This window comes from Fibrobacter intestinalis, from assembly GCF_900167415.1.
Taxonomy (GTDB): domain Bacteria; phylum Fibrobacterota; class Fibrobacteria; order Fibrobacterales; family Fibrobacteraceae; genus Hallerella; species Hallerella intestinalis.
Window position 1 is genome coordinate 1 of record NZ_FUWU01000008.1, and the last position, 57,671, is coordinate 57,671.

At 46.9% G+C, this 57,671-nt stretch carries 41 protein-coding genes and 4 pseudogenes (1 of these 45 running past the window's edge); 27 read left to right on the forward strand and 18 right to left on the reverse strand.

What is annotated here, in order from left to right:
* The first annotated feature begins 278 nt into the window (after window positions 1–278).
* The 3 genes from B5D40_RS03410 to B5D40_RS03420 all read left to right on the forward strand — a co-directional run bounded on the left by B5D40_RS03410 (window position 279) and on the right by B5D40_RS03420 (window position 2,786).
* On the forward strand, window positions 279–563 hold the full coding sequence (locus B5D40_RS03410; RefSeq protein WP_144319674.1) for a hypothetical protein: 285 nt from the start codon (window positions 279–281) through the stop codon (window positions 561–563).
* Between the two features lie 303 nt (window positions 564–866).
* Window positions 867–1,760: a CvfB family protein gene (locus tag B5D40_RS03415; protein WP_078775779.1), complete on the forward strand. Its 894-nt coding sequence runs from the start codon at window positions 867–869 to the stop codon at window positions 1,758–1,760.
* A 12-nt stretch (window positions 1,761–1,772) separates the two neighbouring features.
* Window positions 1,773–2,786 carry a glycoside hydrolase family 5 protein gene (locus B5D40_RS03420; RefSeq protein WP_078775780.1) on the forward strand — a complete coding sequence of 338 codons (1,014 nt, stop codon included), beginning with the start codon at window positions 1,773–1,775 and terminating at the stop codon, window positions 2,784–2,786.
* A gap of 113 nt (window positions 2,787–2,899) precedes the next feature.
* On the opposite strand, the gene B5D40_RS03425 is transcribed toward B5D40_RS03420, so the two are convergent.
* From B5D40_RS03425 to nifJ, 8 genes and pseudogenes are all read right to left on the reverse strand, one after another.
* Complete coding sequence (locus tag B5D40_RS03425; protein ID WP_198950979.1) at window positions 2,900–3,664, reverse strand: Eco47II family restriction endonuclease; 765 nt, start codon at window positions 3,662–3,664, stop codon at window positions 2,900–2,902.
* Between the two features lie 2 nt (window positions 3,665–3,666).
* A pseudogene (locus B5D40_RS03430) lies at window positions 3,667–4,704 on the reverse strand (DNA cytosine methyltransferase).
* A gap of 665 nt (window positions 4,705–5,369) precedes the next feature.
* Window positions 5,370–6,077, reverse strand: coding sequence for a hypothetical protein (locus B5D40_RS15865; RefSeq protein ID WP_198950980.1), 708 nt, complete (start codon window positions 6,075–6,077; stop codon window positions 5,370–5,372).
* A pseudogene (locus tag B5D40_RS16435) lies at window positions 6,063–6,272 on the reverse strand (2-oxoacid:acceptor oxidoreductase family protein); the annotation flags it as partial. The pseudogene B5D40_RS16435 and the gene B5D40_RS15865, both read right to left, overlap by 15 nt.
* A 187-nt stretch (window positions 6,273–6,459) precedes the next feature.
* Entirely contained in the window at window positions 6,460–7,098 is a 639-nt protein-coding gene (locus B5D40_RS03440; RefSeq protein WP_078775781.1) for a hypothetical protein, read from the reverse strand.
* A 4-nt stretch (window positions 7,099–7,102) separates the two neighbouring features.
* A complete protein-coding gene (locus B5D40_RS03445; protein WP_078775782.1) occupies window positions 7,103–7,786 on the reverse strand; it encodes an FISUMP domain-containing protein in 684 nt (227 codons plus the stop codon).
* 9 nt (window positions 7,787–7,795) lie between these two features.
* Window positions 7,796–19,225, reverse strand: coding sequence for a LamG-like jellyroll fold domain-containing protein (locus B5D40_RS03450; RefSeq protein WP_143394314.1), 11,430 nt, complete (start codon window positions 19,223–19,225; stop codon window positions 7,796–7,798).
* Window positions 19,226–19,362: 137 nt separating this feature from the next.
* Entirely contained in the window at window positions 19,363–22,938 is a 3,576-nt protein-coding gene (gene nifJ, locus B5D40_RS03455; protein WP_078775784.1) for a pyruvate:ferredoxin (flavodoxin) oxidoreductase, read from the reverse strand.
* A gap of 89 nt (window positions 22,939–23,027) precedes the next feature.
* On the opposite strand from nifJ, the gene B5D40_RS16285 reads away from it, so the two are divergent.
* From B5D40_RS16285 to B5D40_RS03525, 16 genes and pseudogenes are all read left to right on the forward strand, one after another.
* Window positions 23,028–23,156, forward strand: a complete 129-nt coding sequence (locus B5D40_RS16285) for a hypothetical protein (protein WP_255404457.1) — start codon at window positions 23,028–23,030, stop codon at window positions 23,154–23,156.
* 41 nt (window positions 23,157–23,197) lie between these two features.
* The gene (locus B5D40_RS03460; protein ID WP_073303300.1) at window positions 23,198–23,527 is read left to right on the forward strand and encodes a hypothetical protein; all 330 of its coding nucleotides are present in this window, start codon (window positions 23,198–23,200) and stop codon (window positions 23,525–23,527) included.
* Window positions 23,475–24,248 (forward strand): TatD family hydrolase, encoded by a 774-nt coding sequence (locus B5D40_RS03465; protein ID WP_095849448.1) that lies wholly within the window; start codon window positions 23,475–23,477, stop codon window positions 24,246–24,248. The genes B5D40_RS03460 and B5D40_RS03465 overlap by 53 nt, the downstream gene beginning before the upstream one ends.
* 196 nt (window positions 24,249–24,444) lie before the next feature.
* Window positions 24,445–26,592 (forward strand): RelA/SpoT family protein, encoded by a 2,148-nt coding sequence (locus B5D40_RS03470; protein WP_078775786.1) that lies wholly within the window; start codon window positions 24,445–24,447, stop codon window positions 26,590–26,592.
* Window positions 26,589–27,173: a hypothetical protein gene (locus B5D40_RS03475; RefSeq protein WP_073303303.1), complete on the forward strand. Its 585-nt coding sequence runs from the start codon at window positions 26,589–26,591 to the stop codon at window positions 27,171–27,173. Before B5D40_RS03470 ends, B5D40_RS03475 begins: the two co-directional genes overlap by 4 nt.
* Window positions 27,174–27,185: 12 nt before the next feature.
* Window positions 27,186–27,572 (forward strand): NADH-quinone oxidoreductase subunit A, encoded by a 387-nt coding sequence (locus B5D40_RS03480; protein ID WP_073303305.1) that lies wholly within the window; start codon window positions 27,186–27,188, stop codon window positions 27,570–27,572.
* Window positions 27,563–28,042, forward strand: a pseudogene (locus B5D40_RS16440) (NADH-quinone oxidoreductase subunit B); the annotation flags it as partial. The gene B5D40_RS03480 and the pseudogene B5D40_RS16440, both read left to right, overlap by 10 nt.
* A 336-nt stretch (window positions 28,043–28,378) precedes the next feature.
* Complete coding sequence (locus B5D40_RS16445) at window positions 28,379–28,816, forward strand: NADH-quinone oxidoreductase subunit C (protein ID WP_369832898.1); 438 nt, start codon at window positions 28,379–28,381, stop codon at window positions 28,814–28,816.
* A complete protein-coding gene (locus tag B5D40_RS03490) occupies window positions 28,817–29,956 on the forward strand; it encodes an NADH-quinone oxidoreductase subunit D (RefSeq protein ID WP_073303309.1) in 1,140 nt (379 codons plus the stop codon).
* A 3-nt stretch (window positions 29,957–29,959) separates the two neighbouring features.
* Window positions 29,960–31,042: an NADH-quinone oxidoreductase subunit NuoH gene (gene nuoH / locus B5D40_RS03495; RefSeq protein WP_078775787.1), complete on the forward strand. Its 1,083-nt coding sequence runs from the start codon at window positions 29,960–29,962 to the stop codon at window positions 31,040–31,042.
* Window positions 31,039–31,479, forward strand: a complete 441-nt coding sequence (locus tag B5D40_RS03500; RefSeq protein ID WP_181949968.1) for a NuoI/complex I 23 kDa subunit family protein — start codon at window positions 31,039–31,041, stop codon at window positions 31,477–31,479. The genes nuoH and B5D40_RS03500 overlap by 4 nt, the downstream gene beginning before the upstream one ends.
* Entirely contained in the window at window positions 31,476–32,018 is a 543-nt protein-coding gene (locus B5D40_RS03505) for an NADH-quinone oxidoreductase subunit J family protein (RefSeq protein WP_078775788.1), read from the forward strand. Before B5D40_RS03500 ends, B5D40_RS03505 begins: the two co-directional genes overlap by 4 nt.
* Complete coding sequence (gene nuoK / locus B5D40_RS03510) at window positions 32,015–32,320, forward strand: NADH-quinone oxidoreductase subunit NuoK (RefSeq protein ID WP_078775789.1); 306 nt, start codon at window positions 32,015–32,017, stop codon at window positions 32,318–32,320. The genes B5D40_RS03505 and nuoK overlap by 4 nt, the downstream gene beginning before the upstream one ends.
* Window positions 32,313–34,226: an NADH-quinone oxidoreductase subunit L gene (gene nuoL, locus B5D40_RS03515; protein WP_078775790.1), complete on the forward strand. Its 1,914-nt coding sequence runs from the start codon at window positions 32,313–32,315 to the stop codon at window positions 34,224–34,226. Before nuoK ends, nuoL begins: the two co-directional genes overlap by 8 nt.
* Window positions 34,227–34,235: 9 nt before the next feature.
* On the forward strand, window positions 34,236–35,747 hold the full coding sequence (locus B5D40_RS03520) for a complex I subunit 4 family protein (protein WP_233134211.1): 1,512 nt from the start codon (window positions 34,236–34,238) through the stop codon (window positions 35,745–35,747).
* A 4-nt stretch (window positions 35,748–35,751) separates the two neighbouring features.
* Window positions 35,752–37,176, forward strand: coding sequence for an NADH-quinone oxidoreductase subunit N (locus tag B5D40_RS03525; protein ID WP_078775791.1), 1,425 nt, complete (start codon window positions 35,752–35,754; stop codon window positions 37,174–37,176).
* A gap of 231 nt (window positions 37,177–37,407) precedes the next feature.
* On the opposite strand, the gene B5D40_RS03530 is transcribed toward B5D40_RS03525, so the two are convergent.
* Entirely contained in the window at window positions 37,408–38,211 is an 804-nt protein-coding gene (locus tag B5D40_RS03530; RefSeq protein ID WP_073303321.1) for an exodeoxyribonuclease III, read from the reverse strand.
* Window positions 38,212–38,414: 203 nt separating this feature from the next.
* Between B5D40_RS03530 and B5D40_RS03535 the strand changes: the two are divergent.
* From B5D40_RS03535 to B5D40_RS03545, 4 genes and pseudogenes are all read left to right on the forward strand, one after another.
* Window positions 38,415–40,145, forward strand: a pseudogene (locus B5D40_RS03535) (TIGR02171 family lipoprotein); the annotation flags it as partial.
* Window positions 40,099–40,380: a hypothetical protein gene (locus tag B5D40_RS03540; RefSeq protein ID WP_143394315.1), complete on the forward strand. Its 282-nt coding sequence runs from the start codon at window positions 40,099–40,101 to the stop codon at window positions 40,378–40,380. The pseudogene B5D40_RS03535 and the gene B5D40_RS03540, both read left to right, overlap by 47 nt.
* 41 nt (window positions 40,381–40,421) lie before the next feature.
* Entirely contained in the window at window positions 40,422–40,556 is a 135-nt protein-coding gene (locus B5D40_RS16290; protein WP_255404475.1) for a hypothetical protein, read from the forward strand.
* Between the two features lie 77 nt (window positions 40,557–40,633).
* Entirely contained in the window at window positions 40,634–41,221 is a 588-nt protein-coding gene (locus tag B5D40_RS03545; RefSeq protein WP_073303422.1) for a hypothetical protein, read from the forward strand.
* A gap of 107 nt (window positions 41,222–41,328) precedes the next feature.
* Here the strand turns inward: B5D40_RS03545 and B5D40_RS03550 are convergent, their stop codons facing one another.
* The gene (locus tag B5D40_RS03550) at window positions 41,329–42,090 is read right to left on the reverse strand and encodes a Nif3-like dinuclear metal center hexameric protein (RefSeq protein WP_078775794.1); all 762 of its coding nucleotides are present in this window, start codon (window positions 42,088–42,090) and stop codon (window positions 41,329–41,331) included.
* 148 nt (window positions 42,091–42,238) lie between these two features.
* Here B5D40_RS03550 and metK point away from each other — a divergent pair, with 148 nt between their 5' ends.
* Window positions 42,239–43,432 carry a methionine adenosyltransferase gene (gene metK / locus B5D40_RS03555; protein ID WP_078775795.1) on the forward strand — a complete coding sequence of 398 codons (1,194 nt, stop codon included), beginning with the start codon at window positions 42,239–42,241 and terminating at the stop codon, window positions 43,430–43,432.
* A gap of 115 nt (window positions 43,433–43,547) precedes the next feature.
* On the opposite strand, the gene B5D40_RS16295 is transcribed toward metK, so the two are convergent.
* Entirely contained in the window at window positions 43,548–43,682 is a 135-nt protein-coding gene (locus B5D40_RS16295) for a hypothetical protein (protein WP_255404476.1), read from the reverse strand.
* Window positions 43,683–43,718: 36 nt separating this feature from the next.
* On the opposite strand from B5D40_RS16295, the gene B5D40_RS03560 reads away from it, so the two are divergent.
* On the forward strand, window positions 43,719–43,916 hold the full coding sequence (locus B5D40_RS03560) for a hypothetical protein (protein ID WP_144319675.1): 198 nt from the start codon (window positions 43,719–43,721) through the stop codon (window positions 43,914–43,916).
* Between the two features lie 275 nt (window positions 43,917–44,191).
* On the opposite strand, the gene B5D40_RS03570 is transcribed toward B5D40_RS03560, so the two are convergent.
* Complete coding sequence (locus B5D40_RS03570; RefSeq protein ID WP_078775797.1) at window positions 44,192–45,151, reverse strand: hypothetical protein; 960 nt, start codon at window positions 45,149–45,151, stop codon at window positions 44,192–44,194.
* Between the two features lie 63 nt (window positions 45,152–45,214).
* Here B5D40_RS03570 and B5D40_RS03575 point away from each other — a divergent pair, with 63 nt between their 5' ends.
* Window positions 45,215–45,457 (forward strand): zinc-ribbon domain-containing protein, encoded by a 243-nt coding sequence (locus B5D40_RS03575; protein ID WP_078775798.1) that lies wholly within the window; start codon window positions 45,215–45,217, stop codon window positions 45,455–45,457.
* Here B5D40_RS03575 and B5D40_RS03580 read toward each other — a convergent pair.
* The 6 genes from B5D40_RS03580 to B5D40_RS03605 form a co-directional block, all read right to left on the reverse strand.
* The gene (locus B5D40_RS03580; RefSeq protein ID WP_078775799.1) at window positions 45,447–49,394 is read right to left on the reverse strand and encodes a response regulator; all 3,948 of its coding nucleotides are present in this window, start codon (window positions 49,392–49,394) and stop codon (window positions 45,447–45,449) included. The genes B5D40_RS03575 and B5D40_RS03580 overlap by 11 nt on opposite strands.
* Window positions 49,394–50,482, reverse strand: coding sequence for an HD-GYP domain-containing protein (locus tag B5D40_RS03585; protein ID WP_078775800.1), 1,089 nt, complete (start codon window positions 50,480–50,482; stop codon window positions 49,394–49,396). The genes B5D40_RS03580 and B5D40_RS03585 overlap by 1 nt, the downstream gene beginning before the upstream one ends.
* Window positions 50,483–50,553: 71 nt before the next feature.
* Window positions 50,554–52,167: a cellulase family glycosylhydrolase gene (locus B5D40_RS03590; RefSeq protein ID WP_078775801.1), complete on the reverse strand. Its 1,614-nt coding sequence runs from the start codon at window positions 52,165–52,167 to the stop codon at window positions 50,554–50,556.
* Between the two features lie 167 nt (window positions 52,168–52,334).
* Entirely contained in the window at window positions 52,335–52,775 is a 441-nt protein-coding gene (locus tag B5D40_RS03595; RefSeq protein ID WP_073303339.1) for a hypothetical protein, read from the reverse strand.
* 81 nt (window positions 52,776–52,856) lie between these two features.
* Window positions 52,857–54,230 carry a M23 family metallopeptidase gene (locus B5D40_RS03600; RefSeq protein ID WP_078775802.1) on the reverse strand — a complete coding sequence of 458 codons (1,374 nt, stop codon included), beginning with the start codon at window positions 54,228–54,230 and terminating at the stop codon, window positions 52,857–52,859.
* A 10-nt stretch (window positions 54,231–54,240) separates the two neighbouring features.
* Window positions 54,241–54,678 (reverse strand): hypothetical protein, encoded by a 438-nt coding sequence (locus B5D40_RS03605; protein WP_073303343.1) that lies wholly within the window; start codon window positions 54,676–54,678, stop codon window positions 54,241–54,243.
* A 435-nt stretch (window positions 54,679–55,113) separates the two neighbouring features.
* Between B5D40_RS03605 and B5D40_RS03610 the strand changes: the two genes are divergently transcribed.
* Window positions 55,114–57,671 carry the 5' end (the start) of a tandem-95 repeat protein gene (locus B5D40_RS03610; RefSeq protein ID WP_078775803.1) on the forward strand. The gene runs 4,732 nt beyond the window's last position, so only the first 2,558 of its 7,290 coding nucleotides appear in the window; it begins with the start codon at window positions 55,114–55,116; its stop codon lies off the right edge, out of view.

Below are 57,671 nucleotides of genomic sequence, written 5' to 3' on the forward strand. Positions count from 1 at the left end.
GGGGACGAGAAGAAGGTGATATAATCGCCTGCCGAAGAATTGCTAAACGTCTCAAGGATGGCGGGGCTTCGTTGGATCTCATCGCGAATGTTTCCGGCCTTTCCGAAGAAGAAATCCAAAGCCTGTAAAAAGCTGTCTTGACTTTACAAATTCAGCCCCGCCTCGTGCGGGGCTTTTGAAAGTTCTTTTTTGAACCGAAAGACTTTGTGAAGTTTTTCAGTTAGCCTTTTCTATATTTGAAGAAGCTGCTCCCGAAAGAAGAGAAAGAGGAATTCAAAATGGACTTCATCAAGACATCCAAAGCCTACGGCTACGAGACCATCGCCGACGCCGAAGAGAAGGCCCTCGCCGCAAAATACGAGGAAGGGCGCGACGAAGGCATCGGAATCGGATTTGAAAAGGGTCGTGACGAAGGTATCGGGATTGGCATGGAAAGGGGACGGGAAGAAGGCGACTTGAATGCCCGACGCGAAATGGCGAAAGGTTTCCGCGATGCAGGTGTTCCTGTAAATATCATCGCCCGGCAGACCGGCCTTTCCGAAGAAGAAATCCGGAATTTGTAATTCACATTTTCAAATCCAAGCCTCGCCTCGAGCGTTTTTTTTGTAAATACGAAAAAGCCCGCCTTAAAAAAGGCGGACTCTTTTAGAAATCAGGAGAACTTCGGAAGGAAACATCTACTTGTTCCGCCGGCAAAGCCTTTGCGAACCTTTCGCCGAAGTTCTTGACCGATTACAATACCAATTTACTTAAACTTCTTTGTTCTTTCAAGGAAAAAAAGCGTGTTCCATAGACCACGATAGCATATTCCATGTTGGAAGAAATTTTGTTTGCCGTCCTTTTTCTATTTTTGGCTTGAGGTTTATATGCACATTGGACATTTTGAATACGCCCGGGTCGAAGACGTGAAGCCGCAAGGATTTTATTTAGAAGTAGAAAGCGGAGGACGAGTTCTTTTGCCCGGTTCCAAAGCCCCCGAAGGATTGCAGGAAGGCGACGAATTAGAAGTGTTCATTTATGTCGATAACGAAGGCCGTCCAATAGCAACCATACAAAAGCCCTATGCGACCGTCGGCGAGTTTGCCGTTCTGGAAGTCAAGGACGTCAATGAAGTCGGCGCTTTTTTGGACTGGGGCTTGGACAAGGATCTTTTTTTGCCTTACAAGCAGCAACTCGGAAAACTTCTGCCCGGAGATCGCTGCGTGGTCTATATTTTAGAAGACGAACGCACGGCTCGCATTGTCGCCACGGAAAAAATCAAAGCGTTTATCGACAGGGATACGCGGGATTTGCACATTTCCCAAAAAGTCGATCTGGCGGTCTATGATGTCGCTGAAGATTACGTCGATTTTCTGGTAAACTATCGTTATACGGGTCGATTGCATCTGAATTCTTTCATTCAGGACACTTTTGAAATCGGAGATTGCGGAGTGGGCTACATTCAAAATATCCGCGAAGACGGCGGTCTTTCCATCAGCCTGAAACCTGTGGGCTACCACGCGACGATGGATGCCGCAGACGACATCATTCAAAAGTTGGAAGAGGCTGGCGGTTCACTTCCCTATTCCGACAACAGCTCGCCCGAAGAAATCCAGCAGGAGTTCGGCGTTTCCAAAAAGGCGTTTAAAAAAATCATCGGCGGACTCTTCCGCCAAGGGCGCATTTTTATCGGGAACGACGGCATCCGTCTTGCACCTAAAAAAGAAAATCGGCGATTTTCCCATCAAAAGCCGCGTAAAAATTTTCACAAAAACTCTTAATCGGAGAAAAATATGCTTTCGTTAAAAAATGGCATCAACCTAGGCGGATGGCTTTCGCAATGCGATTATTCAATCCATCGGTACGAGACCTTTATTACAGAAAACGATTACAAGCAGATTGCAGTCTGGAATTTCGACCATGTTCGGGTTCCATTCGATTTTAATCTTATCGAAGACGAGTCCGGAAACGATATTCCCGCCCACTGGAAATATCTGGACAACGCCGTCCGCTGGGGAAAAAAGTTCGGATTGAACGTCATTCTGGATTTGCACAAAACCGCGGGTTATGATTTTAACGATTTCGGAAACAATGAAAAAAATTGCCTATTTGACGACGAAAAATTGCAGGAACGCTTTTTGAATCTGTGGAACAAGGTTTCTAAACGCTATGCCGAAGAATCTCACGTCGTTTTAGAATTGCTGAACGAAGTCACCGATTTGGATTTTATCGAACCATGGAACAAGTTGATTGTCCGGGCGGTTCAAGTCATTCGCCAGAACACCGATGCTCCAATTATCTATGGCGGCGTCTGCTGGAACAGTGCTTCTTTTGTACAAAATCTGGTTGTGCCTCCGTCCCAAAACATCATCTACACGTTTCATTTGTATGAACCGCTTTTGTTCACGCATCAGAAAGCCGGCTGGGTAGAAGCCCTCAAAGATTCGCCGAGCATTCCTTTTACAGAAGACATTCAGTTCTTCCGTGAAAAGTCCAGAGACCTCGGTTATATGGGCGAAAACATTTTGAAGACAAAATCCTCCCGAATGGGAACAGAATTTTTTGAAGATTTTTTGAAAAACGCGCTGGCCGCGGCAAAGGCGAACGGCGTTCCGCTCTATTGCGGAGAATTCGGCGTTATCGACAAAGCCGATCCCCAAGAAACGGTCAAATGGTTCCGCGACGTTTTGAACGTTTTTGACAAACACGATATCGGACACGCCATTTGGAGCTATAAGGACATGGATTTCGGTTTGACAAACCCGCATTACGAACCTCTTCGCCGGTATCTTTTTTCAAGACGATAACCTTTTTTAACGTCAAATGACGCGTCTTCTGACCGTCCTTACTTTCAGTTACTTCACTTCATTAAATCCCAAATACGAACTGAATCCTAGCATATACATTGCTAGAGTTAAATTCACATCTTCGTCTCCGGCTTTGTAATGTCGTGCCTCTTTTTGCACTCTGAATAGACAGTATCATCTTGAATTTTATCAGTAGATATTTGCGGCGCAACTTTTGCTATAACTTCAGGCAATTTCATGCAGACTTTATAAAAGGTGTCCGATTGTCCCGTAACAATGCAGTAAAATTGATCTATGCTTACTCGGCGAATTCTTTTATGGTGGACTTTTTGCTTGTCAACGGATGTTTCCCAGATTATGTTTTGAGAATCGTTTGCAATAGCTTCGACAAGATAGCAGGCGCAATCATCGTCATTGCATAATTGTTGTTGCATTTTTTTGTGCGTTCTTTCGGCACTGGAACTATTCATTGTATTGTGCTTGTTTTTCATTTCCACATAAATTGTATGCACGAGTTCATCGCTTTCTTTGTTTGGAGCGAAATAAAGACCCGCCGGATTTTTAAATATCACGTCCCAACCGCCATTTTTCCCATTTGGCGGCACGGTGCATTTTTCCATATACTTGAAAATGTGCTGATGAAAATAGCCAATGTAATTGTTGTTTGTCTTGTCCCTTTGTCGAGTTATTTCATTGTTGATTAATTCTTGCCATGGAATTCCGTATAAAGCCTTGTCGAATGCAAATTTTACAGGATCGATGATGTTTTTGTTAAAATCTTTCAATGACATCGATTTAAGGGATTCCCTGTAATTTTCGATGGTTCTGCGTACATGGTTTTCAAAATCATTTTCTGAAATAAAATCCAAATCCCACATGGTCAAACCTCTTTCAGAACTTTTGCGATTTGAATACCGATGTCCTTTGCTAAATTGACCGGAACGGCGTTGCCGACTTGCTTGTATTGCTCCATCAATTTACCCGCAAATTTCCAATTGTCAGGGAAAGACTGGAAACGGGCATTTTCACGAACACTAAATGGGCGAACTTCCAGAGGGTGGCACCTGTCCGTCTGCTTCATTCCGGGATTTGTGAGAACTGCCAACGAAGGCTCGTTCAAACTTATTCTGCGTAAAATTCCGGTCCTTCCGCCTTCCATTTCCTAGCAGGTTTTCATATACTGTTTTGCAATTTCAGGATCAATGTCCCGCCAATATCCGCCCGGTGGAACTAGTTCAAAGACCTTCTCCTTGGCCTCTGAGTATCTCGCGCAATGGTCTTTGTCCGGATTGAGATCGAGTTTGACATCTTTTAAGACAGGCTTGTATTTATGAGGTTTCGGAAACTCGAATTTCACCTTTGCAGCCAAATCTTTACGAATGCCGACTGTAATCAAGCGTTCCCTTTTTTGGGGATTGTTGTAATCCCAAGCATTTAATACTTGGTGAAAAGTCACGTATCCTGCATCTTCAAAAATGTTCAGAATGGTATGGTAGGTTTTTCCCTTGTCGTGAGATAAGATTCCCTTTACATTTTCAAAAAGGAACATCTTGGGCTGCAGTTTATGCAAAAACGTCGCATAGTGATAAAACATCGTTCCGCGGACATCTTCAAGCCCGAGCCTTGTCCCTGCGTAGCTAAAACTTTGGCATGGAGCTCCGCCAGACAACAAATCAAGTTCATTTCGCTTGATCTTGAATTCTTTTGTCAAATCCCGTTCTGCGACTTTGGCAACATCTTCGCACAGAACGTTCCAGTCGGGACGATTGCTTTTTAGAGTCTCGGCGGCAGCCTTGTTAAATTCTACTAGTCCAATATGATCAAAGCCCGCTTTTTCAAGGCCTATCACCAAACCGCCGGTTCCTGCAAACAGTTCAATAGACTTGAATCGTTTTGCCTTGCTTTTTTGCGTCGCCATTTTCGCTCCGTCTTGAAAGTGAACGAGTCCACTCTCGTTGGAGCATCAACAGGACATTTCATGGAATCAACAACACGCACGCCCCTGTACAAATAGCACAAGAGACAATACGCCCATATACGGTATAGGCATTGCGAGTTTCGTCTTATTCCTTGTATCTGAAAGTGTCGAGTTTTCTAGCCAAGAACAAGAGTTAAACTCTGGATGCGAGTTTGCTCTCATTCAGGCATAGTATCACGGATTTTAAGAAAAAGGCGTGAAGTTGAATGCGTTTACCAGCTAGAGGCTCTCGACTGCCCGATACAAATAAACACAAACAACTCACGCCCCCAAAGGCCGTTGCGCTCATTCGGCAATTCTAAAAAGAAATAGCCACATAGCAAAACGATGCGGCAAGCTAAAGCCGGTCGCAGACGTGAGCGTTCGTCTTACTCTCTATATCTGGAAATTGTCGAGATTTCTAGCCGAGAATAAGAGAAAACCCTATTTTCATATTGAAATATAGATTTTTTCTATTCAAAAGCAGCCGCCGGAATATATAGAGCATTTGTATTTCTTCGGATGGAATTTCCTTGCCAAAAGAAACACGACTTCCAGATGAAAAAACTAGGCTTATACGACAACAAATCTTTTTGCTCCCGAATTTCTTTACGCCATTCCTCCATTTATGGAATATAGAATCGCACTTTTAGGTTAGAAAATTTTTTTGCAATGTCATAAGCTTTGTAGGCAATCTCATCTGTCTGCTCGTCATTTTCGGCAACAGGAATGCAAAGAGTTTGTACTTCAGGGAAACGTTTACAGAAAATTTTAAATTGTTCTATAAAGAACTTTTTGTTCCAGAGGCACGAAATGGCTCTAACCCTTAAATACGCCGTAGATGTATTCGGCTCCATTTCGAAAATAAACCACGAAGGATGATTTCTTCCATCTTTATTTGTCAGCCAAAGATCGGAGTCCTCTAACCCATCTTCAAAATCGGCAAGCCAACGAAGAGCCTTCTGATTATACTTTTCCATTGAGGCATAAAGTTTATCGTTCATCAGAACTTGAGAAAAGGGATCATTTATGGCATTCTGCAATCCGTAAGCAAATGAACCCATCGTATGTTTGGCAAAATGTTCAAAACCTGGCAAATCATTTAAGCGAATCGGCTTTTTGCAAATGAAATCCGTTCCATAAACGCCATAATTTTCATTTTCAAAAGCTTCAATTTCTTCGACTTGCGTATAGCACCACAAATAGAAATCTTTTTGTCTATGACCTCTTTGTTTCATTCCAACAATCAGATAAACTCGTTCGCCTTTTAATTTTAGGCAATCCCTCTTTTTTGAAACGGTAATACCATAGTCGCTCACAGCATATTTCAGCATATCGACCGATTCCAAATGCGGCGTGTGATGGCAAGCCACAAAGTCCGCCTGATTTTCTTTAATGAGATAAGGCGCGTCGATAATGGACTTTCCAAAACGCAAGTGCGAAGTCGTCATGGAGCCGGACTTTTTGGAGTCGTAAACGAAATAGCCCTGAGCATAATTGTCGGTTTCGTTGCCGATAATCTTGATGGATTGGGCAGGGGGGGGGCGTTCCCCACTGGCGTGGGTCGGGCTATATTCTGGGGGCGATCGGCTGCGCTAACGCTTGCCGCTCACCTCCCAGAACCAAGCCCCGCTTCGCGGGTCTTGTCCCCAAGGGGTCACTATCCCTAACGCAAAAAATAGAGAATGAATGTTCCAAAAGATGTTTGTAGTTCTTCTAAAAATCAAATAATCTGTCAGGGAAATTCTTTGAATTACGCATTTTAAATATTTCTGTAGTAACAACGGTTTCTGTTCCATTCACATCTACAGATACAATCATTTTTTTAAGGTTGTTATTTACATCATATTCAAATGTTGTCAATACATCCGCATTATCCTTGGCGGAATGAGTTTTTTCAATGCGGTTGCGTTTGCTGTTATAGAATAAAGAGCCTACTTCGCCTTCAATAAGATATAAGTCTTGAGAAATATACTTTGGAGCATTCCATTTACCCGAATCAAGAGGATTAAAGTTTCCGTATGAATATTCCTTAAGTGGTTCTCCGTCGTAGTGAACGATTTTGTATTCTCTAGTGGCTAAATCAACAATCTTCATTCTATCGCCATTTACAATGCTTCGCTGATTTAAAAAAGAACTTCTGATTTCCATATAGGATTTATTTGTACCTTTATTGACAATATGCATATCTGTTTGACTAGAAGATGTTAAGGTTTTAACCGTTACACGTAAACGAACTTCAATGGAATCTTTGGGTATATAATATTCCTTAAGATTTGTTTTAATCTGTTCCAAAGTTAAAGCAAAGGGCTGAGATATAATCAGGGCAATCAAAAAGATAATTTTCTTATACATAAGTCTATTCCTTTATACAGCGGATATAATACTTCATTGTTTCTATGCTATGCCCCAATGAAGAAACGCTCATGTAGTTATAACAAACATAGAGTGTATAAAAATAATCAGAACCGTCTGATTCATTTGTCCAAAAAGAAACATCGATGTTTTCGTTACGGCTTTCTGTTAAATAAGCAAATCCCCCAGCTCTTAAAGACATCCCGCATTTGTTGGTATTTATGGTATCTTGTATATTTTCCCAATATCCTGCGGAGAGAACGTTCATTCTATTATCTATTGTAATTAGGAGATTATCATAATCATTTGACTTTGGCATACGCCATCCTGCCGGACACAATTGATCTAAATTTTTACCAAGATAGAGTCTTCCATATTTTTCACAATTCTCTGGCAAACTATCATAACAAAAGCTACCCGCAGCTTTATAATTTAGGCTTTGCGCCATCCAAACCTGGTCACCAATTGTCGTATATCGATATTCCTGACCATCACGTTCATCAATGAACGTTCCGCGGTTTGGCATACCATAAATATTTGTTCCTTCTGAAGGACAGGTGGATGCCGCATCAAAACTATCGTCTGCATCAGTTGTGCAGCCACTTAGAACAATAGTCAGGATACTAAGTACAGTCACGACTATTATGGCTTTGTGGTTTCTAACCGATTCTGGTGTTACTGAATTCATAACGAACTCCTATCTGAAGATTTCCCAGGACAGAATCTCATTCCCGCGACGGAGAACAAGGTAACTTCCTGGTGTGAATGTGTAATTTGAAATTGAAACAGAATGTTCGCCCTCGTTCCATATTCCATTGAACAAAGAGACAAGGGGCATACCAATTGCATTTACCGTTTCTAGTGTATAAGTTCCTTTTTCAGTCACATTCACATAGATTATGTCGCCATCGACATCAATCAAATCTTCATAAGAGTCCTTTGTCTTAAATTGACTGCTAAACCGTGGTTGAGGTGCGTACCCCCAAAGCAGATTTCCATTTAAATCCAGAACGACAGCAGAATCTGCTTCAATTAGTTCTACTTCATTTAAATTATGATGCGAGGGATCATCTTCTGCATCAAAACCAACACCCCATCCAGGGTTGTGAATTTCAAAATTTACGCCATTGCCAAAATCAGTTTTTTCTCCAGGGTTAAGTATGGTATTCGTATAAAGGAACGATACATAGTAGAGATCTCCGCCTGCACTCATCTTACTTGTAGCGGCAAAAGGGCTACTATAGTAATCAACTTCTTGCTTTCCGCTTGCATCCCGATAATAGTAACGAACTTCAAATCCTTCAATGGGTGTATCACCAGTATTCTCAGCGAGCATTGTCAAGAGACTTGACTGATTTGAACCAGCCTTAGCATCCTTCGCCAAGACGCGAACGCTCTTACGTTTCTTTTCTATCGGACCATCGGCATCGTAACAATTCCATTCGTTCAAGAGGATGCCGTCTGCATCCAAAACAGCAATTCCCTTTGCTTCAGCATAAGTGTCTGTTGCTCCGCCAGCGAAACTGGGATCATCAAGAGCATTCCATGGGAAATAGTAATCTGTACGATGCAATCCTATTTGGGGACCATTACCATAATAAGGACTTCCATAGGCTGGAATGGGTTCTGTCAGAGACAGTTCTCCGTAATATGTACTTCCTGCATCAGGAATAACGGACATCGGAGCATTGGGATAGAACGAGACTGCCTGAACAGCCTCGCCTTCTCCATTGTAGTAGTAACGAATACGGACATCCTTGAAACTCGTTCCCGTCAAATTCTGAAGCTGGAATCGGGGTCTTACCCAAGTGACATCCCCCTGATTTTCGTAGTGCATTCTTACGATTATACGGGGAGATGGATTCGTCCAGGACGCTTCATCATACCCCATTTGCTCTCCATCAATATTAGCACTTGAGCTAGCCAAGGCTAATGCAGCAATTCCAAGGTTGCCAATAGGCTGTATTATAATTTCATTAATGCCCGCTTTCAAATTAATGTTAAGACCTTCAATTTTTTCGCTTTCCCAGAATCCTGTGGATTTTAACTTATAGGTTCCAACACTTGTTCCATTTACTATTATTTTAACCGAAGACAAATCTGAAGCGTAATTGCGGTGAAGTATATAGAAACTGTAGTTGTCTGCCTCTACATCAGCCTTCCATGTCATATGGCCTTGATTGTTTGGTGATTTTAGACGAAGATACGACATTCCAGGAACTGAACAGGACTGGTCTACAATCAAGCCTTCTCTATCAGTCAATGATACTGCTCGAACCGATGCTATATTGACATCTTCTTCACTTAAAATTCCCGTAAATATACTCTTTATTTGTTTGTCAGTAAGGGCTGAAGAATAGAATCGTAAATTAGAAATACTGCCAACCGCACTGCGAATATTTTCGCTCAAAGCACCTATCGAAAGTTTGCCGTTACCCCCATATTGTAAATCGTTGTCTAATGTTATGGTTTCAACGTAATTTCCATTTCTGTAAAGACTGACCCTGTCTCCATTGACAACGATTGTCAAGTGTGTGGAGATATTTGCTTCACGAATTGTATTAAAATAGAATGTTTTGGAGCCTACCTTGATAAAATAACGTGATTTGGAGCCGATTCCAAAACTCCATCCATTTAAGCCGACAAAACTCAAAATAGACGCTTCTAATCCAGGCTTGCCATAGCCAGCATTAAAATAGAATTCGAAACTAAATGGTTTTAATGAATCTGTGACACCTAATTTATATAGACTCGTTGCGGCGTCTGATTTTTGATACAAATTGATTCCATATTTTCCGTTCCATGGGTTGCTTACTTTAGAAAGTAACATATCCATAGGATAGGGAGTATCTTTGGTCATTAATTCTTGAGCAGTGCTTCCTGTTCCTTCGACCATTGGGTACCACAGAACAAGACTCTTTGGGAACGGATAGATTTTTTCGCTTTGCTTGAGGACCTTGTCAAAATTGTGTCCCTTATCTTGAGCAATGACTGCAATAGAAGCTTTGCATCCTACACATTCAAAAAGTTGTTTCTTGCTGATTTCGAAATCTTGAATTAAAAGGCCGTCTTTCGGAATAGTCCTGCTCTCAATCAAATTTCCTGCAAAGAAAAGTTCCATTGTAATTGCTTCAAGTCCGCTTCCCGATTCAATAATTTCTGTTTCTACATGAATTTTCTTTTTATCATCATTTTCAACAACAGAAACATCGAGTTCCTTAATTTCTGGAGCTACCGAATCCAACTTAACAACGGGGCCTATTTTTTGAATTGTACTGCCATCAAGTCCGTAGTACACAATCGTTGAATTGTAGGAGGAATCTAACATCTGTAAATCCGAATTACGGATATTCCATATTATTGGATCTGTCGATATTCCTTGATGTTCCGAAGCTACATTGTCAATAGCAGAAAGCTGCAATAGATAGTTACTTTTCCCTGAACACGGATATGGATATTCGAGCCAACCATTATCGGTTCCCATCCATATGGTGTCCTTGTTCATTTCTTGACACGATAAATTGACTAATTCCTCTGGGTCTATATTCCTTGGCTCTACATTAGCAGCCTTTTGTGAATCCATAATAAGGAAGGTGGAAAAGGTCGGTGTTTCTGCGGACAATTGTACATAAGCGCATTCCTTCTCTGAAGAATTGCATGGTTGTATTTTTTCATCAAGATATGCAGATATTTGTGTTTCTAAAGGTATAAGTTTCTTTAGCTTATAATCTGGCTTGAATATTTTAACATCAGCGGGTTCTAATTTTTCATCCTTTAATGATTTAATGGGAATAGTCATGCTTATCGTAGGATATTTGCCTTTAGGAAATTCATGGGACGGCAATACTTCAATAATGGGTCCAACAGGAGCAAGACCATCAAATGTTTCGAATAGCATGTCATTATCTATGGTACGAACAGTCACATCTACATCGTTTTCCCAGGAACCCATAGGAAAATCGACCGATACATTACCATACATAGACGTTGCATGACCTATTTCATTCGCTTTAACAAGTTCACCCATGTGAACGTCTAGCTGACGGTAATATGTCGCTCCTCCTGTTCCTTTATATGTAAGGAAGAAAGAAGTATTCCCCTGCAATTCATTGACGTTTTTATAAGCGAGAAATTGATATGGATTATCCTTTGAATTTTTGATTTGCGTACCAGTCTTGATTCCGTATCGAACACCATTGTTTACATAAGAAAGAACCCAATCTACATTGTCTCCAGGAACCTGACCACGTAAGGTTACAATTTCATCTTCTCTTTCCAGGAAGTCTTCTTTATCCGTACGGCGAATTTCAAAAAAGTGATCTTCTTCTTTGCCATTCTCTTTTGTTACATAATTTACATCGAAATATTCGTGTTTCCTTAGTGTTGGGTCTATGTCTGTTGGACGCTTGTATATTTCTGCATTTTCAACACTTTTTATAAAAGCCCAATCCGTCAATAAAACCGAATTCGCCTCATTCTGACTTACAAATTTTTCTAAGGAAACTTCATGATTCAGTGTTTTGCTTGCAAATTGGATATGATCCTTCGAAGGAACATAAGCCAGTTCTTTGGTTTCAAAGGAACCCTCATTGAAGATTTCACATTTACGTTCTTCTTTTTTACATTCACTTTCCCATGATGATGGAGAAACAATTATGGTTCGTTCGCCTGAAGGCCCTTTGTTCGAATGTGAATCTTGATCAAAATCGATGAAAGGAACCATGTATTCCCATCGTAGAGACGATTTATTCCATTTTATTTCAGATTCGTCTATGCTGATTTTTTTATTTAGTAAATTATTCACCTTTAGATTAGGAACGATGTTTTCTGCTGTTTTCTTAGTCAAACCCTTTTCATATTGAGAATCTGTCAATGGATTTCGGATGAATCCGTTCTTCTTAATAGCAATAAAATTATCCCAAATGTTATCATTCCATTCGTTCCATCCCGTATGTACATGAGATACGAAACTGTTTTCTCCATAGAAAACATAACCATCAGGAGCCGTAATTTTTTTGTTTCCCAAATATGGATATTCAACTTCTTGAGAAGATTGGATGATGGCTTTCATATTTGCACTAGTTGCATCGCTTATAGAAACGGCAGGAGCAACGCTAAATTCAATGTCTAGAGGTAATGTCTTATATCCGTCAAAAATATTATACTCTTCTTCATTTTTTTGATTTTTACTCAAAAAAGTTTTCGAATTAGATCCTGCGGTTGCTTTAGCTATAAAATGAACTGGATTTGCATCAACATCGGTAAAGAAACGCCATTTAAATAGTGATTTAGAGTGGTTGTTTGAGGAATTGCCGACTTCTTCGGGAAAAAGCAGCGGGTTTTCAACTTTGTTTTCCATTGGCAACGAAAGTGCTTCAAAAACGGTTATGCCGCCTGAAACATCCTTTTTGTTCCATTCGTTACCATCATAATGATGATTTTTTGAGATCCTGGAAAGGTATCCCGAACCATAGAGCGATGAATTTGTAGGGTCAAAACGAACATATCGGTTTGCCAGGTTGTTATATCCCCATTTGTAATTTCCTAAAGCAGGTTCCCAATATTCAGAATTTACTGTCAACTTTACAGAAACATCTAAATTTGTTGTACTCCCACGGTTGTTGCATTTTCCACTATATCTACCACTTCCGTAACCTTTATCTCGATCTGTTGGATAAACTTCCATTTTGAACATATTTTTGTGAACATCATAGTCTTCCTCTTTCTTGTCGCCAACTGATCCACAAACAAAACTTTTTGAATTTTTAGGTACACAGGTGTTTGGTAATTCTTTGTTGGAGAAAACAAAATCATCAGATGATTTTTTGAAATTTTTTATTTCATGTTCCCATAAAGGAACTTTTCCCCAATAAGTGTACGAATTATAAATGAAATTATCAACTTGAGATGCGTTATAAGCTTTATTCCATATTTTACCCCAATCTAAGTTATGGCTAATCTCTCCAACTTTTTGTCCATCTGAGAACCAATCGGATAGACCTTTATAAGCACTTATGGGAAAGACTATTACTTTAAGATATATGTCATATTCATGTCCGCTTCCACCAGCATCATAACCAATAACCGTTTGACTATTACCCATTTTAAGGGCTTTTGTAACGGCTTCTGAAACTCCATCTTTATTGGAAAATTTTTCCTTACTTAATGTTGCCGTATATACATAAGCCTTATCATTTTCATCGCACCAAAAATCAAAACCATGTCCTTTAGTTGCCAGTAGTGTAACAATGGCAACTTCGAATTCATTTCTTTGACGATGAATGCCAAGACAAGGTCTATTTTTCTTATAGACATAAGGATACTGTGTTCCATTGGCAATGTCCCATTGATAGGTAAATGAACGATCTCCTTCTTCAAGCACCTGTGCACTTACATTCGCTTTCAATAAGTAATCGGGTCTTCCTGTATAACGCCATACATTCGTAGGACCTTCAATAGCTTCGTCCATACGTAAAACCGCAGGGCTTCCATTTTTTGAGTCGTCTTTTGAAGCCTCTAAAACATTGCCAGCAATATCTAATTGGAATGAATGATATTTCTTGTCAAATATTTTTCCATTTTCATCCTTCGCTACTACATATACTTTATAGTTGCCGCTTTTCGTCGCAACAAATCCGTTTTCTGTTGACCCGTCCCAACTAACAGAATTTGCCTTGTTGGAGGCCCCCGCAAGGACAAACGAATTATTCATTAAAGTTTTTATATGGCTTCCTTTCTCATCCTGTATTTCAATGGTCACATAAGCAGACCGTCCGCTGAGTCCAAACTGAAAACCATATTTTGCTGTGGCAAAAGGAGTCGTTACATCCGATTGATCTAAAAAGTCAATATAATAGTTTTCGAGACTGTTTTCTGAAATTTCAATTTTTGTGTCGTCAAAAGACAAATACCAAGGCTCACTCTTACTTATTACATTACTTGGATTATTCTTGTCATAAGCAATAACGCTGATTCTGGCGAGTTCTCCACTAGGATATACCTTGTTTATCAAACCGTTCCAAACGATTTCACCCTTATATTTGTCAAGATTTATGTTATATATTTTTTCAAATTTTCCTTCCACAGATGAAGCGTCAACTATAAATCCTGTTTCTGCTTTAAAGCGAATTTTTACATTATTTCCGTTGAGGTCCCATGTTTTAACAGCGTTATAAGCAGGTGTTTCAATGTTCCCGATTTTAATAGATTCAACTGTATATGAAAGAGGATTGTCGGAAGTAGAAGGTGTTGTTTTCTCTGTGTCAAAACTTACATTAGAAATTGTATAGTTTAACTTTAATTGAGGGGGTAAACGTTTTGTTGTTTCGCTATCAACGACAACTCCTTCGGCCGAACCAATCCATTGAATATTCCAAAATTCTTCATTATTGGAGTCCTTTTCTTTCCATACAGACAACCCTTTTTTGCCTGCTTCAGCGACCGTTGTATAGGGGCAGGTGCTCATGGGGTCAAATGTTGTTTCCAAGGCTCTCGCATAGACATTTGGATTTGAAGCAGAAGGTGCTTCTATAATTGCCTTGACATACCAATTCGATGCATCGGGGATATTAGACAGTTCGATGAAGGCGGATTGATTATTCCCAGCAACATGATGCGTGGGCAAGGTAACTTTTATTTCCGGCTTGCTATCAGGGGTTTCTTCGGAATCATCTACATATACGATTCTTTCCGTGGATACCCATTCGCAATTTTCTTCTTTACAGCCTCTTACAGAAAGCTTAATGACATAATCTCCTGCTTCAAGACCATCAACATTCCAAATGGCCAAGTCCCTATCGGATGTCGAAGTCTTCAGATCCGAAACAAGATTTGTTATTCTTTCTTCCATCCATTTTGAATCATCATCCCCCAATTTTTTCCACAAAATCTTGATTTCGCCTAAATTGTCATTTCCATCAATAATTGGATTCGGAGCAATACCTTTGATTAGAACTTGACCATACATGATTTCGTTTAGATTATCATTTGGAAAAGTGATTTGCGGGTAGCGTTTGCCCATTCCTAAGAAATTAACTTTTTGGGTAAAGTTACCGGCATCATCAAAGCAGCCTAGGTAGATATACCAAAATCCATCCTTTGCATTGTTGACAAATTGCTTGTAATCAAATGAATATGAACTTTCTTTGCCGTTTTTGCTATTTGTCTCTAAAGTTTTTATTTCATTCCAGTTGGCGTATCCATCATTAATAACAACTTTTGTATAACATATCAAATCCGAACGATTGCGGATGTCGTCATCAATTTGATTAACAAAAGTATTTGCAGGCTTGAGATCTTGTAGGCTGTTAAAGGCTACACCTCCCAATGCAATTGTCGAGATAATTGGAGCCGTTCTATCCACTTTTATTTTGTCATCAAAGTTTTTTGTTGAAATATTTCCTGCTTCGTCGGTCAATATAATTGAAAGAGAATAAACCCCATCTTTAATTCTATTTGCATCTGGTTCTATAAATTTAAAACGTTTTTTTGAATCTGTTACAGAAAAACTAGAAGTATAGGTTTTCTTGTATTTATTCGTTTCATCTTCCAAAACAATGTCTACTAAAATATCTGTTGTTTTTCTTTCCAGTAAATTCTCGATAATGTCAAAAGATATCAATAGGGTATCCCTAGAATTTAATGTTATTTTTGCGTCCGTTGATTTTTTACTAAATGATGAAATTTCCGCTTGCTCACTCTTGTACGAAACAACTTCATTCTGTATATGCGGTGCTATATTATCAACCAATATTGCTTTATGCATGGTTTTGCCGTTTATGCCTTCAATAAACTCACCATTGGCGTCGAGCACCGTATTCCATGAGGATTTTGCGGAATCCTGAGATACATCTGACAGTAGTTTTGTAATATTGCTATTTGGGTTCGCAAAATCGTAAGCTTGGACATATAAATCAGCCCAACCATTCCAACTGACATCGCTGCCATTCCATCGAATTAAATAAGAATTTTCTGCGGAATGACTTTTATGAAGTAATTCGACAACATCTTTTGTCCCTCTTCGAACGATAAAACTACGAATTCCACGAAGATATTTATCATCTAAGGAGTCAACAACGCCGACAACATCGTTGCTTTTATTAAGCGATACAGCCTTATCGGATGTATGCAGAATGAAATTTGGCGATGTTGTATCTAAATATACAATGGTTGTCAGATATTGTGTTTGAGGATCAGATCCTTCTGGCTGAATTTCAATGTTCCATTTTATTAAATATTCACCATCGACTATTGACTTGTTTATTAAAGCGTCTCGTAAAACCGAAGTGAGGTGGAAAGACTCATTGTCCTTTGGAGAAACCACAACCGGGATGTTTTCCACCTTGATTTTTCCATCCAAGCCTTCCAAGGACAATTCTGCCTTGGTAACTACAAAAGGATATCCCAGATTATTTACATATGCACGAACAGTATCAAGTTTTGAAATTGTAGCATAGGACTTAGGCCAATTTTCTTCAATCAGGGGATCTGTTGCCTGCCAGAAAAATGCAAATTTGTGATGGTTTTTTCTGCCAATTTTATTTGTTATGAATATATTGACAATGTTTGGTCCATCCTCCTCTACGCCACCTTCTAAACCAATTCCCGCTTTTTCAGCATAAGTTCTCGGTCTAAAGGTAAACAGGCCGTCTTTTTGTACGGGATTTCCAGAAAGTTTTTCATTGTATGAATATTGTTCATTTGTGCCAACGTAAACGGCCCATTCATTTTCATTTGAATGTTCAAAAATAAATTGGACCTTCGTGTTAAAATCAATTTTAATAGAATTGAACTGGTCTGGTTGATAGTCATCGATCTGAAACTGAATTTCTTCTATAGCTCCGGTTGTGTATATTGGCTTGTAATTATAATAATGAACTTTTCGATAGCCGTTTGTATAATCAACATTTTTAAAAGTAAACTCTTGCGATGTTGATTCTGAATTGAAACTAATTTGATTAAGATTATTCAAATTATATGTTGCTAAGGGTTTCTCGTTCGGACTTAACCATTTCTCTAAGTCTGCGTATGAATATATGTCGTTGTTATCTGTTGTTCTACTAAAAACAAGTGGTATGATTTTCTTATCATTCATCACCGTAGCTATTGAAACATGGGGTGTACCAAAAAGCATCTTTTCCATATCATTGTATGGTACAGAATGTTCTTTATTACGGTAATCGTTGAATTTTGCAGTATTTTCTTTTTTATCGATAGCCTTTTTCAAAGCAATGTATTTTGCTATTTCTAGCTGATTCGTCTTGGCTATAGCGTCTTTCATTTTTAAATTCATATCTGTAATCAAAGCGACATTTGTGGCAAATTGGGCCGCTTTACAAGCTTTTTCTGCCGCAGGAGTGAGTGCATTTGCTATAAGACATCCCGCGGTTAAGCCGACATCTATATCCTTACGAAGATTTTCCAGTTCTCCGATGTCTTCAACAAGTTCCAAATACTCCTTAATACTTTCGTAATTTCCGCTGTTCTTTTTTACATAGTCGTTTAAAGAATAGCCGATACGAGCAACATTTGCTTCCTTAAAGGCTAGGACATTTTTTCCCAAAGCGCTATATGATGGCACCTCAAATGTTCCGTCATCAAAAAAGTTCAAGGAGTAATTAGAGAGACTCCCCGCTAGTATATTTCTGCCGGTCCTTAATTTTTCGGATATTTCATTGACATCTGAAACTAATTTGGAAATATCTGTAGAATACTCTTCGATGAATGTCGAGAACAGCTCATTCTTATATTCATCAGGCAAGTATTTGCTAAGAGTTGATACTATAGTCCAAATAGAACTGGCAATATTTTCTTTATTGTATTTTAATTTTGAAAGCGTGGATATATCTCTTGCATATCCTACAATGTCGCCACCATATTCTCCGTACGCAGATGATAGTTTATTAGCAAAATCTTTAAGTTCGGTTGATGCTATTCCATTGGCCGCATCTTCTGCAATTTTTTTCAAATCATCTTCATTTGCAGGAATTCCGTATTCATTTGCTGCATTTGCTATTGCCGTCTTGAATGCTGATTCTATTTTTTGCTTGTTGATATGATTTTTTTGCTGATTAGCAAAATCAGACAAAGTCCTTCGACCATTTCCAAGAGTTGGCAACCCATAAGAGAATACTATGTTGTAGTCAGGATGGGCGAACCCATTCATTTGAGGCATTATGTTCAGAAGCTGTAGACTTCCAATATTCTCTTCAGCAACTTCAATCAATTTGTCCTTTTCTAAAACTTTTTTATATACATTGTCATTGAGATCCGCATCTTGTGCGAGATATAGCATAGATGCTTTATATTTCTTAAAATTATCAAGTGCTGGACTTACCGCTTCTGCCGCACTACCAGGATCTTGAGCAATCCCAATAACGGCTTCTTTGACTAAAGAAATTAATATTTCTTGCAATTGACCAACACCGCCAACTAAGTAAGCGGTCAAAATAATTGGGATTAGTTTTGTATAATCCGAAATAGACTTTATTTTATCAAGCTCTCTAGAACCATTCAAGAGAACTTGATCAGCAAAACCCGAACCTTCATGAGGCGTATTGAAAAATATTACATTTTCAATTTCGCCTTTATATTTGCTGCTTTGAATATATTCACGAACTGCAAGACCTGCAACACCTTCCGAAATAATAACAAATTTAAAAGGGATTAAATCTGGATTTGTTTTTTTTAGGTCGGCTAATTTTTTGCCATTTTTTTTCAATGAAACGACCTTTGCATTCTTTGTATTTGCAAACCAGTTAATCGTTGCTTTATTAAATATGGAATTATCTCCAATAAATAGTTCATTCGCTGCTTCGGAAGGCGTGTTTGCCATGCTATATGAGTGACAATAGACATATGAATCATCTCCCATGGAAAGATTTTTCTTGATGCCGAGATTATCCCAAGTGACATCTGAAGTAGATGTACATAAGTCTGATGCATCCAACATAATGAAAATTTTTGATGGATTTGGTTCGACAACCGATCCCAATGCAATGGATGTCATTATCAAAATTAGAATCAAAACAAATTTATGATTTTTCATTTTTTTATAAGTGTGTTTTTTTAGCGGCACAAATATAGAAAAAAGTTGTTTTTTTGAAAAATTTTGGCAGGCATTACACATATGCGTAATTTTTTTTAACGAATGTTTGAGCGGTTTATGAAAATCAAAACACCCCGCCACTTTTTGAGTGACGGGGCGTTTTCATCAGGTCAGGATCCTTCGCGACCAACGGTCGCTTAGGATGACGCATCAACCGCTTACAGGCTGATCAACCCTTCCGTATCCTTAGACATTGCGTCATAGAAGGCATAACGTGCGTCCACTTCCTTCTGGAGATCTTCAGCGAGCTTCTGCGCGACTTCGGGTTTTGAACGGGTCAAAGCCTTGAAGCGGTTCTCGGTGTAGATGTATTCCTTCACCGGAATGGTCGGCTTCTTGGAATCGAGGATCAGCGGGGCCTTGCCTTCTGCGGCGAGTGCCGGGTTGTAACGCAAAAGCGTCCAGTAGCCGGAATCCACCGCCATCTTCTGGTGAGCGAGCTGGTTGTTCAAATCGAAACCATGGTTGATGCACGGACAATAGGCGATGATGAGCGAAGGACCGTCATGCGCTTCCGCTTCCTGGAAGACCTTCAGCGTCTGCGCATCGTTTGCACCGATGGCCACGCGACCCACATAAACGTTCTTGTAGCTCATTGCAATAAGCCCCAAGTCCTTTTTACCGGCGCGCTTTCCTGCAGCGGCAAAGAGGGCGACTGCGCCACGGTTTGTCGATTTGGATGCCTGTCCACCCGTATTGGAATACACTTCGGTGTCGAGCACGAGGATATTGACATTTTCTCCGGTTGCCATCACATGGTCGAGTCCACCGTAGCCGATATCATAAGCCCAGCCATCGCCTCCGATAATCCATACGGATTTTTTGACCAGATAGTCGGCGAATTCGTCCGCCAATGTTTTGGCATCGTCGCTGCCGATTTTCTGAAGTTCCGCCTTCAACTTGGCGACATTTTCACGCTGAGCCTGGATGCCGGCTTCGTCTTTTTGCTCCTGCGTTTTCAATGCGTTAACGAGGTCGGCAGGAAGCTTGTCTGCGAGGGAGTCCAAAAGATCCACCGCCTGTTTTGCATGCTTGGAAACGCCGAGGCGCAAGCCTAAACCAAATTCGGCATTGTCTTCAAAGAGGCTGTTCGCCCAAGCAGGGCCGCGTCCGTCCTTGTTCTTTGCCCAAGGAGTCGTCGGGAGGTTGCCGCCGTAGATGGAAGAGCAGCCTGTCGCATTTGCGACGACCATGCGGTCACCGAAAAGCTGGCTTACCAAACGGACGTAAGGCGTTTCGCCGCAGCCCGCGCAAGAGCCGCTAAATTCAAAGAGCGGTTCCAGAAGCATCGCCTGCTTGACTAGGCTCTTATTGACCTGGGTGCGGTCAAATTCCGGGAGATCCACAAAGAAGTCCCAGCACTTGCCTTCCTGCACTTTAATGGGAGCCTGCGGAACCATATTGATGGCTTTCTTGGTTTCGTCGGTTTTGTCCTTGCCGATGCAAGCCTGCGTGCAAACGCCGCAGCCCGTACAGTCGTAACTGGAAACGGAAAGGGTGAACATCGGCTTTTCGGAACCCGCAAGCTTGTAGCCCTTTGCCGCCACGGATTTGAATCCTTCTGGCGCATTGGCGAGTGCGGATTCGTCCACAACTTTGATACGGATCGCTGCATGCGGGCAGACCATCGCACACTTGCCGCACTGTACACAGACGTCCGGATTCCAGCTAGGAATCGCCAAAGCGAGGTCGCGCTTTTCATATTTGGTCGTGCCCGTCGGGAACACGCCATCCACCGGCATTTTCGAGACGGGCAGTTTTTCGCCGTTGCCGCGGATGATTTCCGCAGTGACTTCGTTCACGAACTGCGGGGCGTCGCCGTGAATGGCTTCGCGGAACTCCGTTTTGCTCGTTACCGCATTCGGCACTTTGACTTCGTGGAGGTTCGCGAGAGAGGCGTCGATTGCGTCCCAGTTTTTCTGAACGACTTCCATGCCTTTCTTGGCATAGGTTTTTTCCGCATACTTCTTGATGTATTTGATGGCGGTATCTGCATCCAAAACGTTGCCGAGCTTGCTGAAGAAGCAAGTCTGCATGACGGTATTGATCCGGCGTCCCATTCCCGTTTTCGCAGCGACGGCATAGGCATCAATGACATACACCTTGAGATGCTTGGCAATAATCGCTTCTTGTACGGGGCGAGGGAAAGTGTCCCACACGGTTTCAGCAGAATGCGGCGTGTTCACGAGGAATGTCGCCCCATCCTTCGCATATTTCAGCATATCGACCGATTCCAAATGCGGCGTGTGATGGCAAGCCACAAAGTCCGCCTGATTTTCTTCAATGAGATAAGGCGCGTCGATAATGGACTTTCCAAAACGCAAGTGCGAAGTCGTCATGGAGCCGGACTTTTTGGAGTCGTAAACGAAATAGCCCTGAGCATAATTGTCGGTTTCGTTGCCGATAATTTTGATGGAGTTCTTGTTGGCGCCGACAGTGCCATCGGAACCCAGACCGAAGAACATCGCCTGGAAGAAGTCGCTTTCGAGCTTGAAATTCGGATCGACATCCAAACTGGTGTGGCAAACGTCATCGTTGATGCCCACCGTGAAGCGGGTTTTCGGGGAAGCCTTGGCGAGTTCGTCAAAAATCGCTTTGACCATCGCCGGCGTAAATTCCTTGGAAGAAAGGCCGTAACGCCCGCCGATAATCGACGGAAGCGCAATTTCGCCTTTCATCGCTGCACCGGAAATCGCCGTGATCACATCTTCGAGAAGCGGCTCGCCTGCGGAACCCGGTTCCTTGGAACGGTCGAGGACGGCAATTTTCTTTGCGGTTTTAGGCAGAGCGGCGACAAGCTGTTCCGAGGGGAACGGACGATACAGGCGCACAATCAGCACGCCGAGCTTTTCACCCTTCTTATTCAGATAGGCGACCGTATCCTTGATGGTGGAAGCGGCCGAGCCCATCACGACGATGACGCGTTCCGCATCGGCGGCCCCGACATAATCCACCAGATGATACTGGCGACCGGTAAAGCTCGCCACTTTGTCCATATATTTTTGGACGATTGCCGGATACGCTTCGTAATATTTATTGACCGTTTCGCGACCCTGGAAATAGACGTCCGGGTTCTGGGCTGTTCCGCGCATGGTCGGACGATCCGGAGTCAGCGCGCGTTCGCGGCAAGCCTTGACATATTTTTCATCAATGACCTGACGAATGACGCCGTCTTCGAGAGATTCGATTTTCATCACTTCGTGCGAAGTACGGAAACCGTCAAAGAAATGCATCGTCGGGATTCTGCCTTCCAGAGTGGAAGCGTGGGCGACGAGCGCCAAGTCCTGGCATTCCTGTACGGAAGAAGAGCTCAGCATGGCAAAGCCCGTCTGGCGGCAGGCCATCACGTCGGAATGGTCGCCAAAAATAGAAAGGCCCTGCGCGGCAAGCGAGCGGGCTGTTACATGGAAAACCGTCGGGGTGAGTTCACCCGCAATCTTGTACATATTCGGAATCATCAGGAGAAGGCCCTGAGATGCCGTAAAGGTGGTCGTCAAAGCTCCCGCCTGAAGTGCTCCGTGCACCGTTCCTGCGGCACCGCCTTCGGACTGCATTTCAAACACGCGGGGAACTTGGCCCCAGATATTCTTTTTACCTGCCGCACTCCAGTTGTCCGCATGCTCGGCCATCGGGCTAGACGGGGTAATCGGATAGATAGCGGCGACTTCGCTTACTTGAAAAGCTACGTTGGCGGTGGCTTCGTTACCGTCAACGGCAATCATCTTTTTTGCCATAGGTAGGATACTCCAAAAATTAAGTAAACATCTCAACGCATCGTTTTCGAGATATTCTGGGCATAAAACTACATTTTATTCGACGCTAAATGCGGGAAAAAATCAAAAAAAAGGATAAAAGAACTTTTCCTGCGACTTGGATAGCTGACAAAAACGGCAAGAAAAGAGGTGAAACCGCCCAAAGCAAAGCACTTGCTGTTTTAAAAAGCCCATATTAAATCCGGATTTTATTATATTGGCAAAACGGAGAACAACAAAAATGAAGGATTTTGCAAGAGAATACCACGCCAAACACCTGGGCAACTGCGCAATGTCCGTTGCCGCCGCCTGGCTGAACGCCCATGAAAGCGACCCTTCCGAAGTCGAAAAATTTAAAACCTGCGGTGCGGGGCGTGCTCCCGACGGCCTGTGCGGAGCACTTTACGCCGCCACGCAATTCATGCCCGAAAAAAAGGATGCCATTGTTCAGGAATTCAGCCGGGTTGCCCAAGGAACTCTTTGCAAGGAGATTCGCAGCAAGACCAATATGACCTGCAATGACCGGGTCGCCCTTGCCGCCGAAATCCTTTCGCATCTCGAAGAAAAATAACCTGTTCGATTTGCTCGATTTTCACATTCACATCGCGCGACTTCCCCGCCCGGAAGAAATTTCCCGAGCGCTCGTCCGTCGTGGCTATAAGGCTGTTCTTGTCGCCTGCGAGCCCTGGGAATGGGAAAGAATCGAAGCGTTGCTTCCTCTATGGAAAGATTCGGCGATTCCCTGTTTTGGCATACACCCGATGATCGCTGCGAATTTGAATCGGGAAGAACTTGCCGCCTTGCGCTCCCTGCTGCACAAATACCCGCAGGCCTTTGTCGGGGAATGCGGACTGGACAAGCGTTTCCCCGGCTATGCGCCCGGAGAAATCCAAGAAAGCGTATTTCAAACCCAAGCGGAAATGGCTCTGGAAATGCAACGCCCGCTGATGCTCCACTCGGTCGGCGATTCGCGTCGCCTTTTGAAAATTCTCGAAGGAGCTGGATTTTCGCCAACTTGCGGACAGCCGATTTTTCACCGATTTTCTGGCGATGCGGAAATCGTCAAACGGGCGCTGGCGTTGAATGCGCTATTTTCCTTGCATTTAGACAGTTTTCGCAAAAAATCCTTTTGTCGCGCGCTCCCGCTCATCCCGGCAGAGAGAATCCGCTTTGAAACCGACGCCGACGAAAGTTTTTTGATGCCCAGCCCCGAAGCCCTGGAAAGCAACTTGCAGGAATGCGTTCGGCGTTTTGAATGGCTAAAAATGGAACGAGATTCCGAAAACCTCTGAATTCGTTTAGATATTCGCGAAATTTGCCTCTTTTTAATTTCGGCAACGCTGAAAAACTTTTCTTCTTCTGTTTTGGCGATGAAAAGCGCTTTTAAAGCAAACGCTCCTCCGAACGAATTAAACGCAAAGACAAAATTGTACCGCCAAAATTCACGAAATTTGGGCTTTTTCGCTGTTTTTTTGATAGATTTAGGGTATGCCAACGGAAATTTTGCAACCGACACAAGAACATATTATTCATGTGCTGATGAAAAAGAACCCCGCCCTTGACGAGGGAATGCTTCGGAATGCCGTAGCGTTTATATCCGATGCGCACAAGGGACAATTTCGCAAAAGTGGAATGCCCTACACGGAACATCCCTACGAAGTCGCCAAAATCATAGCCGAAATGAAACTCGACACCTCTTCGGTACTTGCGGGATTATTGCACGATGTCGTCGAAGACACTCCGCACACTCTTGAAGAAATCAAATCCCGATTTGGCGAAGACGCCGCCTTTATGGTAGATGCCGTAACAAAAATTTCCGCCGTGCAAAAGCAGGGAAATAAAATCGAGCAGAAGGCGGAAACCTATCGCAAATTCATCAGCGCGATGGCAAAGGACCCGCGGGTCATCATGATTAAAATTGCGGACCGCCTGCACAATATGCGGACCCTGCAATACATGAAACCCGAGAAGCGCAAAATTATCGCTCAGGAAACCCTCGACATCTACACGCCGCTCACCCACCGTTTTGGACTTTACCAGTTCAAATCCGAATTGGAAGATCTGGCTTTTAAATACCTGAATCCGGTCGAATACAAGCGGGTCGTCGATCACCTTCTTTCTACAAAGGAAGAGCGCGAACGCTATATCAAATCGGTGGTGGGCCCGCTCCAGATCAAAATGGCGTTGGAAGATTTTGACTGCGTTATCCAAGGGCGCACCAAGAACATCTACAGCATCTACGGGAAAACCCTGAGCCGCAACTGCTCGCTGGATGAAATTTTTGACATTTTCTCCATTCGCATTATTGTAGAAACCATTCCCGAATGCTACCAGGCACTCGGTTACGTGCACAATCTCTGGACGCCCCTGCAAGGGCTTTTCAAGGACTACATCGCAACGCCGAAACCGAATCTTTACCAGAGTATTCATACGACGGTCATCGGGCCGGAAAATAAAATGGTCGAAGTGCAAATCCGCACGAAGGACATGGACTTGACCGCTGAAAAGGGCTTTGCGGCGCATTGGGCTTACAAGCTCGAGACGCAGAGAAGCGGTGAAGAGCTCGAATGGATCGACCGTCTTGCCAAATTACAGGCGGAAATTCCGGATTCCGTGGAATATCTGAACTTTTTGCGCGTCGATTTGAAAAACGAAGGCGTTACCGTATTCACTCCGAAAGGCGACTCCATTGAACTTCCTGAAGGGAGTACGATTCTCGACTTTGCCTTTGCCGTTCACACGGAACTCGGTTTGCATTGCGTGGGTGCGCGCATCAACAACGACGTGATTAGTGCGACGAAAGTCGTCCCCAACGGCGCCACCATTCAAATACTCATCAACCATAACCAGAGCCCGAGCCCGGAATGGCTAGAAATCGTCCGCACCGAAAAGGCGAAGCAGGAACTCCGCCGCTGGATGCGCACAAGCATTGCCAAGGAAGCGCAAACCCTCGGCAAGGAGCTGTGGCAACGGGAATTGCGGGTTTTCAAAATCCAGAAGCACGAAGAACAGCCGAAACCCGAAGAAATCTGCGAATTTTTCAAAGTAAAGAATATCGAGGAATTTTATGACAGGCTTGGACTCGGCAATATGGAACTTTCCGAGCTTGCCCGCTTCATTCAAAAAATCCACCCGGAAAAATTCCAGGAAGCCGATCCGGAATCGCCCGTGAAACTTTTCGTGACCAACCAGGCGGATGAATCCCAGCTGCCCGTGGAAGTCGGCAATGAATCGAGCCTTCTTATCCACTTTGCCAGTTGCTGTTCCCCGATTCCCGGAGAGCCGATTGTCGGAGCGCTGATGCCGAAACACGGCATTGAAGTCCACCGTAAAGACTGCACGCGTCTTTTGAACATCCCCGAAACCCGCCGGATTTCCATGGAATGGAACAGCGATTCCAAAAAGGAGTTTTCTGTGCATTTAAAAGTGGACACCGACGACCGCAAGGGCATTACCGCCGAAATTTTGGACGAAATGAACAAGGCGAAGGTTTTTATTGAGCGGATGAGCGTCGTTTCTGCCAAAAAGGCAGGACGGATTCGTCTTGTTTTCCGCATTGCCCGCCGGGACATTTTGGAACGCCTGATGGAATCCCTCCGCAAAATTTCAGGAGTTCGCGAGGTAACACGCCTATGATGACACTCACCCATCCCGTTGAAGACCAGACCGTCCGCAATCGGGCGTTCAACTGCCGAATGCGCAACCGCCGATACGAGGAAGTTTTTTACGCTTTCTGCGCGCTCTCCCCTTTGATGACGCAGACCAATGTGAGCGATCGACGCGAATGGTTTGCCGCCATCGGTGAAAAAATCGCCGTTTGTGAAACGACGCTCGAAGCCTGTCTGGAATATGCGCAGGCTTCCGTCTTTTTTGGCAAGCTTGAAAAAATCGGGCACTACTCCTCGGAAAATCCCCGCGGCATTTTGCAAGAAGAGCTGCTGCTCGTGTATTTTTTGAGCGAACTGCAATCGACAACCCGCTATCTGCTTTCGCGCATTGAAATGGACAAGGAATTGCAGAATATGGATTCTAAAATGGAAGCCAACAAAAACGGTGCCTACGTTTTCGGATTCATTTCCAATATGCATAAAAATCTGAACGCCTTGAACCTCGCGACGGAAAAGGAATTTCGCGATTTGCACTCGCACATTAAAACGCGTTTTGAAATCGGGAACGAACTTTTCGGCGTTTTGCAAGAAGTGCAGCATTTCTATTAATCGAAGGTGATTATGCAGCTTTCCGAATACTTTATCCTCATTTTCTTCCTTTTTCTAGGAATTGTCGTCGCCGGTGGAGCCGTCATTTTCGGCAAGATTCTAGGGCCGAAATCCAAGGAAACCAAAAATAAATTTGCGCCTTATGAATGCGGAATGCAAACCGTCGGGAACGCGCGAATCCAATTCAAAGTCGGCTACTATCTTTTTGCGCTCCTGTTTTTGATTTTCGATATCGAAGCGCTTTTTCTGTTTCCCGTTCTTGTCCACTTCAAGGCGATTGTCGGCGGGGAAACCATCCTTTCGCCTGTCATCGTCGCCATCGACCTCGTCGTATTTTTGGCGATACTCGTCTGCGGACTTGCCTACGCTTGGAATAAAGGAATCCTCAAATGGGAATAATCAATTACTTGCCCAAAATTCTCGACCCGGTTCCCGGCGGAAAAAAAATCGTGGACGCCCTAGACTATGTAGTGAACTGGGCGCACGCCAATTCCCTTTGGCCTTTGACCTACGGCACCAGCTGCTGCGCCATTGAAATGATGTCCGCATCCATGGCCCGCTACGATATCGCCAGGTTCGGCTCCGAAGTTTTCCGCGCTTCCCCACGGCAAGCGGATCTTTTTATTTTGGCCGGAACGATTACAGAAAGAATGGCTCCCGCCATCCAGATGCTCTGGGAGCAAATTCCGGGCCCCAAATACGCTATCGGCATGGGAGCGTGTACCATTTCGGGTGGACCTTTTTATTACAACAATTACTCCGTCGTCCGCGGCGCGGCCAGCATCATTCCCGTTGACGTTTTTATTCCCGGATGTCCGCCCAGACCGGAAGCGCTTTTCCATGGACTTTTAAAGCTCCGGGAAAAAATTCGGCAGGAAACCTACCGTCACCCGTGGCACGAAGGCGACATCGATTCCACGGATCTGGGGAACCGTTTTGCCGAAGCAAAGAAAGCCTGGGAGGCTTTGGAAAAAATCAAGGACGAGGAAATGGCGGAAGCCCGGGCGCATTTCAAAGAGCGGAATCCCGATTACAAATCCGACTATCGTCCGACCCGCATCGTAAAGGAAACCTTTCCGGAAGTTCCCTACCGGGCAAGAAAACAGCAAGGACTTTCGCAAAAAGAACTTTTTGGCATTGCGCAGGAGAAATTCCAAGGCGTTTCGCTTTACGGGCTGGAAGTTTCGGACGAGGCTTTTGCCGCCATGGAATCCGATACGCCGCTGGATATTCTGGTTTCCAGAGAAGACTATTTGACTCTCGCCGAATTTTTGAAAAACGATCCGAGAACGCAGATGGATTATCTGATTGACGTGACCGCCGTCGATTGGAAGGACCACTTCGATTTGATCGCCCAGCTGATGAGTTCAGAAAAAGGCCATAAGATTTTTCTGCGCCTTTCGCTTCCGAAGGACGATTCCATTCCCGAAGAGAAACGGGCGAAGAGTATTTTGGCTTCCGCTCCGTCGCTTTCCAAGCTGTATTTAGGGGCGAACTGGAAAGAACGCGAAGTCTTTGATATGTTCGGCATCGCCTTTGAAGGGCACGACGACCTGCGCCGGATTTTTTTGGACGAAGATTTTCCGGGCTATCCTCTTCGCAAGGATTTTACGCACCCGCACATCATTTCGAGGGAGGGCTAAATGGAAGAACTATTCAACCTTCCCGGATTCAAGGAAGTTTTCAAGGACCCGAACAGCGAAGAATTTATTGTGAACATGGGTCCGCAGCATCCCAGCACGCATGGGGCTTTGCGTTTGCAGCTGCGTCTGGACGGCGAAAACATCATCGAGGTCGTGCCGCATCTGGGCTACATCCATCGGGGACTCGAAAAACAGGCGGAAAGCCAAAATTATCTGCAATACATTCACCTTTCCGACCGGCAGGATTACCTGACCGCAATCCAAAATAATCTGGGAGTCTGTCTGGCTTTGGAAAAGGGGATGCAGATTGGAGTTCCCGAACGGGGCGAGTACATTCGGGTGATGATGGCGGAACTCGGGCGTATTGCGTCGCATCTGGTTTTCTACGGCTGCTTCGGCGGCGATTTGGGCGGCCAGACGCCTCTAATCTACGGCTTTAAAGAACGGGAAATGATCCACGATATTTTCGACGAGCAGACCGGTTCCCGCCTGACGACCAACTTTTTCCGACCGGGCGGTTCCCGCTACGACGTGACGGATACGTTCATTCCCAGAGTCAAGGATTTTCTGGAAAAGCTGAAGCCCGCCATGGAGGATTACGAAAGACTGCTCAGCACGAATCTGGTTGTTCTGGAGCGCACACAGGGAATTGGCGTGCTTTCCAAAAAGGACGCGCTTGCATTCGGATGTTCCGGCCCTGTCGCCCGCGCTTCGGGAGTAAATTACGACGTCCGCAAAAACGACCCTTATGGCATTTACGACACATTCGACTTCCAAGTGCCGATTCGTACCGAAGGTGACTGCTACGCCCGTTACCAGGTGCGCATCGCCGAAATCCACGAGTCGATGAAGATTCTGGAGCAGTGCATTTCCCGCTTTCCCGAAGGGCCGTGGCGCAGTAAGGAAAAGCCCGTTCGACTTCCGGCGGGCAGCTATTATGCGGCGAGCGAAACGGCGAAGGGACTCTATGCGACCTATGTGGTTGCCACTTCCGGAGACAAGCCTTACCGCATCCATACGCGCGGCCCTAGCTTTGCGAATCTTTCCGCTTTAAACACGATGGTCAAAGGGCATAAAGTAGCAGACCTGGTGGCCGTCATGGCGACCCTCGACCCCGTTATTCCCGAAATCGATAGGTAAACGATGACTCCGTCTATTACAAATCCGATTGGCGACTTTGTTCGGGCGAACATTCCCATTCCGGAACTCGCCTACCTGATTAACGCCCTGCTGTGTATCTGCGCAATTTGCACGGTGGCTTTTGGAAGCGCAATGGTGCTGGTTTACATGGAACGCAAGGTATGCGCCCACGTCCAATGCCGTCTGGGTCCCATGCGACTCGGCTTTCACGGCTGCATCCAGACTGTCGCCGATACGATCAAGCTCATTTTCAAAGAGGTCTATGCTCCCGGCGGCGCGGACAAGATTCTTTACTACATGGCTCCGATGGTCATTCTCGTTGCGCCCTTTATGGCTCTCACGATGATTCCTTTTGGCCCGTCCCTGCAAGTCGCCGACATTCCCGTCGCCGTGCCGCTGATCATTGCGGTAAACGGTTTCGGCATTTTGGGAATTCTGCTTGGCGGCTGGTCGTCGAACAACAAATATTCCCTTTTGGGTTCGCTCCGTTCCGGAGCCCAGATGATAAGCTATGAAATTTCATATTCCCTCGTCCTTCTCTTTATTGTGATGCTCGCCGGTTCCGCAAGCCTTCGCGATATTACGCTAAGCCAGCAAGGAACCCTTATCGACTGGTGGATTTTCAAAGCGCCCGTCATCGGGATTATCGCTTTTGTCATGTTCCTCATCAGCTCTTCCGCGGAACTGAACCGCGCGCCTTTTGACATCGTCGAAGCCGAACAGGAATTGACCGGCGGCTACCACACGGAATACAATGGCACCGCTTTTGCCATGTTCTACCTCGCCGAATACATCAACCTGGTGACGACTTCCTCTTTGGCGACTGTCTTTTTCTTTGGCGGGTATCTGCCTCCCTGCATCGGAATCGCCGCTATCGATAGCATTTTGAACATGGTTCCCGGCGTCGTCTGGTTCTTTGCCAAAGTAGTCGTGATGATTTGGATTTACATGATGCTCCGTTGGACATTCGTGCGCCCGCGCGTGGACCAGCTGATGAGTCTGGAATGGAAATTCCTCTTGCCCGTGAATCTGATTCTTCTAATTCTCGGTGCCGTCTTTATCTCTTTCGGATGGATTATCAAATGAACCGCTATTTTAAACGCATTCTCCAGTCCGCCAGTTTTTTCAAAGGACTTTCCGTCACCCTGAAATATTTTTTTCAACCCAAGCGGATTGTGACCGAACAATATCCGGAAAACAGGGACACTCTTCGCATGTATTCCCGTTTCCGTGGACGGTTGGAAATGATTGAGGATGAAAACGGCGAGAACAAGTGCACCGCCTGTGGGATGTGCGAAAGGAATTGCCCGAACGGAAGCATCAGCGTTTTGCCGACGAAGAATATCGCCGGGAAAAAAGTTCTCGGGCGTTATATTTATCGGCTGGACACCTGCACGCAATGCGGACTTTGCGTCGAAAGTTGCCCATTTGGCGCGATTCGCATGAATCAGGAATTTGAACTCGCCGAATTTGACCGCAGCCGTTTTGAAATGAAATTGAACCAGAAGGAGGGGCGAGCATGAGTCTTATTTCCGACGCGCTCTTTTCGGACATCGTTTTTTATGTGGTCGCCGCCGCGATGATTCTTTCGGCAATTATCACGATTACGGCAAAAAACCTGTTGCAGAGCGCCGTGTTTCTGATTGTTTCCTTTATCGGAACGGCGATTCTCTATTTGATACTCCATGCGGAATTTATCGCGATGGCGCAAATTATGGTTTATGCGGGAGGCGTCGTCATCTTTGTGATATTCACCATCCTTTTGACAAGCCATCTGGGAGAGGCGACGCTGAATATCAAACTGCCAAGAAATTTTATCGCCCTCGCTATCGCTGGCGGACTTCTGTTCACCGTGGTTCGTTTTTTGCTAAAAGCGAAAGACATCCAGACCGCTTTGCCGGGTGCCCATAGCGATTACGCTTCCCTTCCGCAGCTCGCCCTGCGCCTGCTCTCCTCGGATCCTTCTGGTTTTTTGATTCCTTTTGAACTCGTGAGCTTTATTTTATTGGTGACACTCATCTGCGCCATTACCATTGCGCGCAAACTCAAGGGGGAAGAATGACCCTCGAAAACTGCCTGATACTTTCCTTTATTCTTTTCGCTATCGGCATCTGCGGCGTACTTCGCCAACGGCACATGGTCGGCATGCTGATTTCGATTGAAATCATGCTCAATGCGGCGAATATGAATTTCATTTCTTTTGCGTATTTCAGGGCCGCGGATGCCACCGCCGGAGCCGTGTTCAGCATTTTTGTCATCGCGCTCACCGCCTGCGAAATGGCGATTGCTTTGGCGATCGTCGTCAGCATGTACCGTCGCCATCACAGTTTGGACGTCAACCAATTGAGGGATCTCCATGAATGAATTTCTGATTTCCCATAGTTACTGGATTCTTCTTTTTCCGTTGATCGGGTTTCTGGTGAACGGCTTGATTCTTGCCAAAAATCACCGCAAGGCGGCAGGAACTCTTTCCGTCGTCCTTTCGGGGTTTTCAATGCTCTATGCGATCGCCTTGGTCGTCGCCTATTTCGCCGGAAACGCACCGCAGGCGATTGTCGCTTGGAAATTTCCCTTTCTCGCATTTTCTAAAACCCTGATTGCCGAAGCCGCCTTTTTGCTGGATCCGCTTTCGGCCATGATGGTTTTTGTCGTGACCGTCATCGCTTTCTTTGTGAACATTTACAGCCTGGGCTATATGCGCGAGGATCGGGCGGAAGGGCGATTCTTTGCGCTGCTTTCCTTTTTCACGTTTTCCATGCTCGGCCTTGTGGTTGCGACGGGGCTTTTTCAGATGTATTTCTTTTGGGAACTGGTCGGCATCGCAAGCTATTTGCTCATCGGTTTTTGGTATGAACGTCCCCGTGCCGTGGCCGCGTCAAAGCAAGCGTTTATTGTGACCCGCTTTGCGGACAGCTTTTTTCTGCTAGGCATTGTCATTGTAACTTATGTCGTCAAATCGTTCCATTTCGGCGTGCTGAATATCGTCCAGCCCGAAATGATGACGGGAACTATTTCCCTTGGATTCTGGGATGTTTCCGCCCGGGACGCCCTTCTCTTCGGTTCCGTTCTGATTTTTATCGGCGGCTGGGGAAAGAGCGCCATGTTCCCCTTGCACATCTGGCTTCCGAACGCCATGGAAGGTCCGACACCTGTTTCCTCCATCATCCATTCCGCAACGATGGTTGTCGCCGGTGTTTATCTGGTCGCGAGGATGTTCCCGTTTTTTGCCTCTTGCGAAGGCACACTGGAAATTGTCGGCACCGTCGGAGCGTTCACGGCGATTTTTGCAGCGGTTATCGCATGCACGCAAAAAGATATCAAGCGGATTCTCGCCTACTCGACCCTTTCGCAACTCGGCTATATGATGTTCGGGCTTGGAGTTTCGGCAACCGCAGCGGCGAGCTTCCACGTTTTCAACCACGCCTTTTTCAAGTGCATGCTCTTCCTGGTCGCCGGCTCCCTGATCCACCAAGTGGAAACGAACGATTTGGACAAAATGGGCGGACTCCGCAAAAAAATGCCGTTCACTTATATCGCCGCCCTCATCGCGTGCCTTTCCATTTCGGGCATTCCGCCGTTTTCGGGATTCTTCTCCAAAGATGAAATCCTTTCGGGCGCAATCGCCTCCGGCCATCCGTTTATTTTTGCGGTCGGCTTTGTCACCAGCGCGCTGACGGCTTTCTACATGTTCCGCTTTTTCTTCCTCGCTTTCCACGGGAAGCCTCGCGCCGACCTTTCCCACGCGAAGGAGGATTTCGCAATGACCTTGCCTATCGTGTGTCTTGCCGTTCCATCGTTTTTCAGCGGATTCCTTTGCCGCGGGTTCTTTGAAAAATTCTTCGACAGTTCCGCTGCGCACCTACCGGAAACCGCCTCCTCTTTGACTCCCTACGTTCCTTATCTGGCAACCGGAGCCGGCATTTTGGGAATCGCCGTGGCATGGGTCCTTTACGCCAGCCCGAAAACGAATATCTCCCGTGCGCTGGATTCCACAAACCGGTCCGCGCTTTACAAAACCGTCTATCACAAGTTCTACTTCGACGAAGGCTATTACGCATTCACCCGCCAGTTTATTTTCCGGGGAGTCGCCGCCTGCGCACGAGCTTTTGAAGATTACGTCATCGGCGGGATTCTCAAGCTGGTCACGTCCGTAGTCCACTTTGCCGGAACGCTTGTCCGCGAAATGCAGACGGGCTACCTTTCCATCTACATCGGCACGCTTATCGTCGGCGTCATCCTGTGGCGTTACCTCGGCGGACTTCCCATCTAAAGGTTTAGTATGATTAGCACAGTCCTTTTCAATTCCATCTGGATTCTGCCGCTCGTTGCGGTTCTTGTATGCGCACCGATTTCCCGAAAGCATACCGCCCTAATCAAACGGATTCATCTGCTATTCGCCGGAATCTCGCTGGCCATCGCCTCGTGGCTCGTTTTTCACACGTACTCGCTGACCATGCCGCTCGGCATTCCCGAAGGCAACAAGCCCTTTCTCCAATTTCTGACGGATTTTGAATGGCTCCCGGCGATTCACGCCCATTACACGATGGCAACCGACGCTCTCGGCATTCTCCTCGTCTTTTTGACGGCCGTCATCGTCTTCACGGGAATGCTCGCCAGCTGGAAAGTGGACAAGCAGCAGAAGGAATTTTTCGCGCTGATGCAGCTTTTGGGCACCGCGGTTTACGGCGTATTCATGAGCTTCGACCTGGTCCTCTTCTTTGTGTTCTACGAAATGGAAGCCCTTTGCATGTATCTGATGATTGCGGGCTGGGGAACGGGCAACAAGGATTACGGAGGCAAAAAACTCACGCTGACGCTGGCGCTCGGTTCCGCCATGGTGCTTTCAACCCTGTTCGGCATTTTTATCGAAAGCGGAGCAACAACTTGGAACATCGTCGAACTCGCCGACGTGAAGCTTCCGATGAATTTCCAGATGTGGGCGTTCCCGATGCTCTTCATGGGGTTTGCCGTTTCGGGTTCTCTTTTTCCGTTCCATTTCTGGTCGCCGGACGGTCACGCTTCCGCTCCGACGGCCGTTTCCATGCTCGCCGCTGGCGTGATGATGAAAATGGGTCCCTTCGCTTGCCTTCGGATCGCCATCTATTTGATGCCGGAAGCCGCCCGAATTTACCTGCCCTACATCGCCGTGCTCGTCATCTTCAATGTCGCGGTGGCCTGCTTTATCGCCATGCGCCACAAGGACCTCAAATACATCACGGCATACAGCTCCATTTCTCACCTGGGTCTTATCTTTTTGGGACTCGTGGCTGCGACCCCTTTGGCATTCCGGGGAGCCGCATTGCAAATGCTTTCCCACGGATTTCTGACGGGACTTTTCTTTGCGAGCATCGGCATGATTTACGGTCGCACCCACACCCGCAACATCGATGAAATGGGCGGACTCATGCGCATCATGCCATTCCTCGGCGTAGCCTTCACCATCGCCGGATTTGCGGGACTCGGACTTCCCGGGCTTTCGGGCTTCGTCGCCGAAACATCCATTTTTATCGGCAGCTTCCAAAGCCCCGTTCCGCATATTCGAGTCATCACCATTCTGGGAATCCTTTCGATTACGGCTACAGCGGTCTATATTCTGCAAACCGCCAACCGGATGCTTTCCGGACCCGTCCGCTTCGAACAATTCAAAAAACTTCCCGATGCGGATTGGACCGAAAAAGTCGCTCTGATCATCATCACACTCTGCCTTTTGGGAATCGGACTCTTCCCCGGCTGGATTTCGGAATTTCTCGACACGGCCATCGCTCCCATCTACGCCAACCTGATGAGGTAAAATCATGACAACTTTTATTTTACCCGATATTCTGCTTTTGCTTTTTCCTTTTGCCGTCGTCACGCTGCATTTGCTCCTTCCGAAAAAACGCCAGCTGCCGTTCGTCTTTTCCGTTCTGTTTTTCGGTGGCGTTTTCATTTTGCTCAACTCGCTTCTGGTCGGGGGAACGCAGACTTTCCTTTCCAACTGGAAAATCGACAGCTTTGGCATTCTCATGCGGGAAGTCCTTGTGATGGGCACGCTGCTCGCCCTGCTTTTTGCCAAAGACTACTTTGACCACCCTGCCGACGGAAAGCCCCAACTGCACCAGTTTCCGGAATTTTCCGCCGCCATCGCCGCCGCCACCTTTGGAGGGTTCATCGTCGTATCCGCAGACGAACTGCTCTCTCTCTTTTTGGGACTCGAACTCGCCACGCTCCCGATGTATGCGCTCACCGCGTGGAACAAGGCCGATCCGCAAGGCTCCGAAGCCGGCACCAAATACATTTTGATGGGAAGCGTCGCCACGGCATTTGAATTGTTCGGACTCAGTTACCTGTATGGATTTTCGGGCAGCATGCGCTTTGACGGCATCGCCCAGGCCGTCGCCGAAAGCCCGATGGATCCCCTGCTCTGGATTTCCGCCCTCTTCCTTTTTTGCGGAATCGGATTCAAGCTCACCCTCTTCCCCTTTCACACCTGGGCTCCCGACGTCTATGAAGGCGCGCCCACTCCCGTCACCGCCGCTTTGGCTGTCACCAGCAAGACCATCGCCATCGCTTTCGTCGCCGTCCTCGTTTACGGTCCTCTCTCCGCCATTCACGACGCATTGATTCCCTTCCTTTCCGTCCTCGCCGGAGTTACGATTCTCGCCGGCGGGCTGGGTGCGCTCAAGCAATCTCGCCTACGCCGCTTCATGGCCTACAGTTCCATCTCGCAGGCCGGATACATTCTCGTCGCCTTGATCGGTCCCGAAACCACAGCGAAAACGGCGCTTGTCTTTTACCTTTTCCTCTACGCGCTTTCCAATTATCTGGCGTTTTTCGTTTTCGGCATCATCGGGCAAAAGCGTCCGGAAAGCTTCCACTCCCTCGCCGGCCTTTCCAAGGAATGCCCGAGTCTGGCCGTCGCCACGGCCATCGCCGCGTTCAGCCTCGCTGGAATCCCGCCACTCGCCGGATTCGTCGGCAAATTCTTCCTCTTTGAAAGTGCCGCCCACTCCCACGCCTACTTCATCATCGCCTTCGCCTGCATCAACAACGTGATAGCGCTTTACTACTACCTGCAACTGGTGAAAAGCGCCTGGGTGGACTCGCCGGACGAAAACCTCGCCCCGATAGCCATCAACCGGCGGCAAAAGATCTGCGTCGTCCTTCTCACGGCCAGCGTCCTCCTCGTCGGCGTCCTTCCTTTCCTCAGCACGAATATCCAAAGCGTTCTCGGAAGCTGAACGGAAAAATCCGACTCCGGTTCCGGCTTTTTAGAATCAAAGCCAAAAGGAAATCAAAAGGAACTTTTTGAAAAGTCGGGCGTGCCCCGGCGGCAAAAGGCAAAATGAAAATTTTCACGCCGCCGGGTCGGCGAGCTGCGGGCTACCCGTTGGTCGGTGCTATGCACTGGCGCATCCGCGCCACCCTCCGCATGCCTCACGCAAAAATGCAAAGGCGCCATCGCGCCAAACCTATTCCTGCTTTTCCGTAGAAATCGGAGGAAAAGGCATTTCCAAATCCACGCTAATCGGGCAATGATCCGAACCGAGCACTTCGGTGTAAATTTGCGCATCGCTCACATTTTGCGAAAGCCCCGCATCCACAAAAGCGTAGTCGATTCGCCAACCGACATTCCGCGCCCTAGAGTTCGCCCGATTCGACCACCAGGTGTAAGTGTCCCGCGCATCCGGGTGCAGAGTACGGAAAGTATCTTCAAATCCGGCGGCAATGTATTTGTCTATCCAGGCGCGCTCCACCGGCAAAAAACCGCTCACGTTTTCATTTTCGGCGGGACGCGCGATATCCATCTCCGTGTGGCAGGTGTTGTAATCGCCCAAAGTCACCACGTGGCGTCCCCGCTTTATCCAGCTCAGACAATTATCCAGAAACGCATCGTAGAAACGGAGCTTGTAATCCACCCGGTCTTCGCCCTGACCGCCATTGGGAAAATAGATGGAGTTCAAGACCCAATCCGGGAACACCAGTTGAACCACGCGACCTTCTTCGTCGAACTCATCAATCCCGAATCCATACTCCACGGAGTCCGGTTCTATCTGGCTTAAAATCGCCGTTCCGCTGTAACCCTTTTTCTTTTGACAGGAATTCCAGTAGCAGAAATAGCCTTCCGGAGCGACGATGCTTTCCGGGACCTGTTCTTTTTCGGCCCGGATTTCCTGCAAGCAGAGAAGTTCCGGTCGGGTTTGGTTGAACCAATCGGCGAATCCTTTTTTCTCTGCGGAACGGATGCCGTTTACATTCCAACTATAAATGCGCATGGCGCAAAAGATAGATTATTCAAATCCAAAAAGGGAATCCGCCGACACCAGTTTCAGACAGGCGTTACCAATTACGCGCAGTTCTCGCGGCCAATGCCTTCCAGCCTTCCCAAAACGGATACAGGCTTCCCACCGAAGCCGAGTGGACCTTTGCCGCCCAAAACATCGCTTTCAGTCCCCAAAAATCCTAGAATTCTTCCAACTCCAGTGATTCGCTGCACCCGGTCTGCACCAGCGACCTCAAGGCGGTTCTTTGCGACATGGCGGGCAACGCCATGGAATGGGTAAACGATTTCTTGGGAGCGTTCCAGGACTCGAGCGTCTCCAACTTTATCGGCTCCCCCGACGGCGGTGCCATCGGTATGCGAATTCTCAAAGGGGGCCGCTTCCGTTCCAGCGCATCGAATATGCACATCTATTCGCGGGGAGACGTTTATACCGTCACTTCTTCGACCAAAGCGGACTACGTGGGCTTTCGCCTGGCTCTAGGACCGATTCCGGACGGAAATTCCTTTGATGCGGAAAAGCCGAACTCTTCGACGGCCAAAGCTCTAGCTTCTTCCCAAGAACTCAAACTGAAAGTGGGAACGACTCTGGCGCGACTTGCCTTTCGCGACGATGAAATCGGAAAAATTGTCGTTGTCGAATACGCCATCGGTTCCAACAGTTTTTTTGAAATACAAACGAAAAGCGAACCCTACCACCCGAATATTTCCCCGAATGGGCAATGGATTGCCTACACGACACTCCCCGAAGGCATTTCCGGATTTAACTCGCTCTATGTACAACCGTTCAACGCTGCCGACACCAGCGTCTTCCTTTACTCGCAAACTTCCGCCGCTGAATCCCGTTGGAAAATCCAAGGCGGAGACACGCTGATCTATTTTGCAACCGACGGCGGAGACAATACAAACGAAACCCCATTTTTCAAAGGGAAAACGGCAGCGGTTTCATTTTCAAAAAAGAATTTTGACGAAGAAATTTTGCTTTTCAATGGCTCTTATCATGGCGGAATTTCGGACGACGGCTCTCTCGCGGTAACGGGAGCCAAATTGCTGCGCGCCCATATCGGCGGAAACGATACGGTCTGGTATCATGGAGAACAGGCCTGCAACGTTTCGCTCGCTCCGGATTCCACAAAACGCGTGCTCTTTCTGGATTTCGGAGGCAAGACCGGTCGAGAATTTGTCAGCAAGAATTACACCCCGCACGAATACATTCTAATCGCGGACAGTACGGGAAAACTCGTCCAGGCGATTCCCGCTCCCGACGGTTACACCTTCGACCATACCGAATGGACGAACGTTCCCGACCTGATTGTCGCCACTTTGGTCAATGCAGACGGCGGGCATTCCCGAATTGTCCTTGTGGATACTCGGGATTCCAGCGTGCTCCACCTTGTCGAAGGAAACGAACTTTGGCATCCTTCCCTTTGGGTTTCTCCTAACCGGAACCGCCTGCCATCCGACAAATATGCCGCGGACAGCCTGGGCATCTATATGACGGAAACATCGAGCATCGGCAGCCGCATCATGAAGGTGAAAATGGATCTGTTCTGGACAAACAGAGCTAAAGCGCAAATCGCCATTACAGGATCATCCCGAACTTTTGCGGGCGTGGATCCGGCTCTGCTCACGACGACCGGAAACACCGAAGCTTTCAACTATTCCTATTCCGGCCAAGATATGGCGGCGACCGAATTCCTTATCGCCAACTACTACCTGCCACTCGAAAAACTGAAAACGCTTGTCATCGCTTTGGATTTGGATCGCTGGAGCTATACCGACGAAGCATTCCAGACACTCTACAACGAAGTTCCAGGCTACATCTATGACGAGCGGCATGATTTTTTGGCAAAACGGCGTACCTTCCAATATGGCGGAAGTCGTGCTGGACAATATCCTAAACGAATACAACTTTTACAGCCATCATAATGGACTTTATCGCTCCATAACGGCCGGATACAGCGACACGCCGGAAATCACTTTTAGGAATTATGACACGAAAGCCGCCCAATTCAACCAGGAAAAATTGCTTTCCATTATCGATTTGGCCTACAGCTACGGAGTGAATGTCGTCGGCGTCATTTTCCGCAATCCCCGCGCTATATTTCAAACGGGACGTGGGGGCGTTACGGACCATCCCTCGAAGACGCCAAAATCCTGCTGAATTTTGTCAATTCCCTTGCCCGCCAAAAAAGCAATTTTTACGTGCTGGACGAATATAAAAACGGGAAAAACGACTACTCCATGCAGGTTTTTGCGAACGACGACCATCTGAATTTGCTCGGTGCCGAAAAATTGACCGTTCGATTGGATTCCCTTCTGCAAAAAATTCCGCAATAAACTTTCCCGCCAGCCCGAAATGCGAAATTTTTCTTTTTTCACAAGCGTTTTGCAAAAGCTGTAATTATATTAGCTTCATGAAGTTTCGATTTGTACTAGGAATCAGCGTTTCTTTATTATTGCTTACCGCCTGCGGCGGAACCTCTGACGGCAGCAATCTGGAAGTTCCCGATAATATGCCACCGGCGTGCCGAGAAATCGATTTTGTAGAGCAGCCCGATATGCGGGAGCTCTGCGGAGTCCGGACGGTTCGCTTCAAATCCTACCGCAACATCGCCAAGGAACGCTATCTGGTCAATCCCAAAGACGCCAAAATCGTTCAAGCGAACGGAAAAACGGAATTGCGCATTCCCGGCAACTTCCCCATCGAACTCAACGGCCAAATTGTCCAGGATATCCATTTTGACCAGAATACGCGCCTGAAAAAAATTTCCAACCGTTACGAATATCACGAAGGCTATAAAAATGCCAGCCACAAACGCAAAGACCGCATCCGGGCATTCAAATTGACAATCCCGACGGATGTCGGTACGGAATACGAATACTGCTTCCGCATTCCCGAAAAAATGGGCAACGAAAGAACCCGCAATCAGGCCATGGGAAACCGCCTCGAAGAAATGTCCTGCGAGGATTTTACCTTTTTAGCCAGCCAAAAGAAAAAATAAATTAGAGGCCAGAGGTTAGTCGAAAGTCAAGAACGCTTGAAGGTGAAAAATAGGAGAAGCGGCGGAGTGCCGCTTTTTCAAGAAGGAATTTTAGTGGATGCCTAAAATCAAATAGGATTGTCAAAATCTACAAAGGTGGCTGGAATTTTCAATTCTCGCTCTATTTTTTCTGCCAGCGCACGTACACCAAAAATTTCGGTGCGATGATGCCCGCAGTTAATCAAATTAAAACGGCCTTCTTCGCAAGCAATGGGAACCGCTTCCTTGATTTCACCCGTGATAAAGGCCTCGCAGCCCAAGCGAATCGCTTCATCCATCCCGCTGGCCCCGCTGCCGCTGCAAATGCCGACCCGCTTGATTTTTTCAGAGCCAAATAGAAACGCATTTTGTACGCCGTGTTCAAAAGCGGCGTTCGCCCTGTCTAAAAATTCCTGTTTGGAAATGGCAAAATCCCATTCCGCAATCACCCCGACGCGTTTTTCGCCCTCTTGCATAAACCCCTGAACGGGATTCATTTGCATCGCTTTGGCAATCAAAGCGTTATTTCCGATTTCCGGGTGCGCATCTAGAGGGAGATGGAAGCCGTAAAGGGAAATGCCATGCCGAAAAAGCCGCCCCAGCCGTTCGCCGTAACGCCCCACCGGAATGCGGGATTCGTTTTTCCAAAATCCGTTCGGATGGTGTACCAAAATGCAGTCCGCGTTTCTTTCTATCGCCGCATCGATTAGCGCATCCCGAAAGCTGACCCCGGTAACAACCCGCGAAATCCGCGACGAGGCTTCCACGCAAAGCCCATTCGTACAATAGTCCTGAAATGCCGCAGGCTCCAGCAATTCATCCAGCCATTTTGAAAAATTTTGCAATTCCATGCGTTAAATTTAGCGTAAAATCACCCGATTTGATAAAACTTTTCCCTTGTTTTTGCGTATTTAAGAGTTTTTGTTTAAAATGGCCGCCACCCATTGCCACAATCTATGCGTTTTTCTACATTTACGCATAGAACAATAAAGGAATACTATGGCTCACTATCTGTTTACTTCTGAATCCGTATCCAAAGGCCACCCGGACAAAGTCGCCGACCAAATTTCCGACGCCATTCTCGATGCGGCGCTCGCCGCCGACAAAAACAGCCGCGTCGCTTGCGAAACCCTGGTCAATACGGGACTTGTTGTCATCTCCGGAGAAATTACGACCCGGGCCGAACTCGACTACCAGGCGCTGGCCAGAAAAACGATTGAAAATATCGGCTACAACGATTCGGAACTCGGCTTTGACGCCAAAGGCTGCGCGGTCATCGTCGCCGTGGACAAGCAGTCGCCGGACATCGCCCAAGGTGTTGACGCCAAAGCTGCCGTCGGCAAGGAAGAAGACAAGCAGGGCGCAGGCGACCAAGGAATGATGTTCGGCTACGCCGTCAATGAAACTCCGGAACTGATGCCGTTGCCGATTTCCCTCGCCCACAAATTGATGGAAGAAATCCAGAATCTGCGCGAATCGGGTGCCATTCCATGGCTGCGCCCGGACGCCAAAAGCCAAGTCACCGTCGAATACGATGAAGAGAACAAACCTGTTCGAGTGGATACCGTTGTCATCAGTACGCAGCACGCTGCCTCTTTCAAAGGCAAGGAGCTTTCGCACGACCAGATTCAAAAGACCATCGTGAGCCAATTGATTAAAAAGGTAATCCCGGCAAAACTTCTGGATAAAAATACCCGTTTTTTGGTGAACCCGACGGGAAAATTCGTCATCGGAGGACCGCACGGCGACTGCGGACTGACCGGGCGTAAAATCATCGTGGACACTTACGGCGGCATGGGACGGCACGGCGGCGGAGCTTTCAGCGGAAAAGATCCGAGCAAAGTGGACCGCTCCGGTGCTTATGCGGCTCGTTATGTCGCCAAGAACATTGTCGCAGCGGGAATCGCCGATCGCGCCGAAGTCCAACTCGCTTACGCCATCGGTTATTCAAAACCGGTTTCCATTCTGGTCAATACTTTTGGCACGGGAAAAATTGCCGATTCAAAAATCGAAGACATCGTCAAAAAAGTTTTTGACCTTTCCCCCGCAGGAATCGTCGAAATGCTCGATCTGAAAAAGCCCGGCTACATCGATACTGCAGCACTTGGGCATTTCGGGCGCACCGGAAAACGCTTCACTTGGGAAAAGACGGACAAAGCGGCTCTGCTCAAAAAGATGGTAAAAGCCTGCTAGACTTTCGGGATTCCGTTCGGCGGAATCCTTTTTTGATGGATGCCATTCGATTTTTCTCAAAAAATTGTTCCTGTCCTAAAGAGAAATTTCTGCGAAAACGGGGTGCCGAGAATGGTTATCCATTACCAACCGGCTCTTTCTCTGCGTCGGCCACGGCAAAAAATGCAACCACACCAGCAGAAAGAATGGCCTTTCGGTTTGCATACAAATTCTTTTCCGCAAAAATTTTTCGGAAATTATAGACAATCATCCACCAAATACTCGCAATTAAAATTTTTCCGCAAGAGTGAACTTTTTTCAAATGGAGCATTTTCTTTCACAAGTAGAAGTCGGTTATCAGTTTTCGGTTATCAGTTTCAACTCCCAACCGGTTGCTGCCCTTCGACAGGCTCAGGGACCGGTTGTCGAAGCACTGCAGCCGCTGGTTGCTGAGCCTGTCGAAGCACTGCAGCCGTTGGTTAGTGCACCTCGGCAAGCTCGGTAACCACTTGTCGAACTAGTCGAAAGGTGGTCCTTGAAGGGCGGCTTTATTCTTTCTGTAAAAGCATTCCTGTTTCATCGGAAAAGTTTCTTTTAGGCTTTTGCGTGAGGTACGCGAAGGGTGGCGCAGTTTTGATGCGCCAGCGCGAAGCGCCGACCAGCGGTAAGCCCGTAGCACACCGACCGCCAACGGCAGGGCACGCCCAAGAATCCGAAATTTCGCAAGCAATGCCAGCAAGAACAAAAAACGGGCCAGTCTCCCGCAGCAAAATTTCCGTTTCAAAACTTTCGACTTATCACAAACATAATCATCGACAGCATCCACTCGTGCCCGGTCCGTTCCTGCAGAAGTTCCTGGTTGCTTTCATAGCGGACGTTTCGGTATTTACGGTTGCGGGAAACGACCGTCATCAGCATTCCCGCCCAATTTTCGTTCAACTTGACGGCAAGCCGAGGAGTGACATGGATGCGCTTGAACTCCGGGTCGTAGGGATCATAGACAGCATCATAATCGGACTTGTGCATAATCCCTTGAACGCCATAGGAGACCATCGCCATGGGAAAATGCGCAAACGGCAAAAGGCAAATGAACGTCGCCCCGTATTGCCAGCTGTAACCGTTTGCGGCAATCTCCGTCCCCACTTTCCAGACTTCCCCGTCGTCCGCACCCGTATAGCGCATGTAAGTCAAAGTCGCTCCCGGTTTCAGAATCCATTTCGTCCAGGCGGTCTTGGGAAGGAACGCCATCAGCGGGATGGAAAGCGTCGCATGGTAGTTCACGCCCAAAAGGAATCGCGTCATGAACGCATCGCAATCGTAGTCCTTTTTTTCCGGATTGTAGGTTCCCATGAAAGTCGCTACGCTCCCATAGTTGATGGCCGTGCTGACGTTCCCTTGAACGCCCACTTCCAAAAGGTGCAAGAATTCAAAGGAGAGGTCGCTCCGAATCCCGAGCCCGAACAAAAAAAGATCCCCGTTCAAAGAAGCCTTGGGCGTTATCCACTTCCCAAAATCCCGCTGCGCCCGCAAGCTCGTATTCCAACCCATGGGCGACGCCGTGAGAAAAAAGGGCCACTTGTGCAGGGATTCCGAATTGCGCAAGGACTGGTGCGGCAAGAAAATGCCTACAAAGGAAAAGCGGTTTTCCAGCTCCGTTTTCCACGAAGAAGAATCGGCACCCTCCGCGGCAAATAAAATGGTCGCCCAGAGCAGGACTATCAAACAAAAGCGAAAACGCATAAAACAGGCTTCCAATATACAAAAACAGATGGCTGCCCGCCGAAGAAAACCTATATTCCGACTATGAAAATTTGTCCTCATTGCGGCGCCGAGTTGAAAGACAAGGCGACATTTTGCAAAGAATGCGGCAGCGATACCGAAACCGGCTGGAAAGAGGGGGCCGAATTTGTGGACTTGGAGACTCCCGATTACGATGAAATTGTAGAGAACGAATTTGGCAAGCGAAATCGCTGGAGTTCAAAAATCGCTTCGCTTTTCGTCGTCGGCATTTTGCTTTTCGCCTTCGTCCTCGCCTTTATTTTTTGAACGTTTTCAGTTTCTGCAAGATGGCTTCTGCCGATTCAAAATCGAAATCCTCGACCGCTTTTTCCAAAAGACGAATAAAATCCATTCTGGCTTCGTCAAATCGGATGTGGGACACGGTTTTGATAGCGGCGCGGCAACTAGACGGAATAGCGTCTCGGACGGCAGATTCCAACATTTGAATCGCTTTGTCCAATTTTTCTTCCGCATCCGGATCGTCCACCAGTTTTTCATTTTGTTCACCGATACACTCCGCAGCTAGCGGAATCGCTTTGCGCAGGCGTTCAATGATGGTTTGCAAGTTCTTATTCAAAGCGGACCACGGCGTAAACTTCAATTCTTCACTCTCATTCGTAATCTGCGCTTCGATTTTGGCAAAAGCGGCCTGCAAAGCGGAGCATCCGATAGTTCCCGTTATGCCCTTGAGCGTATGCGCCATACGGACGCTGTTTTCCCTGTCGCCATTTTGAATCAACTCTTGAATTTCGGTCACGTAGCCATCGAAATTTTCCACAAACCGGCGAATGACTTTCAGGTATATCGCCTTGTTGCCCGCAGAATGGTACAGTCCAAGAGAAACGTCGAGGTCGGGAATCTTTTCAAAAAGGGAAAGGAAAGGATCCTTGGGCGAGACGGACGCCGAATTTTCCGTTTCGTCATTTTCCACGGGAGCCGTTTCTTCACAAGGAATCCAGCGGGCGATTTCTTTGTAAAGTTCCGTCGGATCAATGGGTTTTGTAACGTGCGCATTTAAACCGGCGGCAAGGCTTTTTTCCTTGTCCCCTTGCAAAGCGTAAGCGCTCATGGCGATAATGGGAAGATCCTTCTTTTCGGCATCGGGCAAAGCGCGAATCAAACGCGTCGCTTCAAAGCCGTCCATAATGGGCATCTGCAAGTCCATCAGCACGAGGACGTAAGAATTCTTTTTGAGAGCTTCCAGGCCCTCCTTGCCGTTGTTCGCCACATCCACATCCAAACCGACGCGCGTCAAAAGCTCGACGGCGAGTTCCTGGTTCAAAATATTGTCTTCTACCAGCAGGACTTTGCTTAGTTTGAACCGGTAAGCATCCTGCGCCCGCGGCTTCACAGAAAATTCCTTCTCCACGGGAGAGAATCCCAAAGTTTCTTCCAAGGCGTTTTGGAAATCGGAGAGCAAAAAGGGCTTGGGCAAATAATTCAATCCAGCCGCTCGAGCAGCCTGCAAACGGGATTCATCATTTTTCATGCCAATCCCTAAAATCGGCGGCAACGCCATTCCTTTATTTTTCAGATGCTCGACAAAGCGGTCGGCGGGAGTGTCGTCGGCATCCCAGGAAAGAACAAACGCATCGTAAAATCCACTTCCCCGTTCTTGAATCTTTTCTTCCGCGTCCTCGGCCAAACCACTCGCATCGACCTGCAAATTCAAATCTTCGCACATCTTTTCGAGAATGGAACGGGAACAAGAATTCGAATCCAACAGCAGGAGCCGCTTCCCTTGCAAGGGAGAAGGTTTAGCCATTTCTTCCGGCTCTTCCGCCATGTCGAATGTGAGCGTAAAATAAAATTCGCTTCCCATTCCAGCTTCGCTGCGAACCTGCAAATTTCCGCCCATCAGTTCCACAAGGGAACGCGAAATCGCCAGCCCCAGTCCTGTTCCTCCGTATTTCCGGGTCGTAGAGCCTTCTGCCTGGGAGAACATCTGGAAAAGTTTTGCGGTCTGCTCCGGAGTCATGCCGATTCCAGAATCCACGACCCCAACCCAAATCGTGACTTGGGAAGCCTCTTGCTTGACGACTTCCATTTTAAGGAGCACCTGCCCTTTTTCGGTAAATTTTTCCGCATTGTTGATCAGATTGATAAGAATCTGGGAAAAATGCAAGGGGTCGCCCAGAATGCGCTTGGGAATTCTAGAATCGATGTCGGCCAAAAGCTCGATGGATTTTCTCGCGATGCGGACAACGGTAATCGACAGCACGTTGGAAACGCACTCCCGCAAATCAAACGGGATATGCTCCAGTTCCTGTTTTTTTGCTTCGATTTTGGAATAATCCAAGATATTGTTGATTATGCCCAGAAGGGATTTTGCCGCATAGGAAATGCGATCCAGATAATGTTCCTGCTGCGGGTTCAGCTCGGTAGAAAGAACCAGATCCGACATCCCGATGATCGCGTTCATCGGTGTGCGGATTTCGTGGCTCATATTCGCCAAAAATTCACTCTTCGCCCGGGTCGCATCCTTCGCTTCCTGCTCGGCGCGCATAATGGGCGTAATGTCCGTAAGGAAAAAGAGATATCCCATCTCGCTCGAATCTTTGGAACGCAAGACGGACCCTTCGCCCCGGCACCAAATCCGTTTTCCATTAGGGAGCATCACTTCAAAATTTTCATTCCACAAAGCCCCGCTTTCCAAAGCCGCCAGCGGTTTTTCCAAAATCGTCCGCGAAATACCGATGGAAGGCAAATCGTCATAGAAGACGCCGACAAGTTGATCCCTGCGGATATTGAAAAGCTCGCAAATCCTTTTCGAAACGTAAATTATCTTCATGCTGTTGTCGAAAATGATAATCGTATTTTGGGAAGACTCCATAATGGAATCCAAAATGGATTCTTTCTGAACCGCCGAAGTTTCATCCGATACCAAAAAGAGATAGCGCACCGAGGCATCGTCTTCCAGCAGCAAATTGAAAGAGACGTTCCACCAGAGGATTTTCCCGTCATTCCTCTGCACGACGATTTCATGCGACCCGATTTCGCTGGCCTGCGGTGCCGCCGTTTTTTGCGCATTCAGTACAAAGTCCTTGAACTCCGGATTGGGAATGATGTCCCACAGGATTTTTCCCTGCAAATCGTGCCAGTCGTCTCCGCCTCGGACATTGGCGATATTGGAACTCGCCCGCAAAACGCGAAAATGGTTGTCCGTCAAAATCAGAGAAAAATACTTGCTTCCCAAAATCGCATCGAAGAGAGAGCTCGAATTGGTGCTGTCCGTCAAATCTTTGGAAATCATCCGACGGAACAAAATCTGGCTGACAATGATTGTCATCACAATTAAAAAGAGAATGCAGATGCCCGAAAACAGGGTGAAATTCCACATCTTCTGGCTGAAAAGCGAAGCCGTCTTGTTTTGCGGAACAATATGCACCAGGTGAAACGGCAATTTATTGACGGGCGCGAGCAACGCCATATATTGCCGACCGTCTTTATCTTTCAATTCAAAATTGACTACGCCCGAGCTCGAAAGCGTGTCCACGTCGTATAAATTCCGAACGGGTTCCAAAAGGGCGTGGACACTGTCCAGCGTAATATCGCCAAGACTTGTGCGATACGGAAAATAGGTGCACACGCTGTCCGTTTCATTATTTAAAAGAACAGTCACGCCCCCGCTCTCTTTAGCAAGCGCAGAAATCGTCGAACGAAAATCGTTTACATCTATATCTTCCGCAATCACACCCCGAATGCGATTCTGCCGTTTCCACACGGGCAAAGACAAAGTGAGCACCCGACGCTCCGCGCTAAAATTCCAATTCGGACCAGAATAGGCGAAACCCTTGTTGCGGCTGGATTCCAAAAACCAGGATTTAGTACGAAACTCCGGATGGTCCGGGTCCCCACCGCGATACCCCTTGGCGCTGACGAACGCCCCGTCCGCCCCTCCGTAATAGACATCGACTACATTTTGCTTTTTGCATTCCGCTAAAAGCGACGCGCGCAAATTGGACGGCAGACGATGCGCAATTTTTCCATGAAACCGCTGAAAAGGAACCGCATAAAAAGAAACCTTTTCTTCAAAGGACTGCGCCATCTGCTGCAAAACCTTGCCGGATTCCGAATAGGCGTTTTCAAATAAAAACGAGCGCATATAGGCGGTAAAAACGATAAAGCCTATAAGCATCGCAATCAAAACGGGAAATGTATAAATCCAAATAATCCGGGAACTTAAAGCACGCTTCGTACTCATCAATCAGCAAAACCTTTATACAGTTCGGGAAGATCGTCCGCAAAAGATTCAAACGCGCGAACGACTTCTGGGTCAAAATGCGTGCCGCTGCCTTCGCGAATAATGCGAACGGATTCTTCGTGAGAAAGCGCATTTTTATAGACCCGCTTGGAAACCAGCGCGTCATAGACGTCGGCAACGGCCATCATGCGGGCGCAAAGCGGGATGGCATTCCCAGAAAGCCCCAGCGGATATCCCGAACCGTCCCATTTTTCATGGTGAAATTTCGCAATGTTGGCGGCAATGATAACCATCGGATTGTTATTCAATTCCTGCGTAGCGGAAAGCAGCACCTGATAACCCAAAATCGTGTGCTTCTTCATCATCATCCGCTCTTCCAAAGAAAGCGCTCCCGTTTTCCGCAAAATATCGTCCGGAATGCCGACTTTGCCGATATCGTGAAGAGGTGCCGCAATCGCATACTCTTCAATGGTTTCTTCATCCGGCAATTCCTTTTTGAACGCGTCGTATTGGCTCATGACTTGAGCGAGCTTTTTCACAATCATCTGCGTGCGTCGCAAATGCGTGCCGGTTTCATTGTCGCGGAATTCCGCAAGAGCGCCAAGACTCGTCAGCATCACCTGCAAAGTCTTTTGCAAATCCTTGGTCTTTTGAGAAAGCTGGACGGTGCGTTCATCCACCAAATCCAAAAGGCGATCCCGAAAAAACTTGCGTTCCAGATGATTGCGAATGCGCAAGCGCAGCAGGCCCTGATTAAAAGGCTTGGTCACATAGTCGTCCGCCCCCAAGGAAAGCCCCTTCATTTCGCTGTCGCTTTCCGCCTGGGCGGTTAAAAAGATGACGGGGATATTTTTGCAGGAAGGAATTTCGCGCAAACGGCGAAATGTTTCGTAGCCGTCCATTTCCGGCATCATCACATCCAGAAGAATCAAATCCGGCAGACTGCGTTCCGCCAATTCAAGCGCGCGCTTTCCGCTTAAAGCGACGTGGACGTCGTAATTTTCCTGTTCCAAAACCCCAACCAAAACCTCGATGTTCGGTTTCGTATCATCTACGACTAAAATTTGGGGTCTGCTTTTATCTTCCATATAGGAATAATCTATTCTATTTTAATACAAAATAGCTAAAGGTTAGTACAACATGGAATAGTAAAAAAGGCTTACAAATCCTTGATGACCATAATCCCGCTTCTTCCGATTTTTGGAAACGGTTTCATTCCCTCGCCGCCCTTGCCGCTATCAAGCACATCGAGCAGTTCGCCTTCCGAAGAATACAAATGCAATTCCCACGGACCTGCCGGCGTATTGAAATACCCGGAATTTTTCTGCACGTTGCGTTGGAAACTCCTGTTCAGACGATCCGTGACGCTGCGGGCCTGCACGAGGGAAACGTCGGCAAGAGTCCAGCCGATGTCGCTTCCGCCCATGTCAAAAATCAACACGGCGTTTTCGTCCGTCGGCTCCTTCATCGTGAACTTCCAGCTGAAATCCTGCCAGCTCGTCGAAAGATCCAAAAAACGACCGTTCGCGTAAGGGACGTATTCTTTGGTCGCCCGCTTGATGTCCACATTCAATGTGCGCGGCCTGTCGGCCTTGGCCCGCATACTGAAAACGTAAGTGACGCCGTTGCGCAAAGAAAAGCTCTGCCGAAACTGCAAATTCCAGGATTCTTTGCCCGAATCCACAATGCCGAAATGGACGACGCCGTTTTTAACATTCGCATTCGCCTTGCCTCCCCAGAAATCCGCAGTCCATCCGTCCAAACCGTCCTTGAAATCGCCATTGGCAATGAGGTTGCGGCCTCTGTCCGAAACCCCGGTCGAAAAATCCGCATTTTGAATAAACGCCGGAATGACACTCGTATTCTGGATGCCCAAAGGACTGTCCACGCAGACTTCCCTGCCCCAGCCGACGAGGGTGTTGAAAGAACCGTGCGTCGTCATGTCCATCTCGGGACTGTCGAAATTTCCCGGTCCCCAACTCCACGACAACCAGCCGATTTCCAAACGTTCCGCTTCCGCCATGATGAATTTATACGGAATTTCCCGAGCACCATTCACGGCAACAGGCGCAAATTCTCCGATAATCAACGGCAGATTGCGGGACACCGATTCTTCCAAAACTCCCGTGATGCGTTCCCGGACCGTCGCATAGCCCGTCTTTTCCGGATTGTGCCGTTCCGTGGGCCACCACATGTGGATGTCAAAAATCAAATTGTGTTCCGGATCGGACGACAAAAGTCGCGCACCCTGTTCCAGAATATTTTTAGAATTCTGTCCCCAGTTGTCCGCATCGACAATCAATGGAACCCGAATCCCCGCAGCCCGCATCCGCGTTACCGCCGAAGTGTAAGCTTCGTAAAATTCTTCGCCGCTTTCCTCTTCGCCGCCCACTTCGTTTCCGATATTGACCAGCAGATATTCCTGATGGTCCTGTATCAGCTGGACGGCATCTTCCCGCGTCCAGAAGTTTACCAATTCCGGCAAGCGTGTCCACTGCCCCGTCGCATCGTGGAGTTCCACAATCGGAATCATGCTATTGACAATGCTTTCATCGACAATGTGGTACAAATCCGAAATCCGCCCGTGCATATTCCATACGATACGGACGCAGTTCGCACCCGTCTTGGCGATTTCCGGAATGGACTTTCCTTCGCGATCCGTCCAAATGAACATGTGGTTCACGCCGCGAAGTATGACTTTTTCATTGTCCTTGGTATAAAGGAAGCGCCCCTGAACAAAAAAGCCCGGTTTTGAATTATTGACAGATTCCATCTGAACACCTTTCAAAAAAAATTGATTCCTTGCTCAAAATAAGAAAAAAAAGTCGGAACGTTCAAAGGAATTTCACGTCGGCTTTAAAAATCGAAGCGCGGACGAACATGTCGCCCGCAATCCGGGATTTTCCTATTCGCAAACGGGAAAATCGACCGTCGTTTGAATCAATTCGATTGGGATTCGAACGCGTATTTCTCGCGATAATAGCTCAACATATCGTCCGCATTGCGGAACGCTCCCCGTTTGACGGCGCTGCGCACTTCGGGATCCGTACGCACCAGCTTGCGAAGACGCGAATCAATGTCCCGGAAAAAGAGTTCATTGGAGGCCTGATCGATGTTGTGCTGGGAATAATTCAAGTGGTAACGGCGTTCCAGCATCTGGAAAAGATCCGTCTGGCACTGGTTATCGGGCGGATTCCTTTTGAGAATGGGCTCGTAGCATTGGGAAATATAGGACTGCTTCATGCTGACAATCATATTGTCAATCTTCGGGATGTTGCGCGAACTGTCCGAATGGGTGGCAAGCTCCGCTTTGGGCAAAGAAGAGGAACAGGCGACAAAAATAGCCGCAAAACCAATGACAGCAATCCAACGACCAAACATGAAAACTCCTATGTAATTTTCCCAGCCCGCACTAAAGTTACCTAATTCCAACCAAATTTAGGGGCATCTTTTTGTGAATTTTCACTTACCAGAAAGGAACCAAGTGATGGGATTCACAACTGTATAACGAATATTACCCAATTTTTTCTTGCCTCGGGCATCTACAAAACCCGTCACCAAATGAACGTGCGGTCCCGTCGTATGTCCCGTCGTTCCCACAGTGGCCACCGGATCTCCCCGCATGACGTTCTGCCCGTCCAAATAGAGCAGCTGATTGCAGTGCATAAAAAGAATCACCCGATTTTTATCGGCGATGCCAATAACGACTCCCCCGCGTTCGTCTTGAAATGTCCAAGCCTTGCCGCTGAAAGGTGCGAGGATTCTCGCTCCGGGACGACTGGCGACATCCCACGCCGGATGCTTGCGATTTTTAGACGTCGCTTTCGGATAATAGGCTTCCGTCACGTAGGCAATCGAATCGGCGATAAGCCCCGTGAAATAATTCCAGGCGGGAGCGATCAAATCGTATTCGGGATTGCGCAAACTGTCCGGTATCGAGAAACGGACGGAAACTCCCGCGGGCGGAATGCGCAGAGAATTCTTTCTCCAGGAATCGGCGGGGAATCCATTTTTCTCCAGAGTTTCCGCGATGTAGGAATCCAAAATTTCAGCGTTCGTCACCAAGGCGGAAAAACGCCCGACCGCATAACGGGCAATTCTTTCCAGTGGCTCCTTCCCGTCAAAAACGTAATCAAAATAGGGAGCTTCGGCGTAAACAAGCATTTCGGACTTGATATTCCTGGAAAGCGGAAGCTGCTCCGCCCATTCGGAAGAGATAAAAAAAGGAACTGCGGCGGCCAAAACGCAAAAAAGAGGGAAAAAACGGCGAAAGAATCGCGGCCATCCATCCAGGACATTTTCACGGAGAATGCGAATTTTCAAAAACGAAAGGAACGTCGCCGCAGCCAAAGACGCATCGGACTCAACGTCCTCTACAGAAACAAAGCCTCTTTCGACGGAGTTCCTAACCGCAGAATGCAAGGCAGGAAAACGTTTTTTGGGTGGCAGCGGCGCACACCACCAGAAAAACTGGGGAGGAAAAGGGGCAAAGGAATTTAGAGCGGATAAAAGTTCGTCGGAGAGCGGCTCCCGGCCTTGAGAAAAAACAAGAAGAATACGCATGGAAAAAAGCAACGAGGCAATTTCGCCTTCAAATCCTTTCCGGAATACGACAAAGATATTTTTCGCTTCGTTCTTCTGCTGCCGAACTCGACATTTTTCCAAAAACGCTTTTGGAGAGCCTTCTAGCGGCGAATATTCGACAAAAAGAAAAGGCGCAGTCCCGCAAAAGGATTGCGCAAAATTCTCTAGCCGCTCGCAGCGAAAGTTTTTCGGAACGATGACGCCCACGAGCGATCCTTGGGCGATCAACGAATCGAGCACCTTGCGCTGCATGGCACTACGCTTAAAGGCTTTCTACCGTTTTCTTGACGAACATCTTGCAAGCACCGCGCGGATAAGTGTGGATCTGCGGCGGCGCAGCGACAAATCTGTCGATGGCCGTATAGAGCTCTTCTGAAGAGGCGTTCGGGGCGATAATCATTTCCTGACCACGCAAAGCACTGCGGCCTTTGAGCGGTTCTACACGACGAGAGCGGCTGACAACGGCAAGCGGAACCATTTCCAAAACGGGAAGCAGCCCGAAATAACGGAAAAGGCTAAAATTCTTTTGCCACGTAAAACGTTCAACAAGAAGACCGAAAGTATTTTCCGGAACGCCCTTGGCCTGCAAAAACGCTTCGCCGGACATGGTTACCAATTCATGATTGGTCGGAAAATTGTTTACAAAAGCGGCATTGTCGCCTTTCAGGTAAATATCATCGCAAAGGAAAACAAATTTCATATAAGATCCCGTTGTTGAACAAATGTCGCGCTTAAAATAGATAAAATTCCCCTTTTTGTCATCACAAAGCGTCCCATTCGCATATTTATCCCACCAACATTATTTTTTTCTGTCCACACTTGTTTTTCTTTTTGGAGACAATCCTTCGACATGCCATAGCATAACTTGTTGAAAATCAACGAGTTAAAATCAAAAAAGCGTTTTTTCTTTAAATTTTGGGCCTATTCAAATTCTTTTTTGCGCTATCAAAATCGAAAATTCTTCACATTTTCTTTGTCCAAGACCGTTCAAATAACTTTATATTTGGTAAAGTTCGCCCATTTTTGGCATTTTGCATAAAACCGGCGAAACATAGGATGAGAAGTGGTTTTGAACGGTTCAACCGCACAAGGCGGTTCGCCGACATTAAACCATGAGGTCTATTGGAGTTCATAAATGATTCGAAAGAAATCAGTGTCCCTATTCTTGGCCGCAGGTCTGCTGTCCTCGGTCGTTTTTGCACAAGATGAAGCCCAACCGGCGGCGGCAGAAAACAATCCGCCGTCCCTAAACGGAATTCCGGGCGAATCCATCCAGGAAGGCGGAAAGTTCGCGCCCATCAAGCTTGACGACTTTGTCAGCGATCCTGAAGATCCTCCTGCTAAATTACGTTGGAACATCTCTGGAAACAAGCAACTCCAAGTAAAAGAATCCAATCATGTGGTCTCGATCACAGTGCCCGACCAATATTGGAACGGTTCAGAAGATTTGACATTTACTGTCACAGACACCAAGGGCGCGTCAAGTTCCGAAACCGTGACGTTCTCGGTGGAATCCGTCAATAACCCGCCTGAAGTTTCCAAAATCCCCGATCAGACCATCGACGAAGGCAAGACCTTCACTCCCATCAAGCTTGACGATTATGTAAAAGACCCCGACCATCCGAAAGACCAGATTACCTGGGAATACGAGATGACGCAGACCGCCAAAGACCAGGCGGAGGGCGAACTGACCGTCGATATCACCAAAGATCGCATCGCCAACATCGTCGTTCCGGACGCCCATTGGTACGGTGCCTACAAGATTACCTTTATTGCGACCGATGCCGAATACGCTTCGGCAAAAACCTCGGCGAACTTTACCGTTCGCCCGATAAACGATCCGCCCATCGTCCAGAAAGCTCCAGACCAGACCATCAACGAGAAGGAGCAGTTCGAAGCCATCAATCTTTCCGACTTGGTCAGCGATGTCGATGACGACGTGTCGAAAATCAAATGGACCGTCTCCGGCGGAAAAGACCTCAAGGTCAAAATCGACAAATACAACGTAGCGGAAGTCATCATTCCCAATGAAAACTGGAATGGACCGACCGAAACGTTTACCTTTACGGCAACCGACCCGCACGGCGCAAGCGCAAGCTTTAAAACCGCTTTCACGGTAAAATCCGTCAATGACGCTCCGGAATTTGTGGACCAGATTCCCGACCAGACCATTGCGGAAAAGCAGCAGTTCAAGCCGATCGAATTGGAAAAATACATCAAGGATCCGGATCACAAGTTCGAACAATTGAAATGGGAATTTTCCGGCAACAAGGATTTGAAAGTCCAGCTAAACGGCAAGACCGCTAAAATTCTGATTCCAAATGCTTTCTGGAACGGTTCGGAATCCATCACGTTCAAGGCGACCGACCCCGAAGGGGCCAGTGCCGAAACCCAGGCGACCTTTACTGTCGAATCCGTCAACGACGTGCCAAAATTTGTCAAACAGATTCCCGCGCAGACCATCGACGAAAAGAAGCAGTTCGCCGCCATCCATCTGGATGAATTTGTCAAGGACGACGACCATAAAAACGCCGAGCTTTCCTGGGAATTCGAAGTCAAGTCCGTCGGCAAGGAACCGGAATCCGGTCCGCTGAACATCAATATCGACGACAAGCACGTCGCTAAAATCGAAATTCCCGACACCTACTGGAATGGTTCCGCCATCGCGACATTCAAAGTGACCGACCCCGAAGGTGCCGAAGCCAAGCAGGATGTCAAGCTTTCCGTCCGTTCCATCAATGATTTGCCGGTGTTTAAAAAGATTCCCGACCAGACCATTGAAGAAAAAGCGGAATTTGACGGATTCTCCCTGGACGATTTCCTTTCTGATCCGGATCACGATATTTCCCAGCTGAAAATTTCCGTTTCTGGAAACAAGAGCCTGAAAGTCAATATCGACAACAACCGCAATGTCACCATTAAACAGCCGACCGAAATTTGGAACGGCACGGAAAACATCACCTTTACGGCAACCGATCCCGAAAACGGCAAAGCTTCGACGACGGTCAAATTCTCCGTGACTTCTGTAAACGATCCGCCGGTCATGAAGGACATTCCGAGCCAGACCATTCAAGAAAAGGAACAGTTCAAGCCGATTGAACTCGACAAGTTTGTAAGCGATCTCGACCACCCGAACGACAAGCTCAAATGGACGATTTCCGGCAACAAGGATATTCAGGTCAAGCTGGACAACAACCGCAAAGCGACTCTCGTTCTGCCGAATAAATACTGGAACGGCTCCGAAGCCATCACATTCAAAGTGACCGACCCCGAAGGGGCTTCTGACGAACGCACGGTTCAATTCACTGTCGAATCGGTGAATGACGCGCCGGAATTTGTCAAGGACATCCCGGACCAGAAAATCCAGGAAAAAGCGCAGTTCAAGCCCATCAATTTGGGAGAACTCATCAAGGATCCGGATCACAAACTGACCGACCTGACTCTGAACATCGACGTGAAAGCCGCGCCGGGTTCGCCGAAAGGCACGCAAGCGGAATTGCAAGTGAACGTGGACGCCAAAATGGTCGCCACCATCGCGATTCCGAACAAATACTGGAATGGTTCCAATGTGGTGACGTTCAGCGTTACCGACCCGGAAGGAGCCAAGGCAATCAAGTCCGCCACCTTTACCGTAGAATCCATTAACGATGCTCCGGTTCTCAAGGAAATCAAGTCGCAGACCATCGCCGAAAA

Excerpts from the sequence above, each read along its gene's own strand:
- B5D40_RS03410 (WP_144319674.1), top strand. The coding sequence starts at position 279 with ATGGACTTCATCAAGACATCCAAAGCCTACGGCTACGAGACCATCGCC.
- B5D40_RS03415 (WP_078775779.1), top strand. The coding sequence starts at position 867 with ATGCACATTGGACATTTTGAATACGCCCGGGTCGAAGACGTGAAGCCG.
- B5D40_RS03420 (WP_078775780.1), top strand. The coding sequence starts at position 1,773 with ATGCTTTCGTTAAAAAATGGCATCAACCTAGGCGGATGGCTTTCGCAA.
- B5D40_RS03425 (WP_198950979.1), bottom strand. The coding sequence starts at position 3,664 with ATGTGGGATTTGGATTTTATTTCAGAAAATGATTTTGAAAACCATGTA.
- B5D40_RS15865 (WP_198950980.1), bottom strand. The coding sequence starts at position 6,077 with ATGCTGAAATATGCTGTGAGCGACTATGGTATTACCGTTTCAAAAAAG.
- B5D40_RS03440 (WP_078775781.1), bottom strand. The coding sequence starts at position 7,098 with ATGTATAAGAAAATTATCTTTTTGATTGCCCTGATTATATCTCAGCCC.
- B5D40_RS03445 (WP_078775782.1), bottom strand. The coding sequence starts at position 7,786 with ATGAATTCAGTAACACCAGAATCGGTTAGAAACCACAAAGCCATAATA.
- B5D40_RS03450 (WP_143394314.1), bottom strand. The coding sequence starts at position 19,225 with ATGTGTAATGCCTGCCAAAATTTTTCAAAAAAACAACTTTTTTCTATA.
- nifJ (WP_078775784.1), bottom strand. The coding sequence starts at position 22,938 with ATGGCAAAAAAGATGATTGCCGTTGACGGTAACGAAGCCACCGCCAAC.
- B5D40_RS16285 (WP_255404457.1), top strand. The coding sequence starts at position 23,028 with ATGCGGGAAAAAATCAAAAAAAAGGATAAAAGAACTTTTCCTGCGACT.
- B5D40_RS03460 (WP_073303300.1), top strand. The coding sequence starts at position 23,198 with ATGAAGGATTTTGCAAGAGAATACCACGCCAAACACCTGGGCAACTGC.
- B5D40_RS03465 (WP_095849448.1), top strand. The coding sequence starts at position 23,475 with ATGACCGGGTCGCCCTTGCCGCCGAAATCCTTTCGCATCTCGAAGAAA.
- B5D40_RS03470 (WP_078775786.1), top strand. The coding sequence starts at position 24,445 with ATGCCAACGGAAATTTTGCAACCGACACAAGAACATATTATTCATGTG.
- B5D40_RS03475 (WP_073303303.1), top strand. The coding sequence starts at position 26,589 with ATGATGACACTCACCCATCCCGTTGAAGACCAGACCGTCCGCAATCGG.
- B5D40_RS03480 (WP_073303305.1), top strand. The coding sequence starts at position 27,186 with ATGCAGCTTTCCGAATACTTTATCCTCATTTTCTTCCTTTTTCTAGGA.
- B5D40_RS16445 (WP_369832898.1), top strand. The coding sequence starts at position 28,379 with ATGGAATCCGATACGCCGCTGGATATTCTGGTTTCCAGAGAAGACTAT.
- B5D40_RS03490 (WP_073303309.1), top strand. The coding sequence starts at position 28,817 with ATGGAAGAACTATTCAACCTTCCCGGATTCAAGGAAGTTTTCAAGGAC.
- nuoH (WP_078775787.1), top strand. The coding sequence starts at position 29,960 with ATGACTCCGTCTATTACAAATCCGATTGGCGACTTTGTTCGGGCGAAC.
- B5D40_RS03500 (WP_181949968.1), top strand. The coding sequence starts at position 31,039 with ATGAACCGCTATTTTAAACGCATTCTCCAGTCCGCCAGTTTTTTCAAA.
- B5D40_RS03505 (WP_078775788.1), top strand. The coding sequence starts at position 31,476 with ATGAGTCTTATTTCCGACGCGCTCTTTTCGGACATCGTTTTTTATGTG.
- nuoK (WP_078775789.1), top strand. The coding sequence starts at position 32,015 with ATGACCCTCGAAAACTGCCTGATACTTTCCTTTATTCTTTTCGCTATC.
- nuoL (WP_078775790.1), top strand. The coding sequence starts at position 32,313 with ATGAATGAATTTCTGATTTCCCATAGTTACTGGATTCTTCTTTTTCCG.
- B5D40_RS03520 (WP_233134211.1), top strand. The coding sequence starts at position 34,236 with ATGATTAGCACAGTCCTTTTCAATTCCATCTGGATTCTGCCGCTCGTT.
- B5D40_RS03525 (WP_078775791.1), top strand. The coding sequence starts at position 35,752 with ATGACAACTTTTATTTTACCCGATATTCTGCTTTTGCTTTTTCCTTTT.
- B5D40_RS03530 (WP_073303321.1), bottom strand. The coding sequence starts at position 38,211 with ATGCGCATTTATAGTTGGAATGTAAACGGCATCCGTTCCGCAGAGAAA.
- B5D40_RS03545 (WP_073303422.1), top strand. The coding sequence starts at position 40,634 with ATGAAGTTTCGATTTGTACTAGGAATCAGCGTTTCTTTATTATTGCTT.
- B5D40_RS03550 (WP_078775794.1), bottom strand. The coding sequence starts at position 42,090 with ATGGAATTGCAAAATTTTTCAAAATGGCTGGATGAATTGCTGGAGCCT.
- metK (WP_078775795.1), top strand. The coding sequence starts at position 42,239 with ATGGCTCACTATCTGTTTACTTCTGAATCCGTATCCAAAGGCCACCCG.
- B5D40_RS16295 (WP_255404476.1), bottom strand. The coding sequence starts at position 43,682 with ATGATTGTCTATAATTTCCGAAAAATTTTTGCGGAAAAGAATTTGTAT.
- B5D40_RS03570 (WP_078775797.1), bottom strand. The coding sequence starts at position 45,151 with ATGCGTTTTCGCTTTTGTTTGATAGTCCTGCTCTGGGCGACCATTTTA.
- B5D40_RS03575 (WP_078775798.1), top strand. The coding sequence starts at position 45,215 with ATGAAAATTTGTCCTCATTGCGGCGCCGAGTTGAAAGACAAGGCGACA.
- B5D40_RS03580 (WP_078775799.1), bottom strand. The coding sequence starts at position 49,394 with ATGAGTACGAAGCGTGCTTTAAGTTCCCGGATTATTTGGATTTATACA.
- B5D40_RS03585 (WP_078775800.1), bottom strand. The coding sequence starts at position 50,482 with ATGGAAGATAAAAGCAGACCCCAAATTTTAGTCGTAGATGATACGAAA.
- B5D40_RS03590 (WP_078775801.1), bottom strand. The coding sequence starts at position 52,167 with ATGGAATCTGTCAATAATTCAAAACCGGGCTTTTTTGTTCAGGGGCGC.
- B5D40_RS03595 (WP_073303339.1), bottom strand. The coding sequence starts at position 52,775 with ATGTTTGGTCGTTGGATTGCTGTCATTGGTTTTGCGGCTATTTTTGTC.
- B5D40_RS03600 (WP_078775802.1), bottom strand. The coding sequence starts at position 54,230 with ATGCAGCGCAAGGTGCTCGATTCGTTGATCGCCCAAGGATCGCTCGTG.
- B5D40_RS03605 (WP_073303343.1), bottom strand. The coding sequence starts at position 54,678 with ATGAAATTTGTTTTCCTTTGCGATGATATTTACCTGAAAGGCGACAAT.